Source organism: Shewanella hanedai (assembly GCF_007197645.1).
Classification (GTDB): domain Bacteria; phylum Pseudomonadota; class Gammaproteobacteria; order Enterobacterales; family Shewanellaceae; genus Shewanella; species Shewanella hanedai.
In genome coordinates, this window is the sequence record NZ_VKGK01000006.1 from 173014 (window position 1) to 215401 (window position 42388).

Sequence of the window (42388 nt, forward strand, 5' to 3'; positions counted from 1 at the left end):
TCGATAGTGTCGTCGTCGACATCCAGCATAGTGATAAAGAGATCGACTGCTTTATCTGATTCATTAGAAAGCAGGAAGTTCAAACCAGTAAAGTAATCTCGGCTTAGCTTTTTTCGGTCACTACTCTGCTTTTGTCTGACACTTCGACGGCCCATATACCAACCGTAACCGGCGGCAATAGGAAGTAACAGAAACAGTATCTCTAGCATATTAAGCGTCTACTTCCCGGACTGTTGTGACTTCGGTAGTCTGTGGCTCAATAAGTTGGTTTTTTTTATTCGCAGTGCGAAGTGCGAGCTTAAGTTTGGCGATGTGATACATCGCAAAAATCCAGCTGATAAGGAACCCTGCGAGGAATACGACGGCTAACACGATAGGTAGCCTGAACTCACCCTGAGCGACGAAATAGCTGATCGTCACAATTTGTTCGTTACGAGCACCAAATATGAGAGCCAGAAAGAAAAACAGCGCGACTAACACAGTTATGATGAAAGACTTCACGTTACGCTCCATGCATCGATTGATTTCTCTTGATTATCCAAGAATTTGACTCAATATACTACTGATACCAATATCTTTAGGCATAAAAAAGCCTCCTTGCGGAGGCTTTTGAAAAAAATGCTAATTAAACGTTTATCGCATCGACACGTTCGCGCAGTTCTTTGCCTGGCTTAAAGTGCGGTACATATTTGCCATCCAATTCAACTGAGGTTCCAGTTTTTGGATTACGGCCAGTACGCGGCGCACGGAAATGGAGAGAAAAGCTACCAAAGCCACGGATCTCTATACGATCACCGCCTTCTAATGTTTCGGCCATTTGCTCCAACATCTCTTTGATTGCACTTTCCACTTCTTTAGCCGACAGCTGCGACTGCCTCATGGCGAGTTTTTCGATTAGTTCGGATTTGGTCATCCTATACCCTCTATTATCAAGCCCAACACAGTCACCTAACAGGGGTGCAAGCACCCCAGAACTTCAGGCGAATATTACTTACGAGCCGCTTTGAATGCTTCAGCCATAGCTGAGCTCATTACGTCGTCTTCTTGCTTGGTATTCAAGCTAGCCATAGCTTCTTTTTCGTCAGCTTCATCTTTCGCTTTGATAGATAGGCTAATTGTACGGTTCTTACGGTCAACACCCATGAACTTAGATTCAACAGCGTCGCCTACAGAGTAAACTGTAGATGCATCTTCGATACGCTCGCGAGAGATATCAGATACACGTAGGTAACCTTCAACAGTTTCAGCTAGTTCAATAGTAACGCCTTTAGCGTCTACTGCAGTCACTGTACCATTTACAATAGCACCTTTCTTCTTATCTGCAAGATAAGCATTGAACGGATCGTCTTCAGTTTGCTTAACGCCTAAGCTGATACGCTCACGTTCTGGGTCAACAGAAAGAACAACTGCGTTGATCTCGTCGCCCTTCTTGTATTCAGCAACAGCTTCTTCGCCAGTACCATTCCAAGAGATATCAGAAAGGTGAACTAGACCGTCGATGCCGCCGTCTAGACCGATGAAGATACCGAAGTCAGTGATTGACTTGATCTTACCAGTAACCTTGTCGCCTTTAGCGAAACGATCTGCGAAGTCATCCCATGGGTTAACTTTACACTGCTTAAGACCTAGAGAAATACGACGACGCTCTTCATCGATGTCAAGAACTAGAACTTCAACTTCATCACCTAGGTTAACAACCTTTGATGGGTGGATGTTCTTGTTAGTCCAATCCATTTCAGAAACGTGAACAAGACCTTCAACGCCTTCTTCGATTTCAACGAAACAACCGTAGTCAGTTAGGTTAGTTACGCGACCAGTCAAACGTGTGTTTTCTGGGTAGCGCTTGCTGATTTCTAACCATGGATCTTCGCCAAGTTGCTTAAGACCTAGTGATACGCGTGTACGCTCACGGTCATACTTAAGAACTTTAACGTTGATTTCGTCACCAACATTAACGATTTCTGATGGGTGCTTAACGCGCTTCCAAGCCATATCAGTGATATGTAGAAGACCATCAACGCCACCAAGATCAACGAATGCACCGTAGTCAGTAAGGTTCTTAACGATACCTTTAACCGCTTGACCTTCTTGAAGGTTCTCAAGAAGAGCATCACGCTCTGCGCTGCTTTCAGATTCGATAACTGCACGACGAGAAACAACAACGTTGTTACGCTTCTGGTCAAGCTTGATAACTTTGAATTCTAATTCTTTGTTTTCTAGGTGAGCGGTATCGCGAACAGGGCGAACGTCAACTAGAGAACCAGGTAGGAATGCACGGATACCGTTTAATTCAACAGTGAAACCGCCTTTAACCTTACCATTGATGATACCGATTACAGTTTCAGCATCTTCGTACGCTTTTTCTAGAACGATCCAAGCTTCGTGACGCTTAGCTTTTTCGCGAGACAATTGAGTCTCACCGAAGCCATCTTCAACAGAGTCAAGCGCTACGTGCACAGTGTCACCAACAGAGATTTCAAGTTCGCCAGCAGCGTTCTTGAATTGTTCAGCTGGGATTGGGCTTTCTGACTTAAGACCCGCGTCAACTAGTACCATACCGTTTTTAATCGATACAACGACACCAGTTACGATAGAACCAGGGCGGAACTCAAGTTCATTTAGGGATTGTTCAAATAGATCAGCAAAAGATTCAGTCATGTTTAAGTTACTTTCTTTAATAAACCACTGTCCATCCTAGACGTGGAGTCAGTAAAATTATTCGCATCATCCATGTTACGAATAGTAAAGCGAAAGCCGGAATTAGCTCTCGCTAGATAATTTAGTTTCAATATGTCTCAATGCAAGATTGAGCACTTCTTCAATTCCGATCCCAGAGGTATCGATGATTAACGCATCCTCAGCAGGCACCAATGGGGCAACACTGCGATTCATATCGCGATCATCACGCTCTTTTATCTCATTTAAAAGCTGATCGATATTAACATCGAAGCCCTTGTCCTGCAACTGATTATAGCGTCTTTGAGCCCTTTCTTCAGCTGAGGCAGTTAAATAAAGTTTCACTGGCGCATTCGGGAATACAATCGTCCCCATATCGCGGCCATCAGCGATTAAACCTGGGGTTTCTTTAAAAGCCCTTTGACGTCGCAGTAAGGCTTCTCTTACTCTCGGAAATGCCGCCACTTTAGAGGCTGCATTAGAACACTCTGGACTGCGGATATCCCCAGATACATCCTCACCTTCAAGTACAACTTTAATGCCTTTGTTAACTTGGCTCGTAATAAACTGCACGTCCAGGTGCGCGGCGAGTAAAGTTAAAGAATTCTCATTGTCAAGCTCCACATGATGGTGAATTGCAGCTAAAGCTAAGACACGGTATATCGCACCACTGTCTAATAATTTCCAACCTAAACGTTGAGCGAGTAATTGGCTGATTGTACCTTTCCCAGCACCGCTAGGGCCGTCAATCGTGACTACAGGAGCCCGTTCTGACATAAATTTCTCCACAGTAAAATCCGTCTTCCCTAAGATTTTTTAAATGAAATTTTTTAAAAATGAGTTAGCTCTCAAAGTCCGGTAAAATTTCTCATAACGAAAATTGAGCGCGCGCATTATAAACTATTTGATAACAGAAAGCGGCAAGTATTTGCATTCATGTTCAGCAAGAGAATAGGAAATTTGCAAGGAAAAGTGTTTCAGGCTAAATAATTTCAGCCTGAAACTTAACGAGGATAGCTTTTATACAGCCGTGACTAATTTTGAGTGGATAACGCTACAAACTGCTTAAAATAATCAGGAAATGTTTTTGAGGTACAATCAGGATCATTAATCGTGATACCACATTCGGCAAAGGCAAGCATGGAAAAGCACATGGCCATACGATGATCGTTATAGGTATCGATATCCGCCGTGTTAGGTGCATTAGGTGGCGTGACACTGATGTAGTCATGGCCTTCATCTACAATCGCCCCAACTTTACGTAATTCAGTGGCCATGGCCGCAAGTCGATCCGTCTCTTTAATGCGCCAATTGTAGATATTACGAATATGGGTGGTGCCTGTGGCAAACAGAGCAGTGGTTGCGATGGTCATTGCGGCATCAGGAATGTGATTCATATCCAAATCAACGGCATGTAACTTTGACACTCGAGAGATAATGTAATCGTCCCCCCACTCAATTTCTGCGCCCATTTTTTCTAACACATCGGCAAATTTAACATCACCTTGAATGCTTAAACGCCCCACTCCCGTGACTTTCACTTCACCACCTTTAATGGCGCCAGCTGCTAAAAAATAGGACGCAGATGATGCGTCACCTTCTACCAGCACTTTCCCCGGCGACACATAGGTTTGACCCGATTTTATTTCAAAACGACCATAGGCATGATTTATCACCTCAACGCCAAATTGAGCCATCAACGCAATAGTAATGTCGATATAAGGTTTAGAGACCAACTCACCTTTAATCTTGATATTGACATCACCTTTAGCCAGCGGTGCCACCATGAGTAGCGCAGTGAGAAACTGACTCGACAGATCCCCCGCGATTTCAACATCACCTGCGTTTAATCCCGTTGCCTTAATGGTCAATGGCGGGAAGCCGTCATTCTTCAGATAATTAACTTCAGCGCCTAATTGCCTTAATGCATCAACTAAGTCACCAATTGGGCGTTCCTCCATACGAGGCTCCCCCGTTAACGTGAACTCGCCTTCACCTAAGGTCAAAGCTGCACATAAAGGTCGCATTGCTGTACCAGCATTACCTAAAAATAGGGTTTGTGCCATTTCTGAATTAAGTGGAGCACCCAGACCATCGAGCTCACAGACCGTTTTATCATCTGACAGTCGATAATTCACACCAAGCTGTTTTAATGACGCTAACATATAGCGAATATCATCTGAATCTAATAGGTTAGTGAGAGTCGTGGTCCCCTTCGCTAATGTGGCAAGTAAGAGTGCGCGATTGGAGATACTCTTAGATCCTGGGATATTGATCGTTCCCTGTACTTTACTGATGGTCTCGAGACGTAGTTGCTTCATTAAATAACTTCTTTATTATTGCGGGACAAACAACCCACAGGTTAGCAATAGATGTTCATGGCAAACAGACTGGACTAGCACCATCACGACAAAATGGTGTTCCGTTTAACCGATGTTTGAACTTCGTAGTTCTAAATTTACTGATCCAGCGTCACTATTCAACACTTTTTTGTGATTTTATGGACTTCAATGCCAATTTCTATTCAAAGAGGCATATTTCGATGAAAAATAGCCATATTTATGCCTTTAAATTGAGGTATGTCTAATTAACAATTAAATGCGTTTTGTAGAGTGGAATGAAAACATGCCAGATAAATTGTTTTATCATTTCGCTCCATACACTATTGCTCAGCAAGGGAATTAAGTTACTCTAAAGTGATGGAGTAATACCAGCCAGTGGCTAATCAAGTCATAAAAACTAAAATAAGGGTAATGAAGCTATGTTCGACACACTCACCGCTATGCCTTCCGATCCAATCCTTGGATTAATGACCAAGTACCGTGAAGATCCCCGTGCTAATAAGGTAGATTTAGGCGTTGGCGTTTATAAAGATGAATTAGGCCATACCCCAATTTTAGCCTGTGTGAAAAAAGCGGAACAATATCGTATAGATACCGAGGAAACCAAAGTTTACATCGGCCCGACAGGATCTGCCGACTTTAACGCCCTCTTGAGCGAGCTCGCTTTTGGCAAAAGTAACCCAGCTTTATTGGCCAATCGTATTCGCACTGTATCCACTCCTGGCGGTACCGGTGCCCTTCGTGTTGCGGCGGACTTCATTAAACGCGCAAGTCGAAGCACTAAAAGCGGTGAAGCGGTTATTTGGGTCAGCGATCCAACTTGGGCAAATCACACTGGACTATTTGAAGCGGCCGGTATTACGGTTAAAACCTACCCTTATTACGATTACGACAGCAAAAGTCTCAAGTTTGATGAGATGAAGGCAACACTGGCTAATGTCGGTCCCGACGATGTCGTGCTACTGCACGCATGCTGCCATAACCCAAGCGGGATGGATCTAAGCACTCAACAGTGGGATCAGATCATTGAGCTTACCAAAGAACAAGGTTTCACCCCGCTTATCGATATGGCTTACCAAGGTTTTGGTGATGGTGTAGATGAAGATGCCTATGGCGTCCGTAAAATGGCTGCTGCAGTCGACAATATGATTCTGTGTAGCTCGTGCTCAAAAAACTTCGGCTTGTACAGAGAACGTATCGGTGCCTGCTCTATCATAGGAAAAGATGCCGCTTCTGTGAATGTGGCCTTCTCAGTATTACTTTATGTTGTTCGTTGCATCTACTCTATGCCACCTGCTCACGGTGCAGCTATTGTGGAAACCATTTTAGGTTCACAAGAACTAAAACAAGAGTGGTTAGACGAACTCAAAGTGATGAGAGACAGGATTAATGGCAATCGAGCCATGTTAGTGAACAAATTGAAAGAAAAAGGCGTAACACGTAACTTTGACTTTATCGCTCAGCAAAAAGGAATGTTTTCTTTCCTAGGCGTTAATGCTCAGCAGGTGGATTTACTGCAGCAAGACTACGGGATCTATATGGTTGATTCTAGCCGTATCAGTATCGCGGGTATTGGTTTAGCCAATGTCGATTACTTGGCAGAGTCTATAGCTAAAGTGCTTTAAGCATTATATAAGGCTCCTAGGTTTGAATTTCTAGGAGCCTTTTTCATCTAACGTTCAGAACTCGCAAACTTATCCATAAAGCTTACTAGTGAAACAACCCCTTCAAGGGGCATGGCATTGTATATGCTCGCACGCATACCACCCACACTCCGGTGCCCTTTTAACGCAACCAACCCAGCTTCTGCAGCCTCAGCGAGAAACTCTGCGTTGAGGGTCTCATCCTTCAAGTAGAAAGTTACATTCATTACTGAACGATTTTTCACTGCAACGGTATTGTGATAAAAATCACTGCTGTCGATAAAGTCATATAATAACTTAGCCTTATCCAAATTAACCTGCGCTAATGCATTCACGCCACCAATGGATTTCAGCCAAGTAAACACTTCTGCGGCAAGATACCATGCAAATGTGGGAGGCGTGTTATACATCGACCCATGCTTAACGCCCAATCGGTAATCCATAATAGAAGATTGTGGCAGCGCTGGTAGCCTTAACATGTCATCACGCACTATGACGATACTCAAACCTGAAGGCCCAATGTTTTTCTGAGCACCGGCATAGATCAACCCGTACTTACTCACATCGATTTCTCTAGACATGATATTGGATGACATATCGGCGATGATTGGCCAAGGGCAATCAATATCTTCAAAAATTTCGATGCCATCCACAGTTTCATTTGGACAGTAATGCAAATAACGATACTCATCGTTATTACCTGACAATTGAGGCATAACAACGGTATTGATGCAATTATTATTTTCAACAATATTCAGTCTTTCAATTTGTTCATCACTGGTCAACTTAACCGCTTCTTCAGCCGCCGCTTTCGACCAACTTCCAGAGATGAGATAGAGCGCTTTTCCTTTATCACCAAGAAAATTATTTACAACAGCAGAAAACTGCCCTCTTCCACCGCCATGCATGAATAACAGATGGTAGTTGGAAGGTATCGACATCAATTCACGCAAATCAACTTCTGCTTGATCAGTTAAGGCAATAAACTCTTTACTTCGGTGACTTATCTCCATCACTGAGGTACCTAGACCATTCCAATCAAGTAGCTCACTCTGAGCTTTTTGCATTACAGCTTGGGGGATCATTGCAGGGCCCGCACAAAAATTGTATGTCGTGCTCACTTCTTTCTCCTTAAGGGTTAACGAATACTGATTGGTATGATAATTCACAATGGAAACATATTGTCATAGGATGTGATGAGCTGCCTAGATTATTTTCAAATAACTCAATACTTTTTATAGAACAGAAACAAAACGGGCGTCCAAATGGACGCCCGTTAATCATATCACTAAAAACTTAGCCATTATTCAGCTGGTTCAGCTTCTGGCGCATCGTCAGCAGTAGGAGTTTCATCAGTTGATGTCGTTTCTACTGAATCATCAACAACAGCAGGGATAATTGGATTGCCCTCTTCGTCAAGTTCAGGAGCTGGCTCTTGAATCTCATCAATACGTTGAAGACCAACCACTTTCTCATCATCTGCCGTACGTATTATCGTGACACCTTGAGTGTTACGACCAATACTTGAAACACCCGTTGCAGGGGTACGAACCAATGTGCCTTTGTTACTGATCAGCATGATTTCATCGTTTTCGCCAACTTGTACAGCACCAACTACCGCGCCATTACGTTCGCTCACTTTAATTGAAACCACACCTTTAGTACCACGGCTCTTAGCTGGATATTCAGCTAAATCAGTACGCTTACCATAACCGTTTTCAGTCACGGTTAAGATATCGCCTTCGCCTTTAGGCACAATCAGAGAAACAACGCGTTGTCCGTCTTCAAGCTTAATACCACGAACACCGGTTGCAGTACGACCCATTGCACGTAGCGCAATGATCTCTTCACCTGTTTCAGGATCTATTTTAACTTCGCCAGTTTCTGAGCTACGAGCTTTCTCGTTAAATCTAACAACCTTACCTTCGTTAGAGAACAACATGATGTCGTCACTGCCGTGGGTAATGTCAACACCAATCAACTGATCACCGTCTTTCAGATTCACTGCGATAATCCCGTTTGCACGTGGATTACTGTACGCCGTTAATGCTGTTTTCTTCACGGTACCGTGCGAGGTAGCCATGATGATGTACTTATCTTCAGCGTATTCACGAACAGGCAAGATAGCCGTAATGCGTTCGCCTTCAGACAGTGGCAAGATATTAACGATTGGACGTCCACGAGCTGTACGACTGGCAAGCGGCAACTGGTACACTTTCAACCAGTACATTTTACCGAAATCAGAGAAACAAAGAATCGTGTCATGAGTATTAGCTACAAGTAGCTTCTCAACGAAATCTTCATCTTTCACTTTAGTCGCTGCTTTACCTTTACCACCACGTCGCTGCGCTTGGTAATCCGATAGGACTTGGTACTTGGCATAACCTAAGTGTGACAGCGTAACGACTACATCTTCTTCGTTGATTAAGTCTTCAAGACTCATGTCAACTTCGTTGGCATTAATCACTGTACGACGCTCATCACCGAAGTTTTCTAGCACTTCATTAAGCTCTTCAGTGATCACTTCCATCAAACGCTCTGAACTGCGAAGAATGTAAAGCAGTGCTGCAATGATTTCGAGTAGCTCTTCGTACTCTTTTAAGATCTTCTCGTGCTCTAAGCCTGTTAACTTGTGCAGACGTAGATCAAGAATGGCTTGTGCTTGTTGTTCTGTTAAGAAGTAACGACCATCACGAATACCGTATTCAGGCTCTAACCACTCAGGGCGCGCTGCGTCATCACCGGCTTTTTCAAGCATGCCTTGAACATGGCCTAACTCCCATCCTTCAGCAACAAGCTTAATTTTTGCATCAGCTGGGGTTGGAGAGGCTTTAATCAAGGCAATGATTGGGTCAATATTCGCCAAAGCAATCGCTAATGATTCAAGGATATGAGCACGGTCGCGTGCCTTACGCAGTTCGAACACAGTACGACGTGTAACCACTTCGCGACGGTGCAGAATAAAGCACTCTAGCATCTCTTTAAGGTTAAACAGTTTAGGCTGACCGTTGGTCAATGCCACCATGTTGATACCGAAAGAGCACTGCATCTGTGTTTGAGCGTATAAGTTGTTAAGTACAACTTCGCCTACTTCACCACGCTTAATTTCAACGACAATACGCATACCATCTTTATCAGACTCGTCACGTAGGCCGCTAATACCTTCAATTTTTTTATCTTTAACAAGCTCGGCGATTTTTTCAATCAAACGAGCCTTGTTAACCTGATACGGGATCTCGTGAACAATGATGCGCTCACGCCCATTGTCGTCGGTTTCCACATCAGCTTTAGAACGCATTATCGCACGGCCACGACCAGTGTGATAAGCATCAATAATGCCTTTACGACCATTGATCATCGCAGCTGTTGGGAAGTCAGGACCAGGGATATATTCCATTAACTCGTTAATGGTTAGATCTGGATTTTCAATGAGTGCTAAACAACCCGACACCACTTCATTTAAGTTATGTGGTGGGATATTCGTTGCCATACCAACCGCAATACCTGACGAACCGTTAACCAGTAAAGTTGGAATTCGCGTTGGTAATACTGCAGGAATAAACTCAGTGCCATCATAGTTAGGCACAAAATCAACCGTCTCTTTATCAAGATCGGCTAATAGCTGATGAGCGACCTTGTCCATACGGATTTCGGTATAACGCATCGCAGCTGCGGCATCACCATCGACGGAACCGAAGTTACCTTGACCGTCAATTAATGTGTAACGCATAGAGAAAGGTTGCGCCAAGCGTACAATCGTATCGTAAACGGCTGTGTCACCGTGTGGGTGATACTTACCGATAACGTCACCGACAACACGTGCCGATTTCTTGTAAGGCTTATTCCAATCGTTTTTAAGCTCACTCATCGCGAATAATACGCGGCGGTGGACAGGCTTTAAGCCATCGCGAACATCAGGTAATGCTCGGCCTACGATCACGCTCATCGCGTAATCTAGATATGAATTTTTTAATTCGTCTTCAATATTAATTGGAGTTATAGATGAAGCCAGATCAGTCATAAACTGCTCGATCCCTTGAAATTTAGCCGACGTCCCAATATCCGAAATGGAAAATTGAAATCATCGAGCTTGAAAACGTGATTTGGCATTCTAACACAGTTATTTTTTGTCGCTAGACCCTATTTATCATTCAGTTTAAATAAGTATTAATCAAAGAATTTGTTGACCAAAATCAAACTATGTTCGCTATTCAATCAATTGTTTAAAATATCGTTCATTTCTCTCCTGTTTGGCCTTTGCTTATTAATGCCTATAGGTATAATGCCAATATAACCCATGCCTTTTCAGGTGATATAGTGCAGCAAGATATGCAGAACAACGTGAATGTCGATCCAAGTGAGATAGCCAAATTTGAAAAGATGGCGGCGACGTGGTGGGATCCTGAAGGTGAGTTCAAGCCACTGCATAAATTAAACCCACTGCGATTAAACTATATTGATCAAACTTGCGGAGGCGTATTTGGTAAGCGCATTCTCGATGTGGGCTGTGGCGGTGGGATCTTATCTGAAAGCATGGCCCGTATTGGCGCTAACGTCGACGGACTCGATATGGGAACCGAACCGTTAGATGTTGCTAGATTACATGCATTAGAGATGAATGTAGATGTTAACTACATCCAGAATACCGCAGAATCTCACAGTGAAACCCACTCTCAGACCTATGATGTCATCACTTGCATGGAGATGTTAGAGCATGTGCCAAGCCCTGGTTCAGTGATACAAGCCTGTGCCAATATGGTCAAACCCGGCGGTTATGTGTTCTTCTCAACCATAAACCGTAATCTGCGTGCTTATGTCGAAACCATTTTAGGGGCTGAGTACATACTCAAGCTTTTACCTATTGGCACCCACGATCATAATAAATTTATTAAACCATCAGAATTAATCTCCTTGGCTGAACACGCTGAACTTTTCTGTGAAGATGCCACCGGAGTTACCTTTAACCCATTGACCGATACTTTTAGCTACACAAAAAATGTCGATGTAAACTACATGATCGCGACAAGAAAGAGTGCTGATTAATGCCCCATGCCTCTCACGATTGTGAACCACCGTTAATTAAAGCCGTCTTGTTTGATCTGGACGGCACCTTAGTTGACACAGCGCCCGATCTTGTTGCCGCGCTCAATCTGAGTTTAGCCGAACACCATTATCCTCAAGTCACTGTCAATAAGATGCGTCAAGCTGCCTCTGATGGCAGTTTAGCGCTTGTTAAAGCGGCGCAACCCAACATCGATGAAACTAAACAAGTTGAGATACAACAGGGCTTACTGCGCCACTATGCTCAGGTAAATGGCACACACAGTCAGATGTTTGATAGGCTCCCTGCACTGCTCGATTACCTCGACGCTCATTCTATTCCCTACGGCATTGTGACCAATAAACCTGCCCGTTTCACCCGGCCGCTTATTGAAGCCTTAAAGCTCACAAGCAGAATGAAAACAGTGATCAGTGGCGATAGCACGTTAATGTCTAAGCCCAAGGCTGCACCTATGTTACTGGCGGCGCAGCAAATCGGCTGTGCACCTGAAAATATCCTTTATTTGGGCGATGCTGAACGAGATTTAGTCGCCGCGGCAAACACCCATATGTTCGGTGGCATTGCGATGTGGGGCTACATTGGTTCCGATGCTCGTCCACAAGATTGGCCAAGTAATTTTTCTTTCCAATCGGCTCAAGATGTGATGGAGTTTTTGATGCTCGAAAGAGAAAAGTAGCAGATCGACTCAGGTGATTTTTTGAGTGTTTGATCCAAAAGATCGCCAATCAAACTCACCAAGTTTAGTGGAGCCACTTTTTGAACGAAAATGATCTGATCGCTCTCTAGCCCAATAGAAACGGTCATTAAAAGTCAGCTTTGTCTGCCCCTTTTTTTTATCCTCAACTTATCCACAAGATGCCCCCAAAAACTAAGCCAAATTGATACTTGCAAAATCTCACTAACCTCACTATCTTGTACCTTATAAATTTAAAAACACCATATATAGTGTGTAAGATACAATCAGAGGCACAAGGAACTGTTCATTTCTTATGATGAAAATCACCAGTTTCTTCGAACGTTTTGATTGTTTACATGGAATTTAAGAGCCGACTTATCTCAGTCAGCGACACACATATAAATACCAGGACCTTTCTTTAATGAATAGCAATCTTAAAGTCACAAAACGTAGTGGCGAACGCGAAACCATCGATCTCGATAAAATACACCGAGTGATCACATGGGCAGCCAGAGATCTAAAAAATGTATCCGTATCCGAGGTTGAACTTCGCTCTCACTTACAGTTTTTTGATGGGATCCCAACAGAAGCTATCCATGAAACAATCATTAAAGCCGCTGCCGATCTGATCTCCCCTGAGTCGCCTGATTATCAGTTTTTATCAGCTCGTTTAGCTATTTTCCATCTTCGTAAAAAAGCCTTTGGTCAATTCGAGCCACCAAAACTCTATGATCACGTGGTTAACCTTGTTGAAATGGGAAAATATGACGCCCATATCCTGCACGATTACAGCCGTGAAGAGTTAGATATCTTAGATGGCTATATCGATCACTGGCGTGACATGGATTTCTCTTATGCAGCGGTAAAGCAGCTAGAAGGGAAATACCTCGTTCAGAACCGTGTTACTCACGAGATCTATGAGAGCGCGCAGTTCCTCTATATTTTAGTGGCAGCGTGTCTATTCGCTAACTACCCACGTGAGACGCGTTTAAGTTATATCAAGCGTTTTTATGATGCTGTATCAACATTTAAAATATCTCTGCCAACGCCTATTATGGCAGGTGTGCGTACGCCTACACGTCAGTTCAGCTCATGTGTATTGATTGAGTGTGGAGATAGCTTAGATTCTATTAACGCAACGTCATCATCTATCGTTAAGTATGTCAGTCAACGTGCTGGTATCGGCATTAACGCGGGTCGAATTCGCGCATTAGGTAGTCCTATACGTGGTGGTGAAGCCTTCCATACTGGTTGTCTGCCATTCTTCAAGTATTTCCAAACAGCGGTTAAATCTTGTTCGCAAGGCGGAGTTCGTGGCGGCGCTGCGACCCTGTTCTACCCTATTTGGCATCTTGAAGTTGAATCTCTGTTAGTGCTTAAAAATAACCGAGGCGTTGAAGATAACCGCATTCGTCACTTAGATTACGGTGTGCAGCTCAACAAACTCATGTATCAACGTCTTATTAAAGGCGGCGTGATCAGCTTATTTAGTCCATCTGATGTACCTGGACTGTACGATGCCTTCTTTGAAGATCAAGATGAGTTTGACCGTCTTTATCTGCAATATGAAGCAGACCCGAGTATCCGTAAGAAACAAATTAAAGCATCTGAACTGTTTGGTTTGATGATGCAAGAACGTGCATCTACTGGCCGTATCTACATTCAAAACGTGGATCACTGTAATACTCACAGTCCATTTGATAGTAAAGTCGCACCAATCAGACAGTCAAACCTTTGTCTTGAGATTGCATTGCCGACGAAGCCTTTGAACAATGTGAATGATCCAGATGGTGAAATCGCACTTTGTACTCTATCGGCGCTCAACTTAGGGGCAATCAAAGATCTATCAGAACTTGAACCTCTGGCTGATCTTGCTGTGCGTGCACTGGACAATCTGCTTGATTATCAAGATTACCCGTTAATTGCTGCTGAAAAATCATCAATGAACCGTCGTACCTTAGGTATCGGCGTGATCAACTTTGCTAATTACTTAGCCAAAGAAGGTGTACGTTACTCTGACGGCTCGGCAAATAACATTACCCACAAGACATTCGAAGCCATTCAATACTACCTATTGAAAGCATCAATGAACTTGGCAAAAGAGCAAGGCGCATGCCCTGCTTTCCACGAGACGACTTATTCTCAAGGTGTGCTGCCTATTGACACATATAAGCGTGCTCTGGATGGGATCTGTAATGAACCGCTTCATATGGACTGGGAAACATTACGTCAAGATATCGTGACTCACGGTTTACGTAACTCGACACTTTCAGCGCTGATGCCATCAGAAACGTCATCACAAATATCTAATGCCACCAACGGCATTGAGCCACCACGTGGTCTTATTAGTGTTAAGTCGAGTAAAGATGGTCAGCTGAAGCAAGTTGTACCCGATTTTGAAAAGTATCAATATAGCTATGAGCTGCTTTGGCAGATGCCAAACAACGATGGTTACATACAACTTGTCGGTATCATGCAAAAGTTTGTTGATCAGGCTATTTCGGCAAACACAAACTATGATCCATCGCGTTTTCCTAATCAGAAAGTACCGATGCAAGTCCTGCTTAAAGATCTCTTAAATGCCTATAAACTGGGCGTTAAGACACTTTACTATCACAACACACGTGATGGTGCCTCTGATAATCATGATGATATGGTCAGCGTCGAGAAAGAAGACGATGATTGTGCCGGCGGCGCGTGCAAGATCTAACAAGATCAATCAAGGCTCATTGCTAGTATTGAGCTTGTTATCAATTTAAATAGGGGCATTAAGCCCCTATATTCTGGAAGAAACCATGGCCTATTCTACTTTTTGTCAAACACCTAATGATGCCCGTCTTGAACCTATGTTTTTAGGACAGTCCGTCAACGTCGCTCGTTATGACGTACAAAAATATGAAGTGTTTGAAAAATTGATTGAAAAACAACTTTCATTTTTTTGGCGTCCTGAAGAAGTTGACGTCAGTAAAGACAAGATTGATTATGCAGCCCTTCCTGATCATGAAAAGCACATCTTCATCTCAAACTTGAAATACCAGACCTTGCTTGACTCAATTCAGGGACGTTCACCTAACGTGGCTTTCTTGCCATTGGTATCGTTACCAGAGCTTGAGACTTGGATTGAAACTTGGTCATTTTCTGAAACTATTCACTCACGTTCTTACACACACATTATTCGTAACATCGTCAATGACCCATCAATTGTCTTTGATGATATTGTTGAAAATGATGAGATTCTAAAGCGTGCCAGTGACATTGCTGCGTATTACGATGTATTAATTAAATTGACTCAGGCCTTTCACCTATTAGGTGAAGGTACCCATCTTATCGATGGCAAAGAGCTTGTTGTCACTAAACGTGAAATCAAAAAAGCCCTCTATTTGTGCATGATGTCAGTTAACGTACTTGAAGCCATTCGCTTCTATGTTAGCTTCGCCTGCTCTTTTGCATTTGCAGAACGTAAAGTGATGGAAGGCAACGCCAAAATCATTCGCTTAATTGCACGTGATGAAGCGTTGCACTTAAACAGTACTCAGCACATTCTTAAAATCATGCAAGCGGGTAAAGATGATCCAGAGATGGGTGAGATAGCGAAAGAGTGTGAGCAACAAGCTATTGATATTTTCGTTAAAGCAGCAGAGCAGGAAAAAGAGTGGGCAAAATATCTATTTAAAGACGGTTCAATGATCGGTCTAAACGAGCAGATCTTATGCCAGTATGTTGAGTTCATCACTAACGAGCGCATGAAGTCAGTTAACTTAGCACTGCCATACCCAGTAATAACCAATCCACTTCCTTGGATGAAAACATGGTTAGAGAGTGATTCGGTTCAAGTTGCTCCACAAGAAGTAGAAGTCTCTTCTTATCTTGTTGGCCAAATTGACTCATCAATCGATGAAAGCGAGTTCGAAGACTTTGACCTTTAATCCTCTTTTTCTAAAAGCGCCAATCGTTAGCCTACAAGGCCAACCTGTGTTGCTATTTACTCAGCAGCACACTAATTTGTTGATGGCGTTGGAACAAAAGAAAGTGAAGATGTTTTCCGAGTGCCGCAATGGATATTGCGGTGCTTGTAAAACCAAGGTGATCAGTGGTTCGGTGACCTATCATACCGAGCCTTTGGTGCATCTCGAAAAAGATGAATGTTTGCCCTGCTGTTGTACTCCCAGCTCAGATCTTAATCTCGACCTCTCTGCTCAAGGCATCAAGCTCGTTCAACGAAGCCAATCAACACATGCGGCTTCTGAGAATCAAAACCAAAATCCAGATAGCCCGATATCCGATCCTGAGACGATATAAATACACCTCAGTATTTGTGAAACAACCATAAAAAAAGGGTCAACACATGTTGACCCTTTTTTATATTCATAAATCCAAGCTAAAGCTTAATCGCTAACTCAGCCCCTTGACGAATAGCGCGCTTGGCATCAAGTTCTGCAGCAACATCAGCACCACCGATAAGATGGACCGGTAAGCCAGTGGCTTTCATCTCTTCAAGCAATGTAAGGTTCGAGACTTGTCCGGCACATAACACCACATTATCGACGGCCAACACCTCATCCTTTTCAGCTATCGTGATATGCAGACCTTGCTCATCGAACTTACGATAGTTAACGCCCGTTTTCATCTTTACCTGATGCTTTTTAAGCACCAATCGATGTATCCAACCTGTTGTCTTACCCAAGCCTTTACCCATCTTGGTCGTTTTACGCTGTAACAGATAGATGTCGCGATGCTCACTGGCTTCAACCGGCTCAATTAACCCGCCACGTTCAGAATAGTCCTTGTCGATCCCCCACTGCTTTAACCATTTATCGGGTTGCAATGTGGTTGATTCAGGCTCACAGAGATAATGCGCCATATCAAAACCGATACCGCCAGCGCCAATCAAAGCAACACTTTCACCAAGGGTGACCTCACCATTGAGTACTTGCTGGTAGTTCACCACTTTAGGATCATCGAAACCGGGCAGTTTTATCTCCCTTGGAACAACACCTGAAGACATCACTATCTCGTCAAACTGTTCATCCCTAATCACAGAGGCATCGAGCCTAGTGTTAAGACGCAGCTCGACATTATGCAGCTTCATCTGATTAATGAAGTAACGTATGGTTTCATTAAACTCTTCTTTACCTGGAATTTTACGTGCTAGATTGAACTGACCGCCGACTTCTGACTTCGCTTCAAACAGCACAACCTCATGCCCACGAGTCGCAGCATAAACTGAAAATGCCATACCAGCAGGTCCCGCTCCCATCACTGCAATACGCTTCTTTTTGGCTGTGGGGGTGAAATTGATTTCAGTCTCATAACACGCTCGAGGGTTAACCAAACACGTTGCACGTTTAAGCGCAAACGTATGATCAAGACAGGCCTGATTACACCCTATACAGGTATTAATAAGCTCAGAGGTGTTGGCAGCCGCTTTATTGACGAAATCAGGATCCGCTAAGAAAGGTCTCGCCATGGAGACCATATCTGCTTGACCAGATTCTATAATGTGTTCTGCAATTTCAGGCGTGTTAATGCGGTTGGTTGCTACCAGTGGAATATTCATCTCTTTCTTGAGACGTTCAGTCACCCAAGCAAAGCCACCTCTTGGCACGCTAGTCGCAATCGTAGGCACTCTGGCCTCATGCCAACCTATTCCCGTATTGATGATGGTCACGCCCGCTTTCTCTAACAATTTAGCAAGTTCAACCACTTCATCCCAGCTAGAACCGTTATCCACAAGATCGAGCATTGAAAGTCTAAAAATGATGATGAAGTTGTCACCAACACGCTTTCTGATACTGCGAACGATTTCAAGAGGAAACTTGATGCGGTTCTCGAAGCTACCGCCCCATTCATCGTCACGCACATTGGTGCGAGATGAGACAAACTGGTTAATCAAGTAGCCTTCAGACCCCATCACTTCAACGCCATCGTAACCCGCCTTTTGAGACAACGCAGCGGATGAAGCATAATCCTTAATCGTGCCGCGGATCTGTCTTGCGGACATAGCAGAAGGTGTAAAAGGGGTTATCGGGGATTTAATTTTACTCGGCGCTTGAGAAAACGGATGATAACCATAGCGGCCGGCATGAAGAAGCTGCATACAGATTTTACCACCGGCCTCATGGACAGCTTTTGTTACAACTTGATGTTTGCCTACTTGCCATGGGAAACTCAGTTGGCAAGCATTTGGCGCTAATCGACCACGTAAATTTGGGGAGATCCCACCGGTCACAATCAGCCCTACGCCACCAATCGCTCGTTCTTTATAAAATTGTGCCAGTTTCTCAAAACCGCCCTTTTCTTCCTCTAATCCTGTATGCATGGATCCCATAAGCACACGGTTTTTTAACTGAGTAAAGCCTAGGTCTAAGGGTTCTAGTAAATGCGGAAATGACATTCAAACATCCTTTTAAAACAACTGATTTAAACCAGCATACCTCTTGTCATAACTAAGCTCAACTAGTAGTTACCAGCAATATGGTTAGATTCCATTACAATTGATTTTTCCCTATCGGAGAAATTTCAGTTAGCATAGTGTTATTGAAGTAATAAAGGATTGGATAATGTCGGCAAAACCCTCATTAATAAAAAGATTATTTGTGCTTTTATGGAAAGCCATAAACGGAACGCGAAAGTTAATTCTCAATATTATATTTTTTGGTTTTCTTATCGCAATTATTGTTGCGATGAATATCGAGGAAACAGCCAATATTGAGACTGGCTCTGCATTGGTGCTCAACTTATCGGGTTCTATTGTTGAACAACAGAAACAAGTTGACCCATTCAAAGCGGCGATGCAGAACAGCGATGCTAATGCCAGAGATGGCGAGATTTTGCTGGCAGATGTCCTTAACGTCATTGATAACGCCGCTCACGACACTCGCATCTCATCAATAGTCTTGAAAACTGGACACCTGAAATGGACTGGGATCAGCAAATTGCAATCTATTGGCGATGCATTGTCTCGTTTCAAAGAATCTGGTAAGCCTGTTATTGCCACATCAAATTGGTATGGTCAAAATCAGTACTTTCTAGCAAGCTTTGCCGACACCATCTACCTCAACCCCCAAGGCGGCGTTGAAATGGAAGGCCTAAGCCGCTATCGACAGTATTATAAGTCGGCATTAGATAAGCTGAAGATCAACGCGCACATCTTCCGTGTTGGCACGTTCAAATCGGCAGTAGAACCTTATATCCGCAACGATATGTCCCCTGCGGCGAAAGAGGCGAATCTGGCCTTGATGACTGATCTCTGGGGAAGTTATGAGGATGTCGTTTCCGTCAACCGTGACATCGCTGATGAAAATCTAGTACTCAGTGCAAAGCGGTACATGGTCGAGCTGGATAAAGCTGATGGACAATCGGCGCAGATGGCACTGAACATGAACTGGGTCGATGAATTAGCTACTGCTGAATCATTCAGACTCAACATGCTTGATTTGGTCGGCAAAGCTGATGACGGTAACAGTTTTAAGCAGATTGGTTTCTACGATTATCTCAGTCTTACTGAACTTCACCCCCAACTGCTCACTAGCGATACTGTTGGTATTATCGTAGCCAAAGGTACCATTCTCAATGGTAACCAACCTGCTGGTGCAATTGGTGGAAAAAGCACCTCTGACTTACTGAGAAAAGCACGTTTTGATGACGACATAAAAGCGGTTGTATTGCGCGTTGATAGCCCTGGTGGCAGTGCTTTTGCTTCAGAGCAAATACGTCAAGAAGTGTTAGCACTTAAAACTGCGGGTAAGCCTGTTGTTGTCAGTATGGGCAGTTACGCCGCATCAGGTGGCTACTGGATCTCAGCCAGTGCTGATTACATTTATGCGACACCCACCACGCTCACTGGCTCAATTGGTATCTTCGGTATGATAACCACCTTTGAAGACTCATTAGCCAGCATAGGCGTGCACACAGATGGTGTGGCGACATCGGAATGGGCTGGTGTTTCAGTCACGAAAGGCTTAACACCAGAAATAGAAAATGTCATTCAACGTCATATTGAGCGTGGATATAGCGACTTTATATCACTGGTCTCAACCGAACGAGACATGAGTCTAGAATATGTAGACAGCATAGCCCAAGGTCGTGTTTGGTCTGGTAAAAAAGCTGTCTCGCTAGGTCTAGTTGATGAGTTAGGCGATCTAAAACAAGCGGTCGCGAAGGCCGCTGAGATGGCCGAACTGGATGACTTTGACAGCGAAATAATTGAGCAGGAGCTAACGCCTCAAGAACAGTTTGTGCAAGAGATGTTCGCCTCAGTCGCAATGCACCTTCCACAATCGTCAGGCAATAACTCGGTACTTGAGCAACTATTCTCACAATGGTCTAGTGCGATAGATGAGTTCAGATCCTTCGATGATCCTAAAGGCATGTACCTGTACTGCGACAATTGTGACTTCTAAGTCCCGCGATTAAAAATCGTTAAGCCCGATAAACGTGAGTTTATCGGGCTTTTTTTATGCACTCCTGAACAATAACAGCCTTTAATTCATTAATGCCATTGGGCTCAACGCTCCAAGCAAGTATACTTCAGCCCATCAGTGACCATCAGAAGTTCATTATGACAAAACGTTCCATCTACGTTGCCTACACCGGCGGCACCATAGGCATGCAAAAAACCGCACAGGGATTTGCTCCCGTAGCAGGCTTTCTCACCAATTGTGTGAATTCTATGCCTGAATTCTTCCATGAAGATATGCCCGATTTTGTTATTCATGAGTATTGTCCTCTAATGGACTCTTCTGACATGGCCCCCACTGATTGGCAGAGGCTTGCTAACGACATTAAAGCCAATTACGACCTCTATGACGGCTTTGTTATCCTACACGGCACTGACACCATGGCTTTTACCGCTTCAGCCCTCTCCTTCATGTTACAAGGGCTCTCGAAGCCTGTGATCGTCACAGGCTCTCAAATCCCATTGGCTCAATTAAGATCTGACGGACAAACCAACTTATTAAATTCGCTTTACATCGCAGCAAACTATCCCATTGCTGAGGTTTGTCTGTTCTTCAATAATAAGTTGTTCAGAGGCAACAGAACTACCAAAGCCCATGCCGATGGATTTGGCGCTTTTGCATCACCCAACTTTCCATTGTTACTTGAAGCCGGTATAAAAATCCGCGTAAAGGCAGGAAAGATTGCACAAACTGGCAGTAAAAAGCTGCAAGTGGCCACCATCAGTCCACAACCGATCGGTGTTGTCACCCTCTACCCTGGGATAACGACCTCTGTCATTGCAAATATTTTACAGCAACCCGTCAAAGCACTCATTATTCTGACCTACGGTGTCGGTAATGCACCGCAAAATCCCGCCCTGCTACAAGTATTAACAGAGGCCTCATCGCGTGGGATTATTCTGGTGAATCTAACTCAGTGCTTACAGGGAAAGGTTAATATGAAAGGCTATGCAACCGGTCACGCGTTAGAAGCGGCTGGTGTGATCAGTGGCTTTGACATGACTACAGAAGCAGCATTGGCTAAATTGCATTACTTGCTATCAAAATCTTTGACGCCAGATGAAGTTCGAGCCGCTATGCAGCAAGATTTAGTGGGTGAATTGACTGAAGACTAGTCAGAAAAGGCACTAAAGAAAGAACAAAAAAGGACTGAAGATCACTCTTCAGCCTTTTTTTGTTGCGATATAAAATCAGTATAAGAAAGTGATCTACTCAGCGAGAGTTTAGCGATAACACCTTTACACTGATTGGTATCAGAGATCTTTCTCTTTAAACTCTGCGATGGCTTCGCCTTTAAACTGCTTTTTAAGTTCAGCTTTAGAAAGCTCGTTTACGCTACCTTCACGATTAATCGTAAAGTGATCGGTCTGATCAAGCCTTCTCGCTTGATACAGCATCACAAGTTGCATCGTCGACTCACGCTGTTCTGCTGTCAGTAAGGTGCCATCTTCCCACTTACCTAGCTCTACGCCACTACGAAGGCGTTCATAAACCAGCTCTGGCATCTCGTCAATAATTTGATTTATTTCTGCACTCATACTTTTTTCCGTTTATGCATCACTATTTGCAAGCGAGTAATAAGGTAACCAACAAAGCCCAACACAAAGCAGATAACGGCAATATAAGCGCGCACACCTTCGGCTGTATTACCTCCCCAAAACCACGTCACGACTCCAGCAATGAATATCGTCATGGACAGGAGCCCTTGATTAACAAGTTGGTTCGAGCGTTTAATGTGACTAATGGTGCTCAACACCTGAGTATCACCCGATAGTTGACTACCGCAATATTGGCACACACTCGCTTTACTTGAGATCCTTTTACTACAGCTAGGACATTCTATCAATGCCATCTCACTACCTCAAAAGCAGAGCTACTAGCACAAACTCTTTACTACTAGTAGCGGTGAACATTGGTTATCGTAAGTAATCAACAACCGCTAGCATTGCCGTCAACGACGCTTCACCTAAATAGATAGAACGCTCAGGTGACCATCCAGCCATAGGATCTGGCATGTTGTCATTGTCTTTAAATGGCATCTCTAAGGTGTTTGAAAGACACGTGAACGTCTCGGCTACCCAGTTTGATGCTACGGTAAGGTTTGCTTTACCTGGCTCATCTTTATCATAACCAAATTCAGTTTGGAAATCGGCACTGATCAATAACAGTGCGTCAACGAATTGCTGTTGCAATTTAGCCATACGTGCGTCATAGGATGGTACGCCTTCACAACCAGCAAGAAAAACAAAAGGAAGCCCTTCATCACCGTGCACATCGTAAAACAGATCAACACCCGTCTCTTTCATCTTATTAGTGACGTAGTAAACCTCTGGGCTCTTCTCCAACGATGGGCTCTGCCATTCACGGTTCAAGTTCACTCCAACCGCATTGGTTCTTAAATGACCACGTGCACTTCCGTCTGGGTTCATATTCGGCACAATATAGAAGTTTGCTTTGTCCAGTAGTGCTTTAGCATTAACGTTATCACAATCTAGCAAGCTATTGAAAAAGCCTTCAACTAACCATTCAGCCATGGTTTCACCAGGGTGCTGGCGAGCAGTGATCCAGATGTTGGCTTTAGATTCATCGCCATCACCGACTTTAACTAAGGTCATATCACGACCATCTAAGGTTAACCCTAAATGCTCGAGGCTGACTAATGGGTGGACTTGGACTGAAGCGAGTAGATCTTGATGACGTTCATAACTGTAAGGTGCAAAGTAGGCAATCTGGATCGCATCGCAATCAAGATCCACTGTGATAGTGAGTTTGCCATCTTTGTACTCTGTAGGGAGACGGAACCATTGCTGTCTATCATAGGTCGCAACAGCTTGATAATCTTCCCAGCCTTTAGGATAAGAAGCTGAGCCTGCATTGACAATGTTGAGCACATATTGACTGCCAACTTGCCCTTCTAAACGGAAGTTAAACCACTGATAAAACTCATCACCAACGTCGGGGCGAATGGCCAGTTGTACGTCTTTAATGTCATCTTGATTGATGACTTCAATATTACCACCATCGAAATTAGCGCTGATCCGCATAACGTTTCCTTTATGTTATCAATGAAGATAAGCCGTGAACGGCTTATCTGATACACATAGGATAAACGAAAATGGCGCATAGAACAGCTCGAAAAATGAAAAATAAACACTATTTTATCTCGTATTTAGTATCACTTTATTGCCATTAAGTTGCAAAGCTGTATCCCTGTCCTCTAACGGTATTGATTAAGGTTTTAGGTAATTTAATATCCGCCAGTTTTTTGCGCGTATTACTGACATGCATATCTAAATTTCGATCAAATCGACCAAGCTCTTTTTGCAAAACACTACGCTGGAGCTCTTGCTTGGTGATCACCTCTCCTTTTCGCTCAAATAGATATTTGAGTAATTTAAATTCTGTTTGCGTCAATAACACCCGTTTAGATGCAATAGAGACACAATGCTGCAGTTCATCAAACTCAACTTCATCGCTAATTAACTCAATGGAGCATGTTCGTTCTGAACGAACCAGATCCACTCGTCGCAGCAGTGCAGACATGCGAACCAATAACTCTTTGACACTAAATGGTTTACTGAGAAAATCATCAGCACCTAATTCGTAACCTTTAATCCGATCATCTTCACCGTCAATCGCTGAGATGATGATCACAGGGATCTGCTCTTTTCGTGCTTCCATTAAACCAAAACCGTCTAAGTTTGGCATCATGATGTCCAGCAAAATCAGATCTGGGCTCTCGTTTTCCAATACTGATAAAGCTGCAATACCATCTTCTGCGCCGATAACATGATAACCTTCTTCCATGAGTACCTGCTCTAATAGCTCCCTAAAAACAAGATCATCATCAACTAACAGAACTTTTCTCATTACAACCCTAATGCAAATACGAATGATTATCATCACAGTACTATAGACAAATGTGAATCGCTAGTTATTTTTATTATCAATCGTGAATTTGCTAGCGAGTTAACGTTAACAAGCCTTAAAACAGGCATAAAAAAAGCCAGATCATCTCTGGCTTTAGTGAAATCAACTTATATACGCCTTAGTTATTTAACATTAACTCACGTACATACTTAACTGGTGCACTGCCATAGCTTAAAAACTGCTCGTGAAAGTCCTTTAAATCGAACCCATCGCCTTCAGTGGTTTTTAGCTCCTCCCGAAAATCGTAAATCTCACGGTAGCCTGAGTAATAGCTGGTCAACTGCACCTGACTTAGTGTTGCACGTCTCCATTTACCTTCAGCTTCTGCCGTTTGCTGGAAGGCTTCTTCAGTCATTAAGACTATCGCCTCCTCCTCAGTCATGCCTTTCACCTGAATACTGTAATCAAGCAAGGTATTTGCGATAACTCTGAGATTCCATTTGTAATACATCAACCACAACTCAGGCTCAAAGTTACCATAGCCCTCTTCAAGCATCATACGTTCAGTGTATACCGCCCAGCCTTCGACCATTGCCCCATTACCGAACAAGCTTTTTATCAAACTCGGTGACTCGTTTGAATATACCAGCTGAGTGTAATGACCAGGAATAGCTTCATGGATATTCAGCACCTGCAATATCCAGTGGTTGTATTCACGTAGATAGCTTTCAGCAGACTCATCATCCATGGCATCAAGCGGTGTGACGTTGTAATAGGTATTGCTCGATTTCTCATAAGGACCTGGCGCACTGATAGATGCACCAGCAAAACCGCGCATGTACTCAGGCGTTTCGCGCACAACCAGTGGTTTCTCTGGGTTAAGTGTCACCAAGTTGTTGTCATTAACAAACTTTACCAGCTCAGGGATCTGAGCCCTGACTTCATCGACAAACGCGTCACGTTTAACATGTTTAGAGGAGAGTTTATCAATCAATTGCCGTGTGGCTTTGTTCTTATCCACTGGCTGAGGTGTAGTGAAATAAGTAGACCAAAGTTGGGTAGTGATCTTAGCCATCTCTTCCTGAACTCGAGACTTATCAGCCAATGCCTTTTCATAGAGGGCTTTAGCGCTCATGCCCGCCTGAATATCAAAAGAGAACTTCTGTTCGTAAAGCTCTTCACCAATTCTGAAACTGCGCGCCCCCTCTTTTTCTAATTGAGTTTCTAACGCTGACAGCCATTCAATATGTTCATTAATGGCCTTCGTTGACGCGTTAAACCGTTTGGTGAACAATGTCTTCTCTTCTGTTGTCAATCCTGAGTTTTTTGCTTTATCCAGTAAGTCCTCTGAGAAAACCGAAAACGCACCTTGGTTCTGCATCTTAGCTAATTGCGTATGTTCCAGCGTAGGGTTAGCAATGTTACTGCGCGCAGCTTCATAATAAGCAGGCACATTTTCCATTCGAGAAAGCACAGAGCGAAGTCTAGAATCAAGTGGAGCAAAATCTTCATTAATCAGCTGGGCAAATCCTCCAGCGACATTGTAAATACTTGGGTTCCATTGCCAGGACTTAAAGGTATTGATGTCCCATAAATCCCGCTGTAATAGGTTTTCAATTAAACGGTAATCAATCAATTCATTAGCTGTGAGCATTGCGATATCAAATTTGGCCAATTTCGCCAGTTGTTGCTCATTGAATTTTATTGATAATTGACGATTTTCATCATTGGGTACTTTTAACACACCGTCATATTTATGATAGCCGCTGTATAGCGCCCAAGTCGGTGATTCCTGCCAAAACTGATTAACAAACTGCGATGAGAACTGACTGAAACTGACTCGCTCTTGTGACGCCGTAACTTGCGGAGCTTGCGTATTATCCGCTGACTGACACGCCGTCAATCCCGCCAGTGTTAATCCGATGATCAATGACAATTTTACTTTTTTCATACCTATTCCCAATTCATTATTATTTTAGTTTTACGTTTAAAAAGAGGGCTATACCAATCAGTATAAGAAGTTGATCTACTCAAAGTGTCTTTTGGCAAACTAATTCAAGGCGAATGGAAGACATAATGGTTGTTCCCTTATGAGTTCATTCAACGTAGAAGTAGGCAGCCAAAAACACTCCTTACAGGCGAGTTTTAGCGGTTCTGATCCTGTGTTAACGAGCTTAACCGTAGAATAACTATGCTCTTCACTCGTTGCAAGCCACATGGATGTGGTGAATGTCATTAATGCAGGAGCAATTAATTACCTTGCCTCAGCACCGCTAAACTCTCGCTGAGCGATCAAATCTTTATACTGATTGGTATTATCTTTTGCGACACAGTAAACCATGTATCACAACATTTTTCAGCATCTGTCTCGATGTTGAAACATAGCGTTACAACATCGCCATTCCCGGTAAATTTGTAGTGGCCCATGACTTTACATCAGCAAATCGGTATTTCTCAAATTGTGCAAAACCGGGACAGGATCTCATCTTGAGTTTAGTGAACATTGGCGTGGTCAAACCACACAGAAAACGCGTGAGCAACACAGGCGTACAGGCTGTACCGAGTTTTACCACGGCAGCAGAACAGACTTGATGAAAGTCATATTCATTAAGCGGCTTAACATAAAGAGCTGGCGGGAAAATAGCGGGCTCACCTCGACACGCGGAGCACACGCCGCAATCTTGTATCATTTGCTCGTCAGCAAAATAATGAGCCAGTTGTCGGCTCAAACATTGAGTAGAGGTAAACAATGCCACGAGCTCATTGATTCTGGCAACTTCACTCACTTCCTTATCGGAAAAACGTGAAGACAAGGTCACTGTCAGCGCTTGCTCATCAAACTGGCTATCTAAAACTTGATAAACTTGCGTCATCTGTTTACTTTGCAGTTCAATCATTCCCTTTTCATCGAGGTAATTGATCGCTTTTAACACTCGTTGCCTATCACTTGCATAATGCTGATTTAATGCGTCAAAATTGACACTGGACCAGATTTTAGCTCTGTCAGCGGTTGAGAACAAAGCACGTATAAAGTCACGCCTCTCCTCTTTGAAATACTCAACAACCTCCGCTTCTGGAATAAGAAATTTAAACTTGTACTCAGCAAAGTAGCTATACGTTGGCTTAATGATGTTTAGTAGTTCTAAATACACCAATAAAGTCTTCAAAGATAAAGGCCGTATATTGGATTGGTTAGAGAGACTATTGAGCACAATTTCCCATTGAGGATTGGCACTACCCGTGCTGTTACTTGCCGCTTTCTTGATCTCCTTTAGTACCACTGCAATACCACTAGGCTCGGGTGTATCGCCGTATACAAAGTTTTCTAATGTGCTTAAGTTATCCCCATTAGCCAGCACCAGACAATCAGATTCACCACCGTCACGCCCTGCTCGTCCGATCTCTTGCGCATAGTTTTCGATTGATTTAGGCAGATCATAATGAACGACAAACCGTATATCACTCTTATCAATGCCCATACCAAACGCAATTGTGGCGACAATAATCCCCTGACCACCAGACATAAATTCATGCTGAATTGATTGGCGAACATCGGATGACATGCCAGCATGATAAGCTTTAGCCGCTATCCCTCGAGCACTAAGTTGTGCGGCAACCTGCTCGGCAGTCTGCTGAAGAGTCACATAAATAATTCCAGAGCTGTTGAGTCGACTTTGTAGCCAGTGAGAAAGCACATCGATTTTCTCATTACTCCTCACGCCCTTGACCGCTAAATGCAGGTTAGGTCGATAAAAACCTGTCAGGATCACATTCTCAGGCAAGATCCCAAACTTACTGCCCATGTCTTGGATCACTTTAGGTGTCGCCGTCGCGGTTAACAGTAAGGTCTGAGAAATATTTAACTCCTGTTGATACCTTGGCAGTTTAAGGTAATCAGGACGAAAATTATGACCCCATTCAGAAATACAGTGAGCTTCGTCGACCACTAAGAGCGAAATTGCTACTTCAGCGATAAACTGCCTAAAGCGCTCATTATTCAACCTCTCTACTGAGATCATTAAAATCTTTATCTCGCCGGTGCGAACGCCTCTCATGACGTCATTCGCTTCTTCCCGACTTTGAGCTGAATCTATGCTCGCTGCTGCGATGCCCTTACTCTTAAGAAAATTAATTTGATCTTGAATCAATGCAAGTAGTGGAGATACGACTAAGGTCAAATGGGGTAAACAAAGCGCAGGCAGCTGATAACAGAGCGATTTCCCCGAGCCAGTAGGGAATATTGCCGCGGCGCTTTGTCCATTAAGAATGGCTGTCACAACTTGCTCTTGGCCAGGGCGAAATTCACTGAAACCGAAATGGGATTGCAATAATTGCTGCACGAAAGAGTACCTACTATTGATGGTGAGAAGTCATTACATGATAGGAACACAGATCCATATCATTAATTCTTCTGTATAAGAGAGAAACTGGCTTGTATCGGATTATGATCAGATGCCTTAGTGGGTGTCACGTGCGCCTCGTCTAACACTAGTCCGCTGTAATAGAGATGATCTAACGCTAATCCAAATACTCGATTGCGTTTATCAACAGCATATTTCGCTTCTGTCATGCCCAGTTGGAGCATAAACTCACCAATCATATCGACCCGCCCCTGTCGCCAAGTGTTAAAATCACCAGCCATGATAACAGGGCCATTATGTGCCTTGATCTGCTCCGCTAATAAACTAATTTGTTTCCTGTACTCCTTTAAGCGCCAAGCAAAATTGATCCCATGCAAATTAACCACTAATAGGTTTTCGCCATTAGATAAAGGGTATGTAGACACCAGCGCAGACTTAGCAAAACGGATCCACGGTTCAATGGCCTGATAAGCGCAGGCTGATTCTGCTGACACCTTGGCAAGATTCATCACACCTATCGGCGTTTTAAAGACTTTAAATGCTTTAGCCATCAACACCTGATGACTGTCTTCTTGTAAGAAGCTTTTAAGCCCCGTTGATAACTTAGCCTCTTGAAGCAAAACAAGCTCACTGCTATCAAGCAACTCTGTTAATACAGAGCTCCAGCTCGATCTTTGTTGCTTATAGATATTCCAGACACTGACACTCAGCTTGCCATCGGTATCTAACGGCAATATTGCAGTATTTTCCACACATTGAGATAAGAAAAGTGGCGATTTAGCACTGCTCATGATCAGATTCTCTCCATTCGCTTCATTAACCGAGTAAACATAGGCTGCGGATCCAAATAAGAGCAACATCACTAGGCAGACTGTAATTTTGAATTTAAGTTTCAATTTTATTATCCAATTCCTTAACTTTAGACTGAGGTCAGGACTCTATCAATGCACACTCTCGCAATGCACAGCCCAACAAACAAACTAAATATCTATCTGTATTAATTTTTAAAAACAATGCACACTAGACTTGCATTTCAATCGTTACTCACATCAATCAATACCAGCCCAAGCAGAGAATATGGAACAGTTTTATCAAATTTTAACCTTCGTGGGTCTATTTGCATACTGGTTAATTGCAGCCGGTGTCGCTATTCGAGTGATCATTAAGCGTCGCAGTATAGGTGTGTCTTTAGCGTGGATGATGGTGATCTATTTTGTGCCATTTTTTGGTGTCATCGGCTACCTTCTCATCGGAGAGCAAAACTGGGGCAAAGCCAGAGAAAATCGAGCAAAATTAATGTATGCCCCCTATCGAGAATGGTTTGCCGATCTGTTTAAGTTTCGCCAATATCAGCCCAAAGAACTGAGTCAATACGGCCACTCAATCAGTGCCCTTTGCGAAAACAGATTAGGCATACCTTCGTTAGGGAACAACCAACTCGAATTGCAAACAACGCCACAAGAGATCTTAAACTCGATGATCTCCGACATAAACAATGCGCAAAGCTCAATTAACCTTGAGTTTTATATTTGGCACCCTGGCGGCTTAGCCGATAATGTCGCTCAAGCATTGATTGACGCCGCTAACCGAGGCGTGGATGTTAAACTACTGCTTGATGCCGCCGGAAGTCGTCAATTTTTTAAAAGTCACTGGCCAAAACAACTCAGGAAAAATGGCATTGAGGTCACCAATGCCCTACTGGTGAGTCCATTGAGAATGTTCTTCAGACGGCTTGACCTGAGAATGCACCGTAAGATCGTCATTATCGATAACTGTATCGGCTACACAGGTTCAATGAACATGGTGGATCCAGCATTTTTTAAGCAAAATGCCCATGTGGGACAATGGATCGATGTCATGGTCAGACTCACTGGCTCAAACGTACCAGTACTCAATACGATTAACAGTTGGGACTGGGAGGTTGAAACGAATCATAGACACCTACCAGAAGCGCCTAAGTGCATAAGTCTGGATGCAGATAATCCAGTCGACATACTGCAAGTTATCCCTTCAGGGCCCGGGATGCCAACTGAAATTATCCATCAGGTTTTGCTGCTAAGTATCTACCAAGCGAAATCTGAAATTGTGATCACCACGCCCTACTTCGTTCCTAGTGAAGGCTTGATGTTTGCGTTGGTGTCGGCGGCGCACCGTGGTGTCAACGTCGAATTGATCATTCCCTACCGAAATGACTCGACCATGGTGAAATGGGCCAGCCGTTCTTTCTTCAGTGAACTTCTTAGCGCTGGCGTTAAGATCTACCGTTTTAAAGGCGGACTGCTGCACACAAAATCCGTGGTGATAGACCAAAATCACTGCTTAATTGGCACCGTTAATCTTGATATGCGCAGTTTATGGCTAAACAGTGAAGTCACGCTTGCGGTAGACGATGTCGCCTTTACACAGAAACTCGGTAAGCTGCAGCAAAGTTATATTGATGATTCAGTTCAGGTAGATCACCAAGTTTGGCGAAAGCGTCCGGTATACAAACGAGTGATAGAGCAGTTCTTTTACATGTTCAGCCCACTCTTGTAGAAACCGTTGTTGAAGAGATTGTGGGCACGATTCTAGAAACACGGTTCAATAGCAGAGAGACATAGTAAACCCACCTCTCTGCGCTAAATCATGTAGAGTGACACAAAAATACGCGATTTGATTACCTAATATGCAAACGATTGAAATATCAGTTTTATCGCTTGACCATCTTCAGGCTTTTGCGTAAAGTACGGCTCCGTTAACAGAGAAAGCCCGTCAGCTCGGCTTAGTGATTTGTTAACGATTTCCAAGTTTAAAACTTTGTTTACAAGGTAATTAAACAATAAAATTTGGTGAGTTGGCTGAGTGGCTGAAGGCGCACGCCTGGAAAGTGTGTATGGGTTTATAGCCCATCTAGGGTTCGAATCCCTAACTCACCGCCATATTTAGAAAATGCCTAGCAGAGATGTTAGGCATTTTTCGTTTCAATCATAGCTAACAATTACTAGGTTTATAGCACCTTATTGTAGGGTTCCTTCTTTACCGAAAAGAGCCTAACTCACCGCCATATATACTAAGGGTTAGCATCTGTTATAACAAAGAGCTCAAGGTCTTTTCAACCATTTGATTTTAAAAATAATCACACTCTAATACTAATTAATATATAGATATGGCCGATTGTGAACACGTAATATGAGTATGCCCACCAACTGGCTCAGTTAGTGGGCTTTCAATATGGTAATTTCGTCTAAAAATCTTCACAAATCAGTCTGACACCATTGAGTGCTGTATCATCACCGTCTCCTTGACTATCTTCTACACGTGTAATAATACCTGTTACTGCCTGTCCACTCGGGCAGTTTTGTCTTGGTGTCCAATTACCCCATTGACCGTTATTGGTTGGGGCGTTAATCATTGGACCATCTTTACAATATAAATCGATGTCGTTTGCAGCCGTATCGTCGTCATCACCTTGCTTAGGTTCAATCTTTATATCAAAGCCAACTACAGGTTGGGAGTAGTATGGACAAAGGCTAGATAATCCCCCCCAATCTCCGTATGGACCAGTCGCACTTTGAATTGGAAAGTTGACACCAACATCTGAATTACCACACCATAATTCAATGCCATTTAAAGCAGTATCATCCCCTCCTTCCGACTCTGACTTAAGTTTATATCCATAGACATATTGACCACTTGAACATTTGACAATACTCCCCCAAGTTCCCCAAAAACCATCAGTTATCGCGGAGCCCAAATTACCAGATGGAATAATATTAGTATTAGAGCTAGAGCTCCTGTCATTGTTATTAATAATGTCACTAATAAGGTTTGCTGTGCGGTTTGGATAATCCATTAAAATAATAGACCCAATATTTTCAGTCGATCCAACACCACTATAAAAATACTCTTTTACTTTAGGGTTAACATAGTCAGCTGTATTACTGATATAAAAACCATTATATTGTGCACTTGCAAAATTAATCCAAATTTTAGAACTGTTAAAATCTAAATGAGCTTCATCTAAATGCTCTTTCACCTGAAGTGCTTTTTTAGGGTAATCCAAACCCACTTGGGGACCACATATTCTTTGGGTTACAGCATCTGAAAAAGGTGTAGCAGGGATAATGACTTGCTCGTAGCATTCAGTATCAAGCTCATACTCATCTTGAATTTTTAACAGATCATTTTTCCAACCAATTCCAACGCTGTCATTGTTTGGAGTATAGCGATTGAACAGAACAATATGACTACGTACAGTATCTAACTCCGTGCTACCGGTAATCGAATGTTGATAAAACTTAGTTCCCGGTGCATTAATATAATCTTGATTTAATCTGCTAATATCAAGTCCATCATCAGCAAGAAAGTTTGGTTTTTCGTGTTTTATGGACATGAAAATAACTTCACCATCATGTGCATCTAAAAAGCTTTCAACCTCATCCATCACCAGATCATTAAAGCTCCCTAGAAATATATCTCCATGTCGAAGTTCAAAGTCATTAACACTGCCTATTCGATTACTTATACGAATATCAAAAAAGCGAATGCCATTTTCAAGCTGCTCTCTAATACTCCAATCCTGAGTTTCGGCAAGCGATGTCGTCCTAAAGGCCGCAGAGTCATGGGTGCCAGGAATGGTTAAGTGAGTTAGTTTGGTTGAACCATTTATATCCCTCATCCAGTTTCTTTCATCTAACGCATAAGAATTAATGGAGAAAAAAAATATAACAACAATACATATAACATTCTTCATAAAACTTCCTTTTATTTCTTTCGATGTAAAAGTCATACTTAGCCATCATAGATAGCAAGTGTTGACTACTAAATATATATTTCGTGTACTGAATTAAATCCTATTCAAGATATTATCCGTTATCGAAAACATAACTTTATGCTGTCGATATGCGGACAATTGATAAAATACTGTAGAAAAGTTGACAGTTATTGTTGTTAACCGGACATCCCCTTATCTTCTGATAATCAATCATACAAAAGGGTATTAATTTTAGACGATTAGTTTTCTTAAAGGCCTGCTATTGGTAGATTAACGTGTAGTGAAGTCACTTGGCGCCACCCCATATTTCTGTTTAAAACTTTGGGAAAAACTACTATGAGATGAATAACCCACTAGGAAAGAGACATCTCCTGCAGGCTTACCCTGTCCTAAAAGTAATGCAGCTCTTTCGAGACGAAAGTGACGCAGATAGTCACCAGGTGTCATGGCGATCAAGGCTTTAAATTTTCGTCTTAATTGTCTTTCACTAATTGATAGGGCGTTAGCTAAGCTGTCTACATTAATATTTTCGTGTTGAAAGTTATCGTTAAGATATTCATTAACCTGTTGCATAAAGTAGTGTTCTGCCAACTCAGATGGAGCGAAATCATTATGTACAGTTCCATCTTGAGTTGTGTTATTTTCAATAATCCCTATTTGTTTAGCACTAAGTTTAGGAGAATTAAAGGGTGATTTTTTTAGTTTTAACTCTTCTAGTTGCTTAATAAACTTATGTCGTAACTGTGATTGAATCAAGAGTAAATTACTGACTCGCAACAATAGCTCGTCAGCATTAAATGGTTTGACCAAATAGTCATTGGCTTGCTCTTGTAAACCGACCATCCGGCTTTTATGATCACCTTTTGCAGTAAGAAAAATAATGGGAATGTGACTTGTGGTTTTTTGTGATTTTAATTTACGTACCATATTTATACCATTCATTACCGGCATCATTACATCGCTGATAATAATATCTGGCACTTCAGTCGTCGCGATATTAAATCCTTGCTCTCCATCTCTAGCAATGAAGACTTGGTATTTTTTTCCAATAGTGTCGATCAGAAATTGTCGCATATCAGGATCATCTTCAACCAACAATAAACTCGTTTGAGTATCATCAGATTTAATTGAACGTTTTGTTAGGTTATTGTATTTAGTTAAATCACTCCCATCTTTTGTTTGCTCTCTTAATCCTCTGAGTGACACTTGCTCAGGTAGACCTAAGTTCACAATGTTGTTATGGCTAGAATTATTTGTTAAATCAAATTGTTCTCTAGAAACTTCATTGATAATTGGTAAGTAAACTCTAATGGTCGTGCCTTGATTAACCTTGCTTTCTAAATCAATATATCCTTGATGCATTTCAACTATTTCTTTCACCAACGCCAGGCCAATACCAGAACCTGTCACCTGTTCATTTATACTATCCTGTCCTCGAGTAAAACGTTCAAACACAACGCCCTGCAACTCCTCTGCAATACCGATCCCAGAATCTTTCACTTCAATCATTAATTCATTAGCAATAGTTCTTTCTGAATATACAGTAATAACACCTCCAGATTGTGTATACTTAATGGCATTAGATAATAAATTCAGCATTACTTTATCGAAAGCGTCTTGTGTAAAACTAAAGAAAACGTTTTCAAGATTTATAATTCTTAGTTCTATATTATTATCCTTAGCAAAATCACTAAAAACATCGACGATACTGCTAATTAGAAAGGAAAATGACTGCACACCTTGCTCTGTAACACTTTTGACTCGGAAAGACTCAATATTGAGTAATTGTTCAATTAATCTTAATAGCCTGTTCCCATTTCTTTTTATAAGCTTAAGACTTTTTATTTTCTCATCTTGTTGCTCAATACGTAACAACTCTGTAATTGGGCCAATAATAAGAGTAAGAGGAGTTCTTAACTCATGTGATATATTTGCAAACTCTTGTTCCTTCATTGATAACAAGTTCTCTATTTCTTGGGTTCGTTCGGCAACAGTCAGTTCAAGAATATGTGATTGCCTGGTTAATCTACGAGTACGGAATACGACAAACAAATATATAGTCAATAACATTAATAGCAGATACACTATATATATCACATTCGACTTCCACCATGGTGGACTAATGTGAATACGAATAGAAGTTCCCTCATCATTCCATAAATTGTTATTGTTTGAGGCTTTTACCCGAAAAATATACTCACCACTGTCAAGGTTTGTGTAAGTAGCAATACGATTTTTGCTATTGGTCATTATCCACTCTTTATCGTGACCCTCCATTTTATATGCATACTGGTTTTTATTTGAGTTAAAATAATTTAATGCTGCAAACTCAAATGAGAACATGGACTGTAAATAAGATAGCTTCAATATCTTTGTTTGGGTAATACTATGTAAAAGCATAAAATTATTTTTTGCTTCAACTTTCTCCTTACTGATGCTTGCTGAACTTAATGAAGTATTTTTGCGAATAGGTACCGATTTATTAAATAGTGAAAATCCAGTTATAACAACTGGTGGTAAGAAATCATTCTTATTTATAGCTTCAGGAATAAATCTATTGAAGCCATTACTCCCACCAAAAAATAACTCTCCTTTACTGTTACGAAATGCTGAATTCTTATAAAACTTGTTGCTTTGTAAACCGTCATAAACATCATAGTTATTGTATAATTCACTTTCAGGATTGAATTGTACAAGCCCACTATTAGAACTGAACCAAAGTTGATTTGAGTCATCCTCAAGGATTGCATTAATAGTATTATCTGTTAGGCATAATGTTTTTTGACCATGGGTGAATGCATCAATACTTGGTAGGTATTTATTAAAGCCAACCGTTGTTGCAACCCACAGGGTTCCAAGATAATCCTCAGCAATATCATGTACATCATTACTATTCAAACTACTTTTATTAAAAGCGTCATGAATGTAGCGCTTCAAGGTTTCAGATATTGGATTATATTGATAAAGCCCTTTGTTTGTGCCTATCCACAGCATACCATGACGGTCTTCAAGCAAGGAACTAACTATATAATTATCTAAACTTTGCTGCCCTAATAGATTATGTTTCAAATATGTATATTCAGAGCTAGTTTTATCATATTTTATTATCCCTTTTGAAGTGCCAATCCATATGAAACCAAAACGAGATTCAATAATTTTCGAAATGAAAGTTTGTGAAATGTGTGATGGAAATTGAACAGAGATTAAACTGTCTTTTTCAGAATTATAATGGTACAAACCGTGACCCCATGTTCCCACCCATATGTTGTTGGAACTATCCTCAAAGATTAAGCGCACCGAAACTGGATCATTTATGTTAAATAATTTCTTGAGCTTATTATTTTTACTATCAAATCGGTCAATACCTTTGTCTGAACCAACCCATAAATTTTTACGACTGTCTTCTAAAATAGACATGACGTTATTGCTACTAAGACCATCTAGGTTATCTGGCTGTACTCGAACATGGTTAAAAGTCTGTAAGTTATTGTGATATTTGCTAATTCCACTTTTAGTACCAATCCAAGTTATCGCTTGTATGTCAGTAAATATATAATTGATATGATCACTAATTAAACTATTTTGATCACTTATCTGTTGTTTATAATAGTTGAATTGCTGATTTCTAAAATCATATACAATAAGACCATTTTTTGTTCCTATCCACACACGCTCTTCTTGACCAATTGAAAGTGCATAAACTGGGTATATATTATTCTCACTTATATCCTTTGGAATAAATACTTGTTCGAACTCACCTGTCTGGTAGTTATATTTACTTATTCCTGAACCGCCTAGCCAAAGCGAACCAAAACTGTCTTCAACAATAGAGTTAACAGCTCCTTTAAACATACTTTCATTGTCTAGTTTAGAACTATTAAATTTAATAAAATTATTCAATCTAGGAACATACTTTTGAAGCCCTTTATTTGTCCCAACCCATAGATCACCATAACTATCCTTAAATAACTTCCAAACTGTGTTATCAAGTAAGCTTGTTGGCTCATTGTCTAGATTCTGAAAATGTTCAATCTTTTCATTTTTAATATCAATTCGATAAACCCCTTGATCCATTGTACCAATCCAGATGTTGCCTAGACCATCTTCTGATATTGTATTGACACTTACATAATTTAATACATTATTACCTGAAAAATTATAATGCTTAAATGTTTCAGAGTATGGATTGTATTTATTTAAACCTGATGTAGTTCCAACCCAAAGTATATCGTTAGAGTCTTTTAATAGTGAGCGAACTTTATTACTTGATATTGAACTTTCATCGTATGAATCATGCTTAAAATATTTAACTTGAGCACCATCATATCGATTCAATCCATTTTCAGTAGCAATCCATATAAACCCTTGATGGTCTTGAACTATAGCGTTAATGGTACCATCAGATAACCCATCTCTTTTTGACATGTTATCAAGGTGGATTGATGATTCAACCGCTAATAAAATAGTAGGTAGAAGAGTTAAGATACATGATAAAAGCAGCTTTGTTATAAAAAATATAATACTGAATTTATAATGCATTATTAACCCACCTTAAGTTAAACCTATTTTAGGTGTTTTTAACATACCATTCACCATATGTAAAGTCCGCATACTTTACATATGATCTAATATATCTAGAACCTCACAATGTATACTTAAGTTTCAATACGTATCGCAATTTTTTATTACGCCCGCTTAAAAAACTAAATAAACCCAGATCGGTAAAAATATCAGAGCAATCGCATTGAGTTCAGCCGTTGTAATATTAAGTTGAGGCTTATGCTCTTTTAGTTGATAAGCCACCATCACATTAAGCATGGAACCATGCACACTTCGATGTCTTGTATGCTCAATTTTAGAGATATTTTTTAACTGGTCGTTAGTTGTCTCTATGATAAAACGTCTGGAGAGCATAGCTCAATCCCACAATGATAATCGCTATCCCGCTTTCTAATAGGTCACTGGTCAGTGCATTACAGATATCCCCTTTATCTGCATAAAGTTTGTCCACCAGGTTAAATAACAAAAAAGCCCTGCATTACGCAGGGCTTGCTACTAGAAAGCAATACAAACAGCAAAGAGACATTAACTCAGCTTAAACTTACTAACCTCTTGAGCCATGATATTTGCATCGGCCAGTAATGCTTCGTTTAAGGCACTTAACTGATCTGCTATTTCTTGGGTGTTTTGGTATATTTCACTGATCTTAACAGCGTTACGACTCACCTCTTCAGAAACCGCTGATTGCTCATGGGTCGCTGCGGCGATCTGCTCATTCATCGCATCAATCACCCCAACTTCATTGACGATTCTATCAAGATCATGTCCGGCTTTTTCTGATTCTTTAACACTAAGCTCCGCTTGCGCTTTGCCTTTCTCCATGGCGAGAACAGCAACTCCCGCGCCTTTTTTGAGGCGTTCGGTCATATCTCGAATATCTTCAGTTGAGGTTTGAGCACGTTGAGCCAAGCTTCGAACCTCATCGGCTACCACGGCAAAGCCTCTGCCCATTTCACCGGCTCGGGCGGCTTCAATGGCTGCATTCAGTGCCAGCAGGTTTGTCTGTTCAGCGATGCCACTTATCACGCCAAGCACATTGACGATGCCATGAATATCGTTATCAAGTTCATTAATGGCTTTTGAAGCCTCACCAATCTCTTCCGCTAATAGATGAATACTTTGGCCTGTTTTACTGACCTCGACGTTACCCGCTTTGGCTTCGATATTAGCCGCTGCCGATGCCTCAGAGGCTTTAACTGCATTCAATGCTATCTCTTGTACCGTACTACTCATCTCTGTCATGGCAGAGGCCACTTGCTCAGTTTCACTGTGACCAATTGCGACATCTCTTTGCATCGCATTGGCACAAGTTTCCATTTGTTCAGAGGCCTTAAGCAAACTGCCCGTATTGGTTCGCACGCGATTAATGACTTGCTCAAAATCATTCATCATCTCATTAAAGGCATTACCTAATTGACCAAGTTCATCGGTACTGTTGCCTTTAATGCGAATACTGAGGTCAAAATTCGTCTGTGCTTGCGTCACACTGTCATGAAGGTGATGAAGACGGTTATGCATATATTTCGCCACCGTCATGGAGATATACAGAACTAAACTGCCAGAGATTAACATGATCAAAAGAATGCCATACATTAGTGATTTTGCTGCAGATAGCTCCGCCTCAGTTTGGCTGATTAAATCACCTGACAAGGACTTTTCAAATTGTCGCACCAACTCTATTCGAGCTGACGACGTTGAGAACCACTCCTCTGCACTTTGGGCGCTCAGTGCATCACTGTCACCACTGAAGGCTATCTTTCTTAAGGCTTCCACATCTTTAACAGCACGCGAGTTGATTAATTGTCGGTACTTGTCCTGAACAGCAGGTGTGGCTAACGCCATAAAGCGTTCTTCATAGCTTTGCTGTTCAGACACTAACGTCGCAAAGCCTAAGAACATCCCAGGCTTAAACTCACGATTGCCAAAGCTTGAGCTTAATACTGCACGTTCAAGTCCTGCACGCTCTTTCATCTGCAAATAAGCACTAAATGACGCCGCTTGAATAGCAATGGCTTGGCTGTCTCCCTCTTTTGCCGTCTGATCTACAATCGCCAATAATTCCTTGTTGAGTTTGCTATAAAAAGCCACCTCTTCTTTTACCGATACGCTTAAGTTGTTAATACGACTACGCATGGTATTTAAGTTGGAAAACTCATTGGATAATTGGGTAAGTTGATTTGAAAAGGTGTTAGGCAGGGTATTATTAAACACAAAGTCGTTGAAATAACCCATTTGCTCATCAGTTGCAGCTCTTTGGATATTGAGCTTGTTAGCAAAAGATTGACCGTTAGAGCCAATAAACCCGGCACTCATGCCGCGCTCTTTTTGTAATTCATGAACTAGATCGCTGTTGACAGCAGTGAGCTTACTCAGCACTTGTACCTGCTCTAAGCCATTGGACAACTGATACTGGTTATAGACAATGGCACAGCCAAAGAAGATAGAGCCTAAAATCGGGGGTATGGTGACTAAAAGTAGCTTATTCGTGATGGTTAAATTTCCAACCCAACGAAACTTCATAAGAAACATCCTTGTATTCCAACATTTGTTTAATGGATTGCAGTTTATCCTATTATCTACATGTAAAGTAAGTAAAATTATAAAAGCCCTATAAAAATAGGGCTTTTATATTATTGAGCAATCTAAAAGAAAAAGACTAATTTAGCCGTTAATCATTAGGCATTGCCTTTCACTTTCATATTCAACGTCTGCGCAAAATTCAACATACGATCTAAGGGGATTAACGCTTCTTTACGAAGTTCATCATCCACAAAAATCTCATGTACACGGGTATCTTGGGCAAGTAATGCAGCTTCGATAGCCTGCAGGCCATTCATCGCCATCCAAGGACAGTGAGCACAACTACGACACGTGGCACCATTGCCGCCTGTTGGCGCTTCAATTAATGTCTTACCCGGTGCAGCTTGCTGCATTTTATAGAAAATGCCTCTATCTGTGGCGACAATGAAGGTGTCATTATCCATCGTCTGAGCCGCTTTAATCAGCTGACTGGTTGAACCAACGGCATCAGCAAGTTCAACCACACTAGCAGGCGATTCAGGATGGACTAAAATGGCAGCTTCTGGGGTTTGTATTTTAAGTTCACGTAACGCTTTGGCTTTAAACTCATCATGGACAATACACTCACCCTGCCACATCAACATCTCAGCACCGGTTTCTTTGGCAATGTAACTGCCTAAATGACGGTCCGGACCCCAGATAATTTTCTTGCCTTCGCTGTCTAAATGCTCGACGATTTCAAGAGCTATGCTAGAAGTCACCACCCAATCAGCGCGGGCTTTGACCGCGGCAGAAGTATTGGCATAGACAACAACAGTATGATCAGGGTGGGCGTCACAGAATTCACTGAAGGTTTCGATTGGGCAGCCAATGTCCAATGAACAAGTGGCTTCTAACGTTGGCATTAACACCGTTTTTTCAGGGCTTAAAATCTTAGAGGTTTCCCCCATGAACTTAACCCCGGCTACGATCAATGTCTTAGCAGGATGATCTCGACCAAACCTTGCCATCTCAAGTGAATCAGACACACATCCGCCCGTCTCTTCAGCTAACGCTTGGATCTCAGGATCGGTGTAGTAATGGGCAACCAGTACCGCATCACGATCAATCAGTAATTGCTTGATCCTAGCTTTGTGCTCAGATTTCTCATATTCAGACAGAGGGAGAGGCTTTGGAGGAAAAGGATATTGAATTTGTTCAACTTTTGGGACTAACTGACTCATTTTACAACCAAGGCGAAATTCGTATTAGCGGGATTATACGTAAATATGAACCAAAAATTAACCTCTATTGAGAGTCGAATATAAAAAAATATATTTTGTTCATAAAAAAGAGCGCTATAGCGCTAATGCCGGTAAGTTAAGCTTACTGGCATTTTTTATTCCTGGCGTATCTCTGAGGTCTTCGTTTAACCGTCCTAGGAAATGACCTCGTTCGTCGAGGCTCTAAAATTAGGCTTTCTGCCA

29 protein-coding genes, 1 tRNA gene and 1 pseudogene (1 of these 31 cut by a window edge) are annotated in these 42388 nt (G+C 42.0%); 10 read left to right on the top strand and 21 right to left on the bottom strand.

All coding sequences use genetic code 11. The features are described 5' to 3' along the window. The 6 genes from lapB to aroA all read right to left on the bottom strand — a co-directional run. A protein-coding gene (lapB, locus tag FN961_RS07300) for a lipopolysaccharide assembly protein LapB (protein ID WP_143563890.1) crosses the window boundary here: on the bottom strand, positions 1-209 show its 5' end (the start). Its footprint begins 952 nt before the window's first position; only the first 209 of its 1161 coding nucleotides appear in the window; it begins with the start codon at positions 207-209; its stop codon lies beyond the left edge, outside the window. Position 210: 1 nt separating this feature from the next. Beyond that, entirely contained in the window at positions 211-501 is a 291-nt protein-coding gene (locus FN961_RS07305) for a LapA family protein (protein WP_143563891.1), read from the bottom strand. A 124-nt stretch (positions 502-625) separates the two neighbouring features. Beyond that, positions 626-913 carry an integration host factor subunit beta gene (gene ihfB, locus FN961_RS07310; RefSeq protein WP_143563892.1) on the bottom strand — a complete coding sequence of 96 codons (288 nt, stop codon included), beginning with the start codon at positions 911-913 and terminating at the stop codon, positions 626-628. 74 nt (positions 914-987) lie between these two features. Beyond that, positions 988-2658, bottom strand: coding sequence for a 30S ribosomal protein S1 (gene rpsA, locus FN961_RS07315; RefSeq protein ID WP_143563893.1), 1671 nt, complete (start codon positions 2656-2658; stop codon positions 988-990). 102 nt (positions 2659-2760) lie between these two features. Next, positions 2761-3453 (bottom strand): (d)CMP kinase, encoded by a 693-nt coding sequence (gene cmk, locus FN961_RS07320; RefSeq protein ID WP_143563894.1) that lies wholly within the window; start codon positions 3451-3453, stop codon positions 2761-2763. Between the two features lie 257 nt (positions 3454-3710). Further along, complete coding sequence (gene aroA / locus FN961_RS07325) at positions 3711-4997, bottom strand: 3-phosphoshikimate 1-carboxyvinyltransferase (protein WP_143563895.1); 1287 nt, start codon at positions 4995-4997, stop codon at positions 3711-3713. Between the two features lie 440 nt (positions 4998-5437). Between aroA and FN961_RS07330 the strand changes: the two genes are divergently transcribed. Then, the gene (locus FN961_RS07330; protein ID WP_143563896.1) at positions 5438-6643 is read left to right on the top strand and encodes an amino acid aminotransferase; all 1206 of its coding nucleotides are present in this window, start codon (positions 5438-5440) and stop codon (positions 6641-6643) included. A 47-nt stretch (positions 6644-6690) separates the two neighbouring features. On the opposite strand, the gene serC is transcribed toward FN961_RS07330, so the two are convergent. Continuing rightward, on the bottom strand, positions 6691-7782 hold the full coding sequence (gene serC / locus FN961_RS07335) for a 3-phosphoserine/phosphohydroxythreonine transaminase (RefSeq protein ID WP_143563897.1): 1092 nt from the start codon (positions 7780-7782) through the stop codon (positions 6691-6693). 182 nt (positions 7783-7964) lie between these two features. Further along, positions 7965-10682, bottom strand: a complete 2718-nt coding sequence (gene gyrA / locus FN961_RS07340) for a DNA gyrase subunit A (protein WP_143563898.1) — start codon at positions 10680-10682, stop codon at positions 7965-7967. 308 nt (positions 10683-10990) lie between these two features. Between gyrA and ubiG the strand changes: the two genes are divergently transcribed. The 5 genes from ubiG (at position 10991) to yfaE (ending at position 16698) form a co-directional block, all read left to right on the top strand. Then, complete coding sequence (gene ubiG / locus FN961_RS07345; RefSeq protein WP_143563930.1) at positions 10991-11704, top strand: bifunctional 2-polyprenyl-6-hydroxyphenol methylase/3-demethylubiquinol 3-O-methyltransferase UbiG; 714 nt, start codon at positions 10991-10993, stop codon at positions 11702-11704. Further along, complete coding sequence (locus FN961_RS07350; RefSeq protein WP_143563899.1) at positions 11704-12399, top strand: HAD family hydrolase; 696 nt, start codon at positions 11704-11706, stop codon at positions 12397-12399. Before ubiG ends, FN961_RS07350 begins: the two co-directional genes overlap by 1 nt. 421 nt (positions 12400-12820) lie before the next feature. Further along, positions 12821-15109, top strand: a complete 2289-nt coding sequence (gene nrdA, locus FN961_RS07355; RefSeq protein WP_143563900.1) for a class 1a ribonucleoside-diphosphate reductase subunit alpha — start codon at positions 12821-12823, stop codon at positions 15107-15109. Positions 15110-15194: 85 nt separating this feature from the next. After that, on the top strand, positions 15195-16325 hold the full coding sequence (nrdB, locus tag FN961_RS07360) for a class Ia ribonucleoside-diphosphate reductase subunit beta (protein WP_143563901.1): 1131 nt from the start codon (positions 15195-15197) through the stop codon (positions 16323-16325). Beyond that, the gene (gene yfaE, locus FN961_RS07365; RefSeq protein ID WP_143563902.1) at positions 16294-16698 is read left to right on the top strand and encodes a class I ribonucleotide reductase maintenance protein YfaE; all 405 of its coding nucleotides are present in this window, start codon (positions 16294-16296) and stop codon (positions 16696-16698) included. Before nrdB ends, yfaE begins: the two co-directional genes overlap by 32 nt. 79 nt (positions 16699-16777) lie before the next feature. Here the strand turns inward: yfaE and FN961_RS07370 are convergent, their stop codons facing one another. Continuing rightward, on the bottom strand, positions 16778-18793 hold the full coding sequence (locus FN961_RS07370) for an NADPH-dependent 2,4-dienoyl-CoA reductase (RefSeq protein WP_143563903.1): 2016 nt from the start codon (positions 18791-18793) through the stop codon (positions 16778-16780). Positions 18794-18959: 166 nt separating this feature from the next. Here FN961_RS07370 and sppA point away from each other — a divergent pair, with 166 nt between their 5' ends. Further along, the gene (gene sppA / locus FN961_RS07375; protein ID WP_143563904.1) at positions 18960-20801 is read left to right on the top strand and encodes a signal peptide peptidase SppA; all 1842 of its coding nucleotides are present in this window, start codon (positions 18960-18962) and stop codon (positions 20799-20801) included. Positions 20802-20959: 158 nt separating this feature from the next. Next, positions 20960-21973, top strand: coding sequence for an asparaginase (ansA, locus tag FN961_RS07380; RefSeq protein WP_143563905.1), 1014 nt, complete (start codon positions 20960-20962; stop codon positions 21971-21973). 138 nt (positions 21974-22111) lie between these two features. Here ansA and FN961_RS07385 read toward each other — a convergent pair whose 3' ends face one another. The 7 genes from FN961_RS07385 to FN961_RS07420 all read right to left on the bottom strand — a co-directional run bounded on the left by FN961_RS07385 (position 22112) and on the right by FN961_RS07420 (position 29985). Then, positions 22112-22396 carry a YeaC family protein gene (locus tag FN961_RS07385; RefSeq protein WP_143563906.1) on the bottom strand — a complete coding sequence of 95 codons (285 nt, stop codon included), beginning with the start codon at positions 22394-22396 and terminating at the stop codon, positions 22112-22114. Next, positions 22393-22710 carry a zinc ribbon domain-containing protein gene (locus FN961_RS07390; RefSeq protein WP_143563907.1) on the bottom strand — a complete coding sequence of 106 codons (318 nt, stop codon included), beginning with the start codon at positions 22708-22710 and terminating at the stop codon, positions 22393-22395. Before FN961_RS07390 ends, FN961_RS07385 begins: the two co-directional genes overlap by 4 nt. A gap of 64 nt (positions 22711-22774) precedes the next feature. Further along, entirely contained in the window at positions 22775-23902 is a 1128-nt protein-coding gene (locus tag FN961_RS07395; protein WP_143563908.1) for a M14 family metallopeptidase, read from the bottom strand. A 145-nt stretch (positions 23903-24047) separates the two neighbouring features. Continuing rightward, positions 24048-24728 carry a response regulator transcription factor gene (locus tag FN961_RS07400; RefSeq protein WP_143563909.1) on the bottom strand — a complete coding sequence of 227 codons (681 nt, stop codon included), beginning with the start codon at positions 24726-24728 and terminating at the stop codon, positions 24048-24050. A 178-nt stretch (positions 24729-24906) separates the two neighbouring features. Next, positions 24907-26679, bottom strand: a complete 1773-nt coding sequence (locus FN961_RS07405) for a DUF885 domain-containing protein (RefSeq protein WP_143563910.1) — start codon at positions 26677-26679, stop codon at positions 24907-24909. Positions 26680-27115: 436 nt separating this feature from the next. Continuing rightward, positions 27116-29068 carry a RecQ family ATP-dependent DNA helicase gene (locus tag FN961_RS07415; protein WP_143563911.1) on the bottom strand — a complete coding sequence of 651 codons (1953 nt, stop codon included), beginning with the start codon at positions 29066-29068 and terminating at the stop codon, positions 27116-27118. Between the two features lie 62 nt (positions 29069-29130). Beyond that, positions 29131-29985 (bottom strand): endonuclease/exonuclease/phosphatase family protein, encoded by an 855-nt coding sequence (locus FN961_RS07420; RefSeq protein ID WP_143563912.1) that lies wholly within the window; start codon positions 29983-29985, stop codon positions 29131-29133. Between the two features lie 181 nt (positions 29986-30166). Between FN961_RS07420 and cls the strand changes: the two genes are divergently transcribed. Continuing rightward, entirely contained in the window at positions 30167-31624 is a 1458-nt protein-coding gene (gene cls / locus FN961_RS07425; protein WP_143563913.1) for a cardiolipin synthase, read from the top strand. A gap of 292 nt (positions 31625-31916) precedes the next feature. Continuing rightward, positions 31917-32007, top strand: a tRNA-Ser gene (locus FN961_RS07430). 305 nt (positions 32008-32312) lie between these two features. On the opposite strand, the gene FN961_RS07435 is transcribed toward FN961_RS07430, so the two are convergent. From FN961_RS07435 to nadA, 5 genes and pseudogenes are all read right to left on the bottom strand, one after another. Further along, positions 32313-33821 (bottom strand): phosphoinositide-specific phospholipase C-related protein, encoded by a 1509-nt coding sequence (locus tag FN961_RS07435; RefSeq protein ID WP_185972744.1) that lies wholly within the window; start codon positions 33819-33821, stop codon positions 32313-32315. Between the two features lie 291 nt (positions 33822-34112). Continuing rightward, a complete protein-coding gene (locus tag FN961_RS07440; RefSeq protein WP_143563915.1) occupies positions 34113-38381 on the bottom strand; it encodes a hybrid sensor histidine kinase/response regulator transcription factor in 4269 nt (1422 codons plus the stop codon). A 156-nt stretch (positions 38382-38537) separates the two neighbouring features. Then, positions 38538-38856: pseudogene (locus tag FN961_RS26045) on the bottom strand (transposase); the annotation flags it as partial. Positions 38857-38927: 71 nt separating this feature from the next. Then, complete coding sequence (locus FN961_RS07450; RefSeq protein WP_143563916.1) at positions 38928-40922, bottom strand: methyl-accepting chemotaxis protein; 1995 nt, start codon at positions 40920-40922, stop codon at positions 38928-38930. Positions 40923-41077: 155 nt separating this feature from the next. Then, complete coding sequence (gene nadA, locus FN961_RS07455) at positions 41078-42145, bottom strand: quinolinate synthase NadA (RefSeq protein ID WP_143563917.1); 1068 nt, start codon at positions 42143-42145, stop codon at positions 41078-41080. Positions 42146-42388 lie beyond the last annotated feature (243 nt).

What these genes read in the sequence shown, in the direction of transcription:
- gyrA (WP_143563898.1), bottom strand. Translation starts at nt 10,682, where the DNA reads ATGACTGATCTGGCTTCATCTATAACTCCAATTAATATTGAAGACGAA.
- FN961_RS07350 (WP_143563899.1), top strand. Translation starts at nt 11,704, where the DNA reads ATGCCCCATGCCTCTCACGATTGTGAACCACCGTTAATTAAAGCCGTC.
- nrdA (WP_143563900.1), top strand. Translation starts at nt 12,821, where the DNA reads ATGAATAGCAATCTTAAAGTCACAAAACGTAGTGGCGAACGCGAAACC.
- ubiG (WP_143563930.1), top strand. Translation starts at nt 10,991, where the DNA reads ATGCAGAACAACGTGAATGTCGATCCAAGTGAGATAGCCAAATTTGAA.
- cls (WP_143563913.1), top strand. Translation starts at nt 30,167, where the DNA reads ATGGAACAGTTTTATCAAATTTTAACCTTCGTGGGTCTATTTGCATAC.
- aroA (WP_143563895.1), bottom strand. Translation starts at nt 4,997, where the DNA reads ATGAAGCAACTACGTCTCGAGACCATCAGTAAAGTACAGGGAACGATC.
- FN961_RS07330 (WP_143563896.1), top strand. Translation starts at nt 5,438, where the DNA reads ATGTTCGACACACTCACCGCTATGCCTTCCGATCCAATCCTTGGATTA.
- FN961_RS07390 (WP_143563907.1), bottom strand. Translation starts at nt 22,710, where the DNA reads ATGGCATTGATAGAATGTCCTAGCTGTAGTAAAAGGATCTCAAGTAAA.
- cmk (WP_143563894.1), bottom strand. Translation starts at nt 3,453, where the DNA reads ATGTCAGAACGGGCTCCTGTAGTCACGATTGACGGCCCTAGCGGTGCT.
- ihfB (WP_143563892.1), bottom strand. Translation starts at nt 913, where the DNA reads ATGACCAAATCCGAACTAATCGAAAAACTCGCCATGAGGCAGTCGCAG.
- FN961_RS07395 (WP_143563908.1), bottom strand. Translation starts at nt 23,902, where the DNA reads ATGCGGATCAGCGCTAATTTCGATGGTGGTAATATTGAAGTCATCAAT.
- FN961_RS07440 (WP_143563915.1), bottom strand. Translation starts at nt 38,381, where the DNA reads ATGCATTATAAATTCAGTATTATATTTTTTATAACAAAGCTGCTTTTA.
- FN961_RS07385 (WP_143563906.1), bottom strand. Translation starts at nt 22,396, where the DNA reads ATGAGTGCAGAAATAAATCAAATTATTGACGAGATGCCAGAGCTGGTT.
- nadA (WP_143563917.1), bottom strand. Translation starts at nt 42,145, where the DNA reads ATGAGTCAGTTAGTCCCAAAAGTTGAACAAATTCAATATCCTTTTCCT.
- rpsA (WP_143563893.1), bottom strand. Translation starts at nt 2,658, where the DNA reads ATGACTGAATCTTTTGCTGATCTATTTGAACAATCCCTAAATGAACTT.
- FN961_RS07450 (WP_143563916.1), bottom strand. Translation starts at nt 40,922, where the DNA reads ATGAAGTTTCGTTGGGTTGGAAATTTAACCATCACGAATAAGCTACTT.
- ansA (WP_143563905.1), top strand. Translation starts at nt 20,960, where the DNA reads ATGACAAAACGTTCCATCTACGTTGCCTACACCGGCGGCACCATAGGC.
- sppA (WP_143563904.1), top strand. Translation starts at nt 18,960, where the DNA reads ATGTCGGCAAAACCCTCATTAATAAAAAGATTATTTGTGCTTTTATGG.
- nrdB (WP_143563901.1), top strand. Translation starts at nt 15,195, where the DNA reads ATGGCCTATTCTACTTTTTGTCAAACACCTAATGATGCCCGTCTTGAA.
- yfaE (WP_143563902.1), top strand. Translation starts at nt 16,294, where the DNA reads ATGAAAGCGAGTTCGAAGACTTTGACCTTTAATCCTCTTTTTCTAAAA.
- FN961_RS07400 (WP_143563909.1), bottom strand. Translation starts at nt 24,728, where the DNA reads ATGAGAAAAGTTCTGTTAGTTGATGATGATCTTGTTTTTAGGGAGCTA.
- FN961_RS07435 (WP_185972744.1), bottom strand. Translation starts at nt 33,821, where the DNA reads ATGAAGAATGTTATATGTATTGTTGTTATATTTTTTTTCTCCATTAAT.
- FN961_RS07405 (WP_143563910.1), bottom strand. Translation starts at nt 26,679, where the DNA reads ATGAAAAAAGTAAAATTGTCATTGATCATCGGATTAACACTGGCGGGA.
- FN961_RS07370 (WP_143563903.1), bottom strand. Translation starts at nt 18,793, where the DNA reads ATGTCATTTCCGCATTTACTAGAACCCTTAGACCTAGGCTTTACTCAG.